The organism is Pseudomonas sp. FFUP_PS_473, from assembly GCF_002858665.1.
Classification (GTDB): Bacteria; Pseudomonadota; Gammaproteobacteria; order Pseudomonadales; family Pseudomonadaceae; genus Aquipseudomonas; species Aquipseudomonas defluvii.
Genome location: NZ_PJQQ01000032.1, coordinates 1 through 55,028 on the forward strand (window position 1 = coordinate 1; position 55,028 = coordinate 55,028).

Below are 55,028 nucleotides of genomic sequence, written 5' to 3' on the forward strand. Positions count from 1 at the left end.
TACAGCGTTTCAACTCGCTGTCAACCACCTTTTTCACCGCTGCCGATCTATTCGACCGAAGCACTTCCAGCACCCTCGTTAAACATTTAACTCATTGATTATCAAGGAGTTTTCCGTTTCGACTGCGCCGGAAGAGGTGCGCATTATAGAGAGATGAAACGGGGCGTCAAGCACTAATACTGGAAACGCCGCAAAAAGAAGAATCGCTACTTATATAGCTATCTGGAAAGCCCGACCTTTCCTATCCGGCAACAGCCGTGACAACAAAGCCGCCCCGCCGCTGAAGGGGTTAATCAGATCGGCTACGAGGCGCCGTCTTCTGGAGCGCGCTGCGCCAGAAAATAGCAATTCAAGGCGCGAGCGGCGACAACAATGGGTTCGATCGACGCGGAATGCTCTTCTTTAGTCAGCGCTTCTACTTTGGAGAGGCTTTCTTCCAGGCCGTGCAGTTCAATAGCCGCCAGGTGGGCTGCCTGCTCTACCGGTAGCTCTGGCCATTGCGCAAGCTGAACCCCGCGCATGTAACCGAAACACCAGTCTTCAATCATGTCTGCGACACCTATTCCCTCGCAGCAGCACAGGAAAGGCGGTTCAAACCGGTCGGTAGCATCCTGCAGGCTTTGCTCGATACTGTTCATATGTCGCAGCAACAGCGCGTAGTAAGCCTCTCCCTCGGCCTCCTTTTTGAACTTCACCTTTCGCCCACCACTGATTTCAGGCAGCCATTGGCTTGGCATCAATGCACTTGGCGAGCTAGCCAGCGCAACGAACAGGCCATCCAGCTCGGACAGGGTCTGTATTGCATCGTCGTTGCCCTACTTGAGCAGGAGGTCATCCAGCCTACCCAGTTCACGGTCATTCAAAGGCTGCAGATAGGCGGCATACATAGCGTCATCCCGGAGCGTCGAGGTTTGAAACACACTATAGCAATGCAACACGTGCGTCGGAGCCATCAGTGTCGACGCCGATTACAGTCAATCAACTTCGTGCCGATAAGCATTGCGATTTACTTCTGTTTTTCATGCTCAAAAGGATTTGTCATGCGCTACCCGCACGTCGCTCTCGCCGCCATGCTGCTTTCCAGCAGTGTTCTGGCTCAAGACTTTCAACCCGGCCAAATCTGGTCTTATAAAACCCGGCCCAACGAACAAGCCTCAACCCTGACCATTCTCAAGGTCGAGCACTACCCCGACATGGGCGATGTGTTGCATGTTCGCGTCGATGGGTTCCAAATGCCGAACGCCCGGGCTCAGGGTAGCTACAGCGCAATGCCACACATGCCCTTCGCCAGGTCGGCCATTGAGGCCAGCGTTACGTCACTTAAAGGTAAAGGGCCCGTACCGGACTTCACCCAAGGCTACGAGTTCTGGAAAGCCGGCTACATTGCAGGTAACGCGGGCGTGTTTACCGCTCCCGTCGACCAGGCACTGAACCAGCTGTGGCGTGCCAATTGGGCTCAGGCCGATGCCAGTGAGAGCAGCGAGTAGCGCGCCCACCGCATCAAAAGGCCATTACTTTGCGTTGCTACCTGTTGCAACCGTGAAATGGCCTGTAAAGCCACTCCGCAATCGCAACCGAATACTCAACAATATTCATGCAAATTATGCGATAAACGGCGCCCCAAAAAAGATCGACGACTATGACGGAACACCAACACGGGAAAGGGACATCATTTGTCAGGCGAATCTATCTGCCACGCATCATCGGCCTGGGGATCGGCCTGTTCAGTGTCTGGGCAGCACTGGGCAGTGTTTCCGTTGCGCCATGGGTCTGGGTGCTGCTGTTTATCAACGGCCTGGCTTGGCCGCACATTGCTTATCGAATCGCATTGAGATCCAGAACACCCTACGACGCTGAACGCCGAAACCTGTTGGTCGACTCGTTGATGGGTGGATTCTGGGCCGCAACCATGCAATTCAACCCGCTACCCAGCGTAACCATCCTTTCGATGATGACGATGAACAATGTGGCCGCTGGCGGCAAGCGTCTGTGCCTGTCAGGGCTGCTGGCTCAAGGTACGGGCATGGCCGTGTCTATTGCCCTGTTCGGCCCCGGCCTTCAGTTGCACAGCACCTCACTGCAGGTCTATGCCTGCCTGCCGATGCTCACCCTTTACCCGCTGGCAGTGGGAGGCGTCTGCTACCAGTTGGCAATCAAGCTAGCCGAACACAAGCGTGCCTTGAGTACCTTGAGCCGCACCGACAGCCTGACCGGCCTGCTCAACCATGGTTCGTGGAAAGACGCCCTACAGCTCAAGTTTCAGAGATGCCAGCAGGACTGTCGGCAAGCAGTTATTGCCATTATCGACATTGATCACTTCAAGCGTATCAATGACACGTACGGTCATGTCGTCGGTGACTGTGTATTGCGCCAGTTGGGCACCGAGATAAAGAAAAACCTGCGTGAAGACGACCTGGCCGGGCGCTATGGGGGCGATGAGTTCTGCGTGATCCTGCCAAACATCGACATAGAGCAAGCCGTTCAGATCATGGAACGCCTGCGCGAAAAAATCAGTGCCTACCGCAACGAGCAGCTACCCGATCTGCGCATCACCCTGAGCATTGGCCTGGCCCTTTGCCACGAAACATTCGACGACCCCGTGAGCTGGCTCGATGAAGCCGACAAAGCGCTTTACAGCGCCAAGAACAACGGCCGCAATCAAGTCAGCTTCGCCGCTGCACGACATACGCCAGCGTTCACCTAGCCTGAGGCCCGCGGCATCTCCCCGTGCGTATTGACCTGATCGCTGGCGGTTATAGACGCGTTCATTGTCCTTGGCAGAACACTCAAGCCACTATGCGGCGCCGCGCCGAGATCTCTGGAAGATCCTTACGCCGCAGATAGACCCGTAGAGGCTCACTGATGTTTAGCCGCTCGTCGATGTTCTGCGTCAACAACACCTCGATGAGATCACGACCCAGTGTCATGACCTCATCGCTGCTGCGCCTCCAGACGAACTCACTGCTGGGCGTGATGCTGTCTTCAGCCACGTCCATGCCAAATGAGTCCTCGCTGAATCGCACGATGTGCTTATCGAGCTTACGATTGAAACCGACGAAGCCCTTGAGCTGATCGGCTGCGGCGCAAATGTCCTGGGACGTGATGTGCATGTCCAACCTCACTGATACAGAAAGGAATGGCACGCCTGGCAACGGAAAAAACACCGAGGTTCCCTCTGCTGGGGAATTGATGCGGCTTAGCCTAATGGAAATAAGCCTGCGTCGGAAAAGGTTTTTGATGCTCTGTATTCCGGGTAAAGGCGTGTCACCCTCCACTCCCCCATAGCACTGAAACTTCAGTTCTCCTGAACCTGAACGCTGGCCGTCATGCCGGCACTCAGGATGACGTCCTTGGGAGCCTGATCGAGCTTGATCCGCACCGGAATGCGCTGGGCCAGACGCACCCAGTTGAAGGTAGGCTCGACTTCGGCCAGTAACTGGCTGTCGGGGGTAGCGTTGCGGTCAGTAATGCCGCGACTGATGCTCTCGACATGGCCTTGCATTGGCTCACCAGCGCTCATCAGCCAGACTTTCACCGGCGCGCCGACCTTGATGCGCGGCAGTTTGGTTTCTTCGAAGTAGGCCTGGACATAGAAGGTCGAATCATCCACCAGTGCCATTACCGGTTGGCCGGCGTTGACGTAGTTACCTTCAGCCAGCCGCAGGTTGGTGATATGCCCGCTGCGGGGCGCCCGAACGTCGCTACGCGCCAGGTTCAACGCGGCAGCCTTTACCTCCGCCCGGGCTTCACGCAATTCACCACGAGCAACAGCAGCAATGATCTGGGCATTTTCGCGCAACTCGGCACTGATCGCTTGCGGCCCCAGCGCCGCACGACGTGAAGCTTCCTGCTCGCGCAAGCGCAGTTGATGCTGGCGGGTTTCGGCGACCGCATTGGCCTTTTCAAGTGCCGCCTCGAAGCGGTCCCGATCAATCGACATCAGCAGATCACCCGCCTTGACCGCCTGGTTGTCATGGGCCTTGAGTTCTCGCACCCACCCGGAAACGTCCGGAGCGATGATGACTACATCGGCGCGAATCTTTGCGTCACGGGTCCAGGGTGTCAGCATGTAGTAACGCCACAATTCAAGCCCGGCAAACACCGCGACAACGACCAGACACAAGGTCACGGCAACACGGACATAAGCACGCATGGTCAAACTCCTTACAGAGGCCCGAGCACACGAGTGATCAGGGTCAGGATACAAACAAACAACGCACAATCGAACAACGCCTCATGCCATACCCAGCTGCCCAGAGGGGTTAGCCTTAGCAGCAGACGCACCACACCCGTCAGCAGCAAGGCCAACAGCACGTACACCAAAAACGGGCTGAGCAGCACGCCGCCCACTGCCCACTCACGCAAGCACATGCAGTTCCTCCTGCCGACGGCACCATTTGCCCCAGCTCTTTTGCAGTTGCAGTACAGCACCTATCGCCAGGCGCAGAGGGTCACTTGACGGCTGTCGCTGCAACACAGTGATAAAGGTTGCGCTGGCTTCATCAAGTAGTCCCTCACGACCAGCCCCTGGCCCCAGCGCCAGCACCTGCTCAAGCTGCTGTAGATACGCACGCTGAGCCTGAAGCAAAGGCATTTGGGCAACCTCGAGACACATGCGCAGGTGCAGCAACTCATCACCGATATCCAGCCCATGCAGGCCATCGTCCCAGCGCTCACGTGCTTGCACCGGCAACGCGGCGTAGTGTCGCGCCATCTGTAGCAGACGATCTGCCATACGCCCGCCAAACCAGGTTTCCGCATCCCGTAGATCACGCCGGGTCAAGCGCACCAGGTCGCTCTGCGTCGCAGCCCGCAGACGGCGGCCATGCCAGGCGGGATCACGTAACACCAGCAGTTTGAACGCCAACACTGCAGCGCCGACACCGACCATCATCGCCTGGGCACTGTTGAGGAACACCGCCACATCAAAATGCATGGCGTTGAGTGGCGCGACCAGGACGATGAAATGCAGGCTGTACGAGGTGGCCGTAGCGCCGATTTTCGGATTGGCCATACCTAGCGCGCCGAAAAACAACGGCACGCCCATCGCCATGCACAACATGGGGAAACCACTCCACTGTGGCAGCAGGATCTGCCCCACGAAAAACGCTGTCGGAATAGCGAGCAGCATTCCGCGCAAGAAGCTCAGACCGATCTGCGCACCATTTTCGCGGCTGGCGAACAGGCTGCAGACCACGCAGGTCAGCACCAAGCCACCCGGCGCTGATAGCCAGCCAGTGGCCAGCCAAAAACTGGCCATCGCCAGGAACGCCAGCGCACTGCGCGAACCGAACAACAATGCCAACGGTAGATCGCGGTGCACTGCCAGGCTGTCAGGCAGGTCGGCCGGCGCCTTACCCTCCTCAACCGCATGTAGTGCCACGGTGGCGTTCATGATCTTATCCAGCAACAGCGTCAACCGGGCCAGACAGTAGTGTTCTGCAGAGCTGCGCGCCTGATCACTGGCAGCCTCCCAAACACGTTGGCGCAGCAGCAACAGGCTAGCCAGATCCGGCGCTGCCAAGGCCTCGTAAACCTTGCTGAACCAAGGTGCCACCTGTGCTGCCTCGCGCTCATCCAGCTGTCGCCACTGGCGTCGCACCGAACGCGCTATACGCAGCAGAACGAGCAACGTCTGGCTCAAGCCGCGAATGGCCCGCCCCCGCTCACGCCCCAGATGCCCCTCGAACCAGGCATGTTCACGCTGCGAATCGACCGCAACAATGCGCCCAAGAATATCCAGCAGTTCTCTACGGTCCTGCTCTTCGCCGATCAGGGAAGCTCTCGCGGCCTGCATGCCACTCACCCATGCCTGACGCGCTTGCCCGGCCAGTTGCTGTTCAACCCGCAATGGCCAGAGCAGCGCACTGGTCAGGGTGGCACATACGATGCCCAGGCAAATCTCGGTGCAACGTGCCACGGCCTGATCGAACACCAACAACGGATGATCAACCGCCGGCAGTGCAATAATGGCCACGGTGTAACCGGCCAGCACGAAGGCGTAAGCCCAAGCACTGCGCAACAGTGTCGAGCAGGCCGTACACAGTGCCAACCATAAGGCCAAGGCCAACAGGAACAACCAAGGCGTCTGCGCAAAAAGGCCGATGAACAACACCGACATGACCGTGCCGACCAAGGTCCCCAGCAAACGGGCCAACCCCTTCTGCACCACCATTCCTGATAGCGGCTGAGCAACGATAAAGGCTGTCATCAATGCCCAGGCAGGCTGCTCAAGCCCCCAACGCAACGCCAGCCAAAGCGCCAGCCCACCGCCCAGAAGCGTCTTCAGGGCAAATTGCACAGCGCGCATGTTCGGCGCCAACAGGGCCTGCAGAGTGATCGGCACGAGACGAACCTTGATGAACAGTAATCTAACGATAGACAGTTAAGCGGCAATGAATCAGAGCCAGATTACTAGCTAGCTAACTATTATTCGTCCAGCAGTTTGTTTCCGCATCATCACCCACTTGCCCGCCGACCTTGCAAGCGATACCCATGCCTGCAGAAGCGTGCTAGCGCGAGCGCCTGGTTTTTTTCAGGCAAAAAAAATGGGCGACCGAAGTCGCCCTAAATGCCTTGCGTGCTCGTTGTATCGGAAGAATCAACGCGATTTGCGTTTGCTCGAATCCTTCCAGATGAAAATGCCCAGGCCCGCGAAGAAGAGCAGCATCAGCCCGACTGTCACAACGCCAGCGATAACCACATTATCGAAGAACATATCGGCCTCCATTCGCCTGCACCTGTTTGATGGGGCCTAAGTTAGCGAATAAGGCGGGAGGGAAAATTGACCGAGGTCAATAGCGCCCACCAGAGCTGGGGGCGATGCAGGTGCAGGGTTGACCTGCATCAAGTTTTCAACGCTTCTTGGGTTTGCCCTTGGGCTTTTTCTTGCCCTTGCCCAACGGCATGGCCTGTTCAAATGCCTGACGGACTTCATTCAGGCGCTTCTCGTTGAGGTCGTGAACGCGCTTGGCACGCTCGGCACCGAAGTCGATCAGATTGTCTTGGCTCATGGTTAGCTCGAAACGCTGACGGCAGAAGTGGCAATAATGAAGGCTAAGGCTCGCGCTGACCAGTACAGCGGTGTTTCTTCAGACTTCGATGTCGACCAGCAGCCCCTGACGTGGCTGCTCACCCATCAGCGGCGCCACCGGCACCGTATTGTCGGCATTGACTTCGTCGCCCGGTACGGCATCGTACTGCTCGTCGTGATCTCTGCGGCGACGCTGTTGGCGGCGCTGTTGCTCACGCATTAAGTAGGTGTCCTGTTCCGGATCACGCTGCTTCAGGTTAATGCTGCCATCACCGGAACTCGGTTGGGCTGGCACCACGGGAGGGATGTCCGGTGTCGGTTTGACCGGGTCCAGTTGCGAGGTTACGGGCGCAGCACTGAGCGGAATGATAGGCGGCAGCATGGGTGGGTCTCCTGTCGCCAGAGTGTCGGCCGCAACCCCATTACCTTGAGCCGAGACGGGCACATTCGCGCCTGATGAGTTGGGCGTCCTGAACGATCAGTATAGCCTGGGCGGCTGGCACCGCTATTGAGCCGCGTTGTCGTCACCACCGTCGATATGGCTCCAGGGGCGCTTGTAGACTTTGCTCCAGACAGCCTCCAGATGATCACGCAGTACTTTGGGGGCATTCGTCAACGACGGGCTGTCTTTGCGCTCACCCCCGTATGAACCGTCACCAGGCACATTTACCAGCGACTGCCCTTCGATGGCGTAATACGCCTGCCCCTCACGCAACTCGACCATGATAGCGTGAGGGTCGATACCTCCGCCGCAGAAGGCGTGGCTAGCGATCGTCAACTCCGCCACCCCATCATTGTTCAGGTCACTGACCTCCGTGACATCCGGGTAGAACCCGACATCAAGGTCCAGGCCAGCGCAGGTGGTTTCGTTGTCGATCTGCCAGCGCGACTTGAACGGTTCATCGGCCGTCGTTCGACCATAGAGTGTCGCGATCAACACCACTTTATCGACATCCTCAGCCATTTCTTCGTCGGTTGCCTGGCCGTCGGTACGGCTCAATACCAGCAAGCCCTCACCGTCTTTGTCGCGAAAATGCACTGTCTTCAGCGGGGCGTCGACGCCCAGCGCATCAATCTGCGCCGCGGGCAACGGTGCAAGCACCTCAAAGCCGCCCTGTCCACAGGCTGAAAGCAGTACCAGGCCGCTCACGATGAAAGGACGAAGTAACCACAAGCGCTTTACAGACATGGCAAGACAGTCCTTCTGTTGCGGGTCATGCAGCATCGGCAGATTTCGTCGACGAAGTTGCTAGACTCTTTGGTCTACAGAGACCTATCCGTTAAGATAGTCGGCTTTTCATGGCGGGAGTCAGGCAGTATGGCGCAGCAGTATCAACCGGGGCAACGCTGGATCAGCGACAGCGAAGCCGAGCTAGGTCTGGGGACCGTTCTGGCACAGGACGGCCGCTTGTTGACCGTGCTCTACCCGGCCACTGGCGACACTCGCCAGTACTCCCTGCGCAATGCGCCACTGACACGGGTGCGCTTCTCGCCTGGTGACCAGATCACCCATTTCGAAGGCTGGAAGATGACCGTGCGTGAGGTCGATGATGTCGACGGTCTGCTGGTTTACCACGGACTGGATGGCCAGAATCAGGCCTGCACCCTGCCGGAAACCCAGCTGTCGAACTTCATCCAGTTCCGCTTGGCCAGTGACCGTCTGTTCGCAGGGCAAATCGACCCACTGCCGTGGTTCTCGCTACGTTACAACACGCTGGAACATACCAGCCGTCAGTTGCAGTCGTCACTGTGGGGGCTGGGTGGTGCGCGCGCCCAACCCATCGCCCACCAGTTGCACATTGCCCGCGAAGTTGCTGACCGTATTGCGCCACGGGTTCTGCTGGCCGACGAAGTGGGCCTGGGCAAAACCATCGAAGCCGGCCTGGTTATCCATCGCCAACTGCTCTCGGGCCGTGCCAGCCGCGTGCTGATCCTGGTACCGGAAAACCTCCAGCATCAGTGGCTGGTGGAAATGCGTCGTCGCTTCAACCTGCAGGTTGCCCTGTTCGATGCCGAGCGCTTCATCGAAAGCGATGCCAGCAACCCATTTGAAGACACCCAGCTGGCCCTGGTGGCTCTGGAGTGGCTGAGCGAAGACGAAAAAGCCCAGGATGCGCTGTTTGCCGCGGGCTGGGACCTGCTGGTAGTCGACGAAGCCCACCATCTGGTCTGGCACGAAGATCAGGTGAGCCCTGAGTATGCGCTGGTTGAACAACTGTCCCAGATTATTCCTGGCGTTCTGCTGCTGACAGCAACCCCTGAGCAACTCGGTCAGGACAGCCACTTCGCCCGTCTGCGTCTGCTTGATCCGAACCGCTTCCATGACCTGGCCGCCTTCCGCGCCGAGAGCGAGCACTATCGCCCGGTAGCCGAAGCCGTCCAGGAGCTGCTCGATGAAGGCCGCCTGTCACCCAAGGCCCACGCGACCATCCAGAATTTCCTGGGCGCCGAGGGCGAAGCCCTGTTGGCGGCGGTCAACGACGGCGATACACAGGCCAGCGCCCGCTTGATTCGCGAGCTGCTCGACCGTCACGGTACCGGCCGAGTTCTGTTCCGTAACACCCGTGCCGCAGTCCAGGGCTTCCCTGAGCGCCAACTGCACCCGTATCCGCTGCCCTGCCCCGATCAATACATGGAGCTGTCGCCGGGCGAACATGCCGAGTTGTACCCGGAAGTCTCATTCCAGGCCCAAGGCGACACCGGCGAAGACGAACGCTGGTGGCACTTCGACCCACGGGTTGACTGGCTGATTGATACCCTGAAGATGCTCAAGCGGGTCAAGGTTCTGGTGATTTGTGCTCACGCCGAAACCGCCATGGACCTGGAGGACGCCCTGCGTGTGCGCTCTGGCATTCCAGCTACGGTCTTCCACGAAGGCCTGAGCATCCTGGAGCGCGACCGTGCCGCCGCCTACTTCGCCGACGAAGAATTCGGTGCTCAGGTACTGATCTGCTCAGAGATCGGCAGCGAAGGCCGCAACTTCCAGTTCTCTCACCACCTGGTACTGTTCGACCTGCCCGCTCACCCGGACCTGCTCGAGCAACGTATTGGCCGCCTGGACCGTATCGGCCAGAAGCACACCATTGAACTGCATGTGCCGTACCTGCAAGACAGCCCGCAAGAGCGCCTGTTCCAGTGGTACCACCAGGCCCTGAATGCCTTCCTGGCCACCTGCCCTACCGGCAACGCCCTGCAGCATCAGTTCGGCCCGCGCCTGCTGCCGCTGCTGGAAGACACTGATGTCGAGCAATGGGAAGCGCTGGTCACTGAGGCGCGCACCGAACGCGAGCGCCTTGAGGCCGAGCTGCACAGCGGTCGCGACCGCCTGCTGGAGCTCAACTCCGGTGGTGCCGGCGAAGGCCAGGCACTGGTCGAGGCGATCCTGGAACAAGATGACCAGTTCGCCCTGCCGATCTACATGGAAACCCTGTTCGACGCCTTTGGCATCGATAGCGAAGACCATTCGGAAAACGCCCTGATCCTCAAGCCAAGCGAGAAGATGCTCGACGCCAGCTTCCCGCTCGGCGACGACGAAGGTGTGACCATCACCTACGACCGCAATCAGGCGCTGTCGCGGGAAGACATGCAGTTCCTCACCTGGGAACACCCTATGGTGCAGGGTGGCATGGACCTCGTCCTGTCTGGTTCGATGGGTAACACCGCTGTAGCCTTGATCAAGAACAAGGCGCTCAAGCCTGGCACCGTGCTGCTTGAACTGCTGTACGTCAGCGAAGTGGTAGCGCCACGCGCCTTGCAGTTGGGCCGCTACCTGCCACCAGCCGCCTTGCGCTGCCTGCTCGACACCAACGGCAACGACTTGGCCGCGCGGGTCTCGTTTGAAACCCTGAACGACCAACTGGAGAGTGTGCCCAAGGCCAGCGCAAACAAGTTCATCCAGGCTCAGCGCGATGTGCTGGCGCCACGGATCAACGCAGGCGAAGCCAAGATCATGCCGCGTCATGCCGAACGCGTAGCCGAAGCGCAGCGTCGCCTGGCTGCCGAGACCGAAGAAGAACTGGCACGCCTGACCGCCCTGCAGGCCGTCAACCCGAGCGTACGCGACAGCGAAATCGAAGCCCTGCGCAAGCAAGGTAGAGATGGCCTGGCCATGCTCGAAAAAGCTGCACTGCGCCTGGAAGCCATCCGGGTACTGGTTGCCGGCTGATCGGTATCGGAACGTCTTGCTGGCAAACCCGGCGTCTACAGCACAATGAACAGTGTGCTGTAGACGCCGGCCTTGGTATCAGTCCTTGCGCCGATACAGCTGCACCAGGGTTGCCGGATCTTTTTGCAAATACCCCTGACTACCATGCAGACGCATCAATTGGGCAGCAAGCCCGCTGATGGGCGTAGCTGAACCCTGCTCACGCGAAAACTTGACGGCAGTATCAAGGTCCTTGAGCAAGGTGCGCACATGCCACTTGACCGGTTCAAAATGGCTTTCGGCCATTTGCGGCGCGAGAATCTGCAAGGGCTTGGAGTCGGCAAAACCGCCAGCAAGGGCTTCGGCAATGAGGCGTGCATCAACCCCAGACTGCTCGGCCAGCGCTACCACTTCAGCGATCACCAACGCATTACAGGCAACAATCATTTGATTGCACGCCTTGGTCACCTGCCCTGCTCCAACCGGCCCCATATGAGTAACACGCTGGCCCAGGGTCAGTAAAACCTGCTGCACCCGCGCCAGGTCCTGCGCAGCACCGCCGACCATGATCGCCAGGGTGCCGGCCTCAGCGCCCGGTGTGCCTCCTGACACAGGTGTATCCAGCCAACTCATGCCGTTGAGCGCCGCCAGCTCGGCAGCCATCTCACGGGTGGCACCAGGCTCAATACTGGAAAAATCCACCAACAACTGACCGGCCCTGGCACCACTGGCCACGCCGTTTTCACCAAACACAACCTCACGGACCACCGCAGTGTCGGCCAAACACAGCATCACGACATCGGCGTACTGGCACAATTCGGCAGGTGTAGTGGCCAGGCGAGCCCCCGCAGCAACCAAGTCTGCACACTTTTCCGGTGAACGATTCCACACCGTCAACGGGTATCCAGCCGCCAAAAGCCGCTTGCACATGGGTAGCCCCATAAGACCGATACCAGCAAACCCCAACGAAGGTCGTGCAACACTCATGAAACACTCCAGAAAGTTTGATTAAAGAAGTTGCGCAATTGGACGATCAAGATTGCAGGCGTAAACAGAAAATTTACCTACAGAGTTTTAGGGAAAATCCCAGGACTCACACAGACGGCTCGTGACTAAACCCGCACAACCGGTTCCGTGAGTACTCTATGATGTTCCCTTTGAACAGCCATCCCCCCAAGGCACACGGCACACAATGACTTCCAAGAACACTCCTGCCAATGTGGTTTCCGAACTGATGTCGTCTACTGCCACGTACACTGCTACAGGGTCTAGGGAATACTACGGCACTCGCACGCTGAACCCACAGCAGTACCTGTACTACACAGAAACCGACATCCAGCGCATCCTCGACAACCTCGACGGCCTGCGCGACCTGGTCTTTCCGCCAAGCCCACATCAGGAAGATGAAAGCCAACTGCGCCTTGATCAACAGTTCCCATCGGTCTGTCTGATCGGTTTGGGCCGTTGCGGCTCGAACATTGCCTTGGACGTCGCAGAACTGGTCTACAACGCACGCACCTTCTACCTCAATGAGTTCAACAACGAGGAAAGGGTCAGCAACGACATCAGCTACAGCCCGGCGCGATGGATCCGCAACAACCTGCGTCTGGTGCAGAACAAGAGCAGCAAACCGGTCTTTCTGGTTGAACCACTGGTGATGCTGGGCGACCTGGACAAAGACATCGCCGGGCGCATCCGTTTCTCGCGCAAAGGCGAGACCAGCGGTTTTATCCGCGATTACAGCAAAATGAAAATCATGGACCTGTCCGAGGTTCATGCCGGGGGTGCCGGTAACGCACCGATCCTGGGTCAGTACCTGGCGAAGATCATCCTGAACAAGGAAACCCAGCGCTTCTCCAGTACTGACTGGAAGCTGATCCATTCGTACCTGATCGACTCCTGTGGCATCAAAGCCAACCAGTCGCGCCTGTACTTCTACATTTTCAGCGCCGGTGGTGGTACCGGCTCGGGCATGGCCTCGGAGTTCGGCCTGGCCCAGCAGTACTCCTACATGAACAAGACGTTCGACACCAAACCGGCTGACGAGAATGACGGCAAGAGCGGACACTCGTTCGTCTTTGAGCCGATCTTCACCAGCGGTATCTGCGTACTGCCGAACATCTCCGACCACCGTAGCGAGATGTCCGAGGCCCTGCACATCAACGCCGGACGCCTGCTGTGCAAGTATCTCTCGGAAGAATGGGACTTCTCCTACAACTTCGACAATGAAGACAGCAGCGAAGCCAGTGTCATGGGCCGTATTCGCCCCTGGAACGCGATGATGCTGATCTCCAACGACATCATGCGTTATGCCGAAGAAAGCGATGACGGCACTATCCAGAACATTGATGTCAATGCGATGGAAAAGCACGCTAACCAGTACATCTCGCAGCAGATCTTCAACATCCTTACCGCCCAGGCGGTAACCACCGACTACGATCAGGCCTACTTCCGTCGCGCCGGTATCGATATTGGCGAAACCATCCGCCTGGATGCCAATGACCTGTTCATGAGCCTGGCAGGCCCGGTGGCCATTGCCTACGCCGAATCAGTGGTACCGGAACAACAGACCCCGAGCTCGGACAAGTTCAAGGTGTTCGAGAAAGAGCAGCCTCGCCTGGATATCGACGACCTGTTTTTCCGCTCCATCGACTTACCGCACTTCAACAAGCAGACCCAGGCCATTGAAGGCATCAGCCTCTTGCCGATTGAGTCCAAGCGCTACCGCGCAGCCCTGGAGCAGTACAAGACCTCAGGTTATGACGCAGCGGCACTGCATGATCTGCATTTCTTCAAGAACTGCTCATCGGTGGTCTCGATCGTCTCGCTGCCCAAGGACTACAAGCTCTCCTACATGGACCTGAACCGGCTCAAGACCCACCTCAACAGCCTGTTCCCCAATACGACGCTCAAGCGCTATGCGCTGGTCATCGGCGCCTCCGCCAACCTGTCGCTGACCACCCTGATCGCCAAGAGCCCGTGCCTGTCGGACGACTTCCTGACGCTGATCGTGGCCTTCATCAAGCGTTGCTTTGCGCGTAACCCGTACCGTTTCGACGATACGCTGGACAACGCCATGCTCGACTTCATCACCAGCGATCACTTCGACGAAAACCACATCGATGAGCTGCTCAACGAGTTCGAGAATCCGGCCAAGATCCTCGATACCAACTGGTACGCGATCAAGCCGATGTATGAGAAGAAGTACCGTGAGCTGATCAATGACAAGAGCAAGTTTGTCTCGATCAACGACATCCGGCTTTCACGCGAATGCGTGAAGAAAGCGGTGAAATACCTGCGAGAAATTTACCGTCACCGGATTGGCAAGACACGGGTTATCTCCCTCAACACCCATACAGGCAAGGTTGATTACTGAGATACCCGTGATCAGGGCCCGGTTTCGCCGGCGCCAAGATCTGCGCAGCCTCGATGGCTGCGCAGACCTTCCTCACCCGCAAAGCGGCTTTTATCAATCGGTACGGACTGTTACCGACACCCCTTGAAGTCGCTGGACTGTTACCAAGTGTCACCCCGGCTGAACAGTACCGCGCACCAACCGTGAGCCACTGTGCATTTTTGCGCACCAAATCAGGGCGCCGGTTTTTCCTGAATCACGATCCAGGGGGAAACCACCACCGCCCATATCTGCGGATCTCGCGCCTGAAGGTCTAGCGCCTGCTCATCAGAGAGTTTGCCGACAGCACCCTCAGCGTGCCATGCAGCAAAGGCTTCGCCCCGGTTTTCGGCCATCGCCTCGGCGACCTCGATCAGGTCCAGTGTCGGCTTGACCCAAATCAGGTCACCCTTGGCCCAAAAACGCTCCAGTGCTTTCCACTCAATGACCGCGGTCTCGCCGAGCAGTTTGGCATAGAGGGTGCTTACTTCATCAGTCATGGGTTCCTACCAGAAATAATTCGGCTGCTAAAAGCCGGTATTTTTGCAGAAAACCCAGTTTCAAATAAGCAATTGATCGGTGAGTGCAGGAAAAGCCAAGGATTGCCGACATATAGGGCAAAACTGAAGACGCTTTTTTATAACTTTCAGTCAATTAAGCGACGCGCCCAGGTTTTGCCTCTGCGAGCCCGCTTTTCAAGCGATGAAGCGGCGCTCTACACTGTACCGGTACAGTTGCCGGGGGTAAGGCCGGGGAAATTCGGGTCTGCGGTATGAGGCGAGGCCTCGACGGAGAACCTGATCCGGTCCTGTAGCTTTGGCCGCCAGGACTATAAAAAATACAACAGAATGAGTGGAGCACTATGAGTAAGGCTACTAAGCAGATTTCCAAGCTGTTTGCCGCAATGGTTCTGGCCGGGGTTGCCAGCCATTCGTTTGCCGCCGATACCATCAAGATCGGCATCGCAGGTCCCAAGACCGGTCCGGTCACTCAGTACGGCGACATGCAGTTCATCGGTGCCAAAATGGCCATTGAGCAGATCAACGCCAAGGGCGGCGTCGACGGCAAGATGCTCGAAGCCAAGGAATACGACGACGCTTGCGACCCTAAACAAGCCGTGGCCGTAGCGAACAAAGTGGTCAACGATGGCGTCAAGTTTGTCGTCGGCCACCTGTGCTCCAGCTCTACCCAACCTGCCTCCGACATCTATGAAGATGAAGGCGTGATCATGATCACCCCGGCAGCCACCAGCCCGGATATCACTTCCCGTGGCTACAAGATGATCTTCCGCACCATCGGTCTGGACAGCGCCCAGGGTCCAGCGGCTGGCAACTACATTGCCAACCACGTGAAGCCGAAAGTCGTTGCCGTTCTGCATGACAAGCAGCAGTACGGTGAAGGTATCGCCACCGCCGTGAAGAAAACCCTCGAAGAGAAAGGCACCAAGGTTGCCGTCTTTGAAGGCCTGAACGCTGGCGACAAGGACTTCTCCTCGATCATCCAGAAGCTCAAGCAAGCCAACGTCGACTTCGTCTACTACGGCGGCTACCACCCAGAGCTGGGCCTGATCCTGCGTCAGTCCAAGGAAAAAGGCCTGAACGCCAAGTTCATGGGCCCAGAAGGCGTCGGCAACGACTCCATCTCGCAGATAGCCCAAGACGCCTCCGAAGGCCTGCTGGTTACCCTGCCGAAATCCTTCGATCAGGACCCTGCCAACAAGGCACTGGTACAAGCCTTCGCCGACAAGAAGCAGGACCCGACCGGCCCGTTCGTGTTCCCGGCCTACTCGGCTGTAGAAGTGATTGCTGAAGGCATCAAGGCCGCCAAGAGCGAAGACACTGCCAAGGTAGCTGCTGCTATCCACTCGGGCACCTTCAAGACCCCGACGGGCGACCTGTCCTTCGACGACAAAGGCGACCTGAAAGACTTCAAATTCGTGGTCTACCAATGGCATTTCGGCAAACCTAAAACCGAAGTTTCGCCTCAATAACCCAGTCTGACCATTGACTAAGAAGCCCACTGTGCGAGCAGTGGGCTTTGTTTTACGAGGTTCATGGACCTGATTCCCGCGATCCGGGAGCTGGTTCACCTGAAAATCTTAAAACCGTCACCAGCGGTTCGCTGGCAGGTGCTGGTACCGAAGTGGCCAAAGACCACAAGGCACCACACGGGGCTCCCCCACCAGTGAAATGCGTATCAGGTTTTTAGGAGCGCTGTAATGCCTGAGATCTATCACTTTTTCCAACAGCTGGTTAATGGTCTGACCATTGGCAGCACCTATGCCTTGATAGCCATTGGCTACACAATGGTTTACGGCATCATTGGAATGATCAACTTCGCCCATGGCGAGGTCTACATGATCGGTTCTTACGTGGCCTTCATCGTCCTTGCCGGGCTGGCCATGATGGGGCTTGATTCTCTGCCGCTACTGATGACCGCCGCGTTTCTTGCGACGATCGTCGTGACCAGTGCCTATGGCTACAGTATTGAACGGGTCGCTTACCGTCCCTTGCGTAACAGCAACCGGTTGATCCCGCTGATTTCTGCCATTGGTATGTCGATTTTCCTGCAAAACACGGTACTGCTCTCGCAGGACTCCAAGGACAAGTCCATTCCCAACCTGATTCCGGGGAGTTTCTCCTTCGGCCCAGGTGGTGCTGAGGAAGTCCTGATTTCCTACATGCAGATTCTAGTGTTCGTGGTCACTCTGGTGGCCATGACCGGCCTCACCCTGTTCATCTCCCGTTCGCGCTTGGGCCGTGCCTGCCGTGCCTGTGCCGAAGACATCAAGATGGCCAACCTGCTGGGGATCAACACTAACAACATCATCGCCCTGACCTTCGTCATCGGTGCCGCACTGGCAGCCGTGGCGGCCGTGCTGCTGAGCATGCAGTACGGTGTGATCAACCCTAACGCCGGTTTCCTGGTGGGCCTGAAGGCCTTCACCGCGGCGGTCTTGGGCGGCATTGGCAGTATTCCGGGCGCCATGCTCGGTGGGCTGGTGCTCGGGGTGGCTGAAGCCTTTGGCGCCGATATCTTCGGTGACCAGTACAAGGACGTTGTGGCATTCGGCCTTTTGGTTCTGGTGCTGTTGTTCCGGCCGACCGGCATTCTGGGCCGTCCGGAGGTTGAAAAAGTATGAACAGACATCTCAAATCGGCGTTTTTCAGCGCCTTGCTGGTATGGGCCGTGGCCTTCCCGGTACTGGGGCTCAAACTGAGCATCGTCGGTATCAACCTGGAAGTTCAGGGCACTGGTCCTCTCACCCTCACCGTGATCGCCGTGTGTTCGGTGCTGATGTTCCTGCGTGTGCTGTTCGACAAGCAGTGGAGCGCACTGATGCGGTCCGCGCCGAAAGGCTCGCTGGTATCGCCCAAGGTCAGCAACTTCCTGACCCTGCCGCGTACCCAGCGCTGGATCATCCTCGGCTTGGTCGTCGCGGCGCTGATCTGGCCGTTCTTCGGCTCCCGTGGTGCGGTCGATATCGCCACCCTGATCCTGATCTATGTGTTGCTCGGGCTGGGCCTGAACATCGTGGTCGGTCTGGCCGGTCTGCTCGACCTGGGTTATGTCGGCTTCTACGCCGTCGGCGCCTACAGCTACGCGCTGCTGTCGCACTACTACGGCCTGAGCTTCTGGATCTGCTTGCCGATTGCCGGCCTGATGGCAGCCACCTTTGGCTTCCTGCTCGGTTTCCCGGTACTGCGCCTGCGCGGTGACTACCTGGCAATCGTGACCCTGGGCTTCGGTGAAATCATCCGCCTGTTCCTGCGTAACCTGACCGGGCTGACGGGTGGCCCCAACGGTATCAGCAACATCGAGAAGCCAACCTTCTTCGGCCTGACCTTTGAACGCAAGGCCGCCGAGGGCATGCAGACCTTCCACGATTACTTCGGCCTGCAGTACAACTCGATCAACAAGGTGATTTTCCTGTACCTGGTGGCATTGCTGTTGGCGCTGTTTGCACTGTTCGTGATCAACCGTCTGCTGCGCATGCCGATCGGTCGTGCCTGGGAAGCCCTGCGCGAAGACGAAATCGCCTGCCGTGCCTTGGGCCTGAACCCTACCGTGATCAAGCTTTCGGCCTTCACGCTGGGTGCTTGCTTCGCCGGCTTCGCGGGCAGCTTCTTTGCCGCGCGCCAAGGCCTGGTGACACCGGAGTCGTTCACCTTCATCGAGTCGGCGATCATCCTCGCCATCGTCGTGCTGGGCGGCATGGGCTCGCAATTGGGCGTGATTCTCGCGGCCATTGTGATGATCCTGCTACCCGAACTGATGCGTGACTTCAGCGAGTACCGCATGTTGATGTTCGGTGCCCTGATGGTGTTGATGATGATCTGGCGTCCGCAAGGTCTGCTGCCTATGCAACGTCCTCACATGGAGCTGCGTCGATGAGCCGCGAAATTCTTCAAGTCAGCGGCCTGAGCATGCGCTTCGGCGGCTTGTTGGCGGTCAACGGCGTGGCCCTGACCGTCAAGGAAAAACAAGTGGTTGCCCTGATCGGCCCGAACGGTGCCGGCAAGACCACGGTGTTCAACTGCCTGACCGGTTTCTACAAGCCCAGCGCGGGTACGATTCTGCTCGACGGCCAGCCGATCCAGGGCCTGGCCGGTCACCAGATCGCCCGCAAGGGCGTAGTACGAACCTTCCAGAACGTGCGTCTGTTCAAAGAGATGACCGCACTGGAAAACCTGCTGATTGCTCAGCACCGGCACCTGAACACCAACTTCCTCGCCGGCCTGCTCAAGACCCCAGGCTTTCGCCGCAGTGAGCGCGAAGCGATGGAGTACGCGCACTTCTGGCTGGACAAGGTCAACCTCACCGAGTTCGCCAACCGTACGGCCGGTACCCTGGCCTACGGTCAGCAGCGTCGCCTGGAAATCGCTCGCTGCATGATGACCCGTCCACGGATCCTCATGCTCGACGAACCCGCTGCCGGCCTGAACCCAAGGGAAACCGAAGACCTCAAGGCACTGATCGGTGTGCTGCGCGAAGAGCACAACGTCACCGTCCTGCTGATCGAGCATGACATGAAGCTGGTCATGAGCATCTCCGACCACATCGTTGTGATCAACCAGGGCACCCCGCTGGCCGACGGTACACCGGAACAGATCCGCGATAACCCTGAAGTGATCAAAGCCTACCTGGGGGAAGCGTAAATGCTGCAGTTTGAAAACGTTTCCACTTTCTACGGCAAGATCCAGGCGCTACACAGCGTCAATGTTGAGATCCGTCAGGGCGAAATCGTCACCCTGATCGGCGCCAACGGCGCTGGCAAGTCAACCTTGCTGATGACGCTCTGCGGTTCGCCACAAGCCCACAGCGGCAGCATCCGCTACCTGGGCGAAGAGCTGGTTGGCCAGGACTCTGCCCGCATCATGCGCAAGAGCATTGCGGTGGTTCCGGAAGGTCGCCGCGTGTTCTCTCGTCTGACCGTCGAGGAAAACCTGGCCATGGGCGGTTTCTTTACCGCCAAGGGCGACTACGAAGAGCAGATGGACAAGGTGTTGCACCTGTTCCCACGGCTCAAGGAACGCTTCAGCCAGCGCGGCGGCACCATGTCCGGTGGCGAGCAGCAGATGCTTGCCATCGGCCGTGCGCTGATGAGCAAACCGAAGCTGTTGCTGCTCGACGAGCCATCACTGGGCCTGGCGCCGATCATCATTCAACAGATCTTCGACATCATCGAACAACTTCGCCGTGATGGCGTGACGGTGTTCCTGGTGGAGCAGAACGCCAACCAGGCGTTGAAGATCGCCGACCGTGCCTACGTGCTGGAGAACGGTCGGGTGGTGATGGAAGGGACAGGGGAAACCTTGTTGACCGATCCGAAAGTGCGTGATGCCTACCTGGGCGGTTGATAACCGTTTTTAGCGGTCAATGAAAAAACGATCCTTCGGGATCGTTTTTTTTGCCCAACCGTCTTACGCCACGCACTCACAACTGCCCCAATACGGTACTGCCACGCTGAAACCAGCGCCTCAGGTAGTCGGCCAGTACCTGAACCTTTTTCGGCATTGCGCTCTGGTAGGGATGTACAAGAAACAGCGGCGTGCTACGGGTCTGAAAGTCCCGGAGCAACCAATGCAGTTGGCCGTTACTCAACTCTGCCGCCAGCATGTAAGACGGCAGGCGAGCAATCCCGACGCCGAGCAAAGCCGCCTTTTTCAGCAAGCTGTAATGGTTACTCGCAAAGGAACCGCTGACCGGCACACGCAGCAATTCGTGTTGTTGGTGATACAACCACTCCTCGCGACCACGGTAGTGACTGTTCAGCAGGCAGCGGTGCTCGCTCAACGCCATTGGGGTCTTCGGCTCACCAAAGCGCTCTAGGTACGCGGGGCTGGCGCACGTCAGTTCCTGCATGGCCAACAATGGCCGGGCAACTAACCGGGCATCGCTCTGGACTTCGGTACGAATCGCTAGATCGAAACCTTCACCCAACAGATCCCGATAGCTATTGCTCAACTCAAGCTCTACCTGCAACTGAGGGTGCGTCTCGGTGAACTCGAGCAACAAGCCTTCAAAGAAGGTCTCACCCAGCGACACGGGCACCGTCAATCGCACGGGGCCAGACAGGTCATCCTTAAGCATGGCCAAGGCCTGCCTTGCCCCATTCATCTGCCGGACTAATGCCTGGGCCTGCGGCAACAGCATGGCGCCGGCGGCCGTGAGGCTCAGGCGACGGGTCGTGCGATGCAGCAACTTCACCCCATGGCTGCTTTCCAACTGACTGATCCGCTTCGACAATTGCCCTTTGCTCCACCCCAACTGCCCTGCGGCCAGGGTGAAACTACCGGCATCCATCAAGACAGCGAAGGCCGCCAAATCGTCCAGCTCACTCATGGATTGTTTCCATAGAAAAACAAAAGGTTGCCTATTAGCACGCTTATCGACGCAAAAATCCACCGTAGACTTGGGCCATTCCCCCAAAGGAGCGTGCGATGAAAATTCTGTTGATCGGTGCCAGCGGCACCATTGGCTCGGCAGTGGCAAACGAGCTGGAGCAGCGCCACGACGTGCTGCGCATTGGCCGCACCCGCGGCGACTACCAGGTGGATATCAGTAGCAGCGCGTCTATTCGGTCACTGTTCGAACAGACCGGCCGTTTCGATGCCCTGGTCTGTGCAGCGGGCAACGTGACCTTCGCCGCACTGGAGGATATGACCGAGGAGCACTTCGCCCTGGGCCTGAACGATAAGCTCATGGGCCAGGTCAACCTGCTGTTGATCGGCCGCGAGTTCATCAATGATGGCGGCTCCTTCACCTTCACCACCGGCATCACCAGCCACGACCCGATCCGCACCGGCAGCTCGGCAAGCCTGGTCAACGGCGCCATCGACGCCTTCGTCAAGGCAGCCGCTATCGAGCTGCCGCGCGGCCTGCGAGTCAACTCGGTCAGCCCGAACGTGCTGGTCGAAGCCATGCCTGCATACGCCCCTTACTTCCGCGGGTTCAAGCCTGTGCCCGCTGCCGATGTAGCACTGGCTTATGCCAAGAGCGTAGAAGGCCTGCAGACCGGCCAAACCTATCACGTTGGCTAAACCCTTGAGATTGAGCGCCAGCCTGAGTAACGTGGCGACACTTTTCCGGTAGAGACTTGGAGCTCTTTCGATGCGTGTCGCCCCTTCCCTGTTGTTAGCCGCCCTGCTGCCGTTGTTCGCCGGTTGCCAGATGTTTGCCGAGAAGACCTCGGTCTCTACGGCGGGAATGACCCGTCTGCAGGGTGAGCTCAAGGCCGAGGGCGGCAAGCTGCTGTTCCAACCCTGTGGAGAAAGCCGCCGCTTTGTGGTTCAGGACAGCGGCAACACCAGCCTCTTGCAGGAAGCCGCTACCCTGGCCAGCGAGCCCGGCGCACTGTTTGCCGACGTACGCGGTACGCTCAGCAGCAACAGCGGCAACGATGGCCAGTTCAACGTACACCAGTTGTACCGGGTCGAGCGCTCCAACAGTGCCTGCAGCGACCCCAACTTCAAGCGCCTGACCTTGCGCGCCAGCGGCCATGAACCCGAATGGAACGTGAAGGTCAGTGGCAAGGGCATGGTGCTTGACCGCCCTCAGGAAGCCTCCCTGGCACTGCCCTATCTGGAAGAGCAACTGCCCGATGGCCGCTTCAACCTGAGTAGCGAAGCCAATGGCCAACGCGTAGAACTGTGGGTAGCGCCGCAACGTTGCGTCGATAGCATGACAGGCGCTGTACAGCACCTGAGTGCAGAGCTGCGTATCAACGGCAAGACCTTGCGTGGCTGCGGTTACTACGGTGGTTCACGCAACGACTGACCGTCGGCGCGTTTATCCTGCCTGAAGCGCTGATGAAAGGCTTATACTTGGCGGTTTGTGCAAAGCTGCCGGCCCTTTCATGGCCGGGATACTGGACCCTGTCATGCTACGAATCACTGAACTGAAGTTGCCGCTGGACCATACTGACGAAGCCCTGCGCGAAGCCATTGTGCAACGCCTGGGCATCAGCGATGACCAGTTGCTGGACTTCACCCTGTTCAAGCGCAGCTACGATGCGCGCAAGAAGAACACCGAACTGCTGTTCATCTACACCATCGATGTGGACGTGCGTGACGAGGCCGCGCTGCTGCACACGTTCGCCGATGACCGCAACATCGGCCCCGCTCCGGATGTCAGCTACAAGCCGGTGGGCCAAGCCCCTGAAGGCCTGACCGAGCGCCCGATCGTGGTTGGCTTCGGCCCCTGCGGGATCTTTGCAGGCCTGTTGCTGGCCCAGATGGGCTTCAAGCCGATCATCCTTGAACGCGGCAAGGAAGTACGCCAGCGCACCAAGGATACCTGGGGCCTGTGGCGTAAAAGCGTACTGAACCCAGAATCCAACGTGCAGTTTGGCGAAGGCGGTGCCGGGACCTTCTCCGACGGCAAGCTCTACAGCCAGATCAAGGACCCGCATCACCACGGCCGCAAAGTGCTGAACGAGTTCATCAAGGCCGGCGCGCCAGAAGAGATCCTCTACGTCAGCAAACCGCATATTGGTACCTTCCGCCTGACCGGCATGGTCGAAAACATGCGTCATGAGATTCAGGCGCTCGGAGGCGAGGTTCGTTTCGAGCAGAAGGTTACCGACCTGCTGATCGACAACGATCAGTTGCAGGGCGTGGTGTTGGAAAACGGCGAACAGCTGCATTCCCGGCATGTGGTTCTGGCCCTGGGCCACAGTGCCCGTGACACCTTCCGTATGCTGCACGCCCGTGGTGTGTTCATGGAGGCCAAACCGTTCTCGATCGGCTTCCGTATCGAGCACCCGCAATCGCTGATCGACAAGGCGCGCCTGGGCAAATACGCCGGCCACCCCAAGCTCGGCGCAGCCGATTACAAACTGGTTCACCACGCCAAGAACGGTCGCGCGGTCTACAGCTTCTGCATGTGCCCAGGCGGTACCGTGGTCGCAGCGACCAGCGAGCCTGGCCGCGTGGTCACCAATGGCATGAGCCAGTACTCGCGCAATGAACGCAACGCCAACTCCGGTATTGTCGTGGGTATCACCCCCGAACAAGACTACCCGGGTGGCCCGCTGGCGGGCATTGAGCTGCAAGAGCGCCTGGAAGCGCATGCCTATGTACTGGGTGGCAGCAACTATCAGGCCCCGGCACAGCTGGTCGGTGATTTTGTCGCAGGTCGCCCCTCTACCGCACTGGGTAGCGTCGAGCCTTCCTACAAGCCAGGTGTAAGCCTGGGCGACCTGGCGCCAAGCCTGCCGGACTTCGCCATTGAAGCGATCCGCGAAGCCCTTCCGGCCTTCGACCGCCAGATCAAAGGCTACAACCTGCACGATGCCGTGCTCACAGGGATCGAGACGCGCACCTCCTCGCCGCTACGAATCACTCGTGGCGCGGACATGCAAAGCCTGAACATCAAAGGCCTGTACCCGGCCGGTGAAGGTGCCGGTTATGCCGGCGGCATTCTCTCTGCCGGCGTCGATGGCATTCGTATCGCCGAAGCCGTCGCGCGGCAGATGCTGGGCCTCAACGACTGATCCGATCTGTCGGTGCCTGCAAGCGGATTGCAGGTGCCGACAGCTGTACGGGGGCTCTACAGACCAGCGTGCAACACGCTTTCCGGTAGGGGCTCTGCGCAGGCGGCGACGGCTGCAATCAGGCCGTCAAGCTGATACCCCTGCCCATTCAACCAGGCCTGATCGTAATAAGTGGTGGCATAGCGCTCGCCACTGTCACACAGAATGGCAACAATCGACCCCGCCTCCCCCGCAGCCTTCATATGCTGCGCCGCCGCCAACGCGCCGATCAGGTTGGTCCCGCTGGAACCGCCGACATGCCGGCCAAGACGCTGTGCCAGGTAATGCATGGCCGCCAGCGACAAGGCATCGGGCACCTTGACCATGGCATCGATCACCTGCGGTAGAAACGAGGCTTCAACCCTTGGCCGACCTATGCCTTCGATGCGCGAACCACACTCCAGCCGCAACGAGCGGTCACCGCTGCAATAGCTCTCAAAGAACACTGAACGTTCGGCATCGGCACACAACACCCGGGTGGCATGCTGGCGGTAGCGCACATAACGCCCCAACGTCGCGGTAGTGCCGCCGGTTCCTGGGCTGGATATCAGCCAGGCAGGCTCTGCATGGCGCTCAAAGCGCATCTGGGTAAAGATCGACTCGGCAATGTTGTTGTTCGCCCGCCAGTCGGTGGCGCGTTCAGCATAGGTGAACTGGTCCATGAAATGCCCGCCGCTCTCGCGGGCCAAGCGTTCAGACTCTGCATAGATCTGCGTGGGGTCCTGTACCAGATGGCTCTGACCACCGTAAAAAGCGATCTGTGCGATCTTTTCCTGGGACGTGCTGGCCGGCATGACCGCAATGAACGGCAGCCCCAGAAGCCGGGCAAAGTAGGCTTCAGAAATCGCCGTGGAACCGCTGGATGCCTCGATAACCGGCGCACCAGGGCGCAACCAGCCGTTGCACAGCGCATACAGGAACAGCGAGCGGGCCAAACGGTGCTTGAGGCTGCCCGTTGGATGGCTGGATTCGTCCTTGAAGTACAGCTCAACGCTTGGAAATCCAGGCAGTGGCAAAGGAATCAGATGAGTATCAGCACTACGCTGAAAGTCTGCTTCAATGACTCGAATGGCTTCACGCGCCCACTGACGTTGGTTGCTCATACTGGACTCTCATGGGTTGTGGTCAATGACCCCAGCGGGTCATAAGGAAAATTCCTACAAGACAGACAGATACGGCTGCACTCAAATTTCCGACTCGACTGCTAGGCTGGCCGTCCTAATGCTGAGCAACAGCTTATAACAAAAAAGAATATAATTTTTGTTTTAATGCCTAAGCTCACAGGTTAGGGTGTATCCCTTTTTTGAATTTCAGGATGGAGAGCGACCTTGCCTCTGCGTAGCACTTTCACTCGTTTCTTTCAGTTGGAAGCTGCCAGCGGTCTGTTGCTGATTGCTGCAGCCGCCCTGGCACTTATCGTCAACAATTCACCCCTGTCCTTTCTCTACAATGGCCTGCTCGAGGTGCCTGTCGTTGCCCAGGTCGGCGCGCTTAAAATCGCCAAGCCTCTGCTATTGTGGATCAACGATGGCCTGATGGCGCTGTTCTTCCTGCTCATTGGCCTTGAGGTCAAGCGCGAGTTGGTTGACGGGCACCTGTCCAAACCCTCGCAAGTGGTTCTGCCCGGCGCAGCTGCGATTGGCGGCATGGTTGTACCGGCGCTGATCTACTGGTTCCTGAACAAGGACAACCCGGCTGCCGTGGCGGGCTGGGCTATCCCTACCGCGACCGACATTGCCTTCGCCCTGGGCGTGCTCGCGCTGCTCGGCAAGCGGGTCCCGGTATCGCTCAAGCTGTTCTTGATGACCCTCGCGATCATCGACGACCTTGGCGCGATCGTTGTCATCGCCCTGTTCTACTCCGGTGAGCTGTCAAGCCTGTCGCTGATGTTGGCGGGCGCCTGCCTGCTGACACTGATCGCGATGAACCGACTGGGCGTCATCAAGCTTGGCCCCTACATGATCGTCGGCCTGATCCTCTGGGTCTGTGTACTCAAGAGTGGCGTACATGCCACGCTGGCAGGCGTCACGCTGGCACTGTGTATCCCGCTGCGCACGAAAAACGCCGAGCCGTCTCCGCTGATGAGCCTGGAGCACGCCCTGCACCCATGGGTCGCCTTCGGTATCCTGCCGCTGTTTGCCTTCGCCAATGCAGGCGTTTCATTGGCCGGTGTCACGCTAGAGAGCTTCACCCACCACGTGCCCATGGGCATCGCCGTCGGCTTGCTGCTGGGCAAGACCGTTGGTGTATTCGGCCTGACCTGGATAGCCGTAAAGACTGGCCTCGCGGCCTTGCCGACCGGCGCCAACTGGGGGCAGATTCTCGGCGTGGCGGTTCTGTGCGGCATTGGCTTCACCATGAGCCTGTTCGTCGGCTCGCTGGCGTTTGAGCCGGGTAGCAGCGAATTTGCCGGCATGGACCGAATGGGTATCCTGACTGGCTCGATCCTTGCCGCACTGATCGGTTATGCAATCACGGCAATGGCCAGCCGCAAGACCGCCAAGGCCTGAAGCACGCAGGCAATAAAAAACCCCGACCGGCCAAGCCGCGTCGGGGTTTTGTTTTTTATGCGCCGGGGTATCAGCGAGTCACACGGCTGGTGCCGTCGACGGTCATGATGCGTACACGGTCACCCACGCGGAAAATCTCGTTTTCCTGAACCTGTTGCACATAGGCGCGCATGCTCCCGTCATCTTCGCGCACGGTGATTTCAACACCCTGAGTACGCGTAATGCCCTCTTCTGCCGCAGAGCCGAGCAGGCCGCCGGCAACCGCACCAATCACAGCGGCCACTACGCTGCCACGGCCACCACCAACGCCACTGCCGGCTACGCCACCAACGATGGCACCCGCACCACCACCGATGGGCGTCTTGGTACCTTCGATTTTCACCGGTCGCAGAGACTCAATGGTCCCCATGCGTACGGTCTGCACGCGCCGAGCCTCATCACGGGAGTAAGAGTCACCGGTCAGGTTGGACGCACAACCACCAAGAAGCAGTGACAGGGTGGTCACGGACGCTACCAGCAGAACAGATTTACGCATAGGATCATCTCCAAAAGACAAGTTGCCATTAGACTCCGCGCGTTGACGGCTGTCACGACAGCGGCAGTATAAAATTGCTTCCATACAGCATCCGTACAGGCGGCCCATCGACCGGTCTGTAAAAACTGTTTTTACTGCGCAAGGATAAACATGGATTACTTCATCATCGCGGCCACTACCGTCGCGGGTTTGTACTTCCACTGGTGGCTCTACGTCCGCATCAAGCGCTGGTCGGACCGTGACCTGGCGCTCTCGTTGGCAGGTAGCGATCCCCTGAAGCGTGAGTACATGCTAAAGCGGTTGGACAGCGCCAAGACCCAGAAGGTCAAACGCCGTGACCTGGCAGCCTGGCTGGAACGCGAAGCTGCCGGGTATCAGGCGAGTTAAGGCGCCAGGCGCTCACGCACCCAGTGCCCATCCACCAAGCGGTAGTTGAGGCGGTCATGCAAACGGCTTGGGCGCCCCTGCCAGAATTCGATGCGATCGGGCAACAAACGGTAACCGCCCCAATGCTCAGGGCAATGCGGCTGGCTGTCGCTGAAGCGCTGCTCAGTGTCCTTGAGCAACGCTTCGAGCTCTGCACGGTCTGCAATCACCTGGCTCTGCGGTGAAGCCCAGGCCCCCAGGCGACTGCCCAAAGGGCGAACCTGGTAGTACGCATCGGACTCCTGTGGCGACACCTTGACCACCTTGCCTTCAATGCGCACCTGCCGCTCCAGGGCTGGCCAGAAGAAGGTCATGGCGCCATAAGGGTTGTACAGCAGTTGCATGCCCTTGGCGCTGTCATAGTTGGTAAAGAACGTGAAACCCTGCTCATCCAGCCCCTTGAGCAACAACACGCGACAATGTGGACGGCCATCTGCATCGACCGTCGCCAGGGTCATGGCGTTGGCCTCTACAGGTGGCTGTTCGGTTTTAACAGCTTCAGCGAACCATTGGTGGAACAGAACGAAAGGCTCGCTCGGTGCCTGGGCTTCAGCCAGTCCATCACGGGTGTAGTCACGGCGCATATCGGCCAGGGTCTGGGTCATAGCAGCGTTCCTTGACGATCAGTTGGTCTTCGCGGTACTGACGGCAGCAACATCCTTCGCCGCTGGTGCTTTCTTGGCCGTTGGCTTGGCAGCTGGCTTGCTGGCTGCTGCCTTCTTCACCGCGGTGTTCTTCTTCGCTACGGTTTTCTTGGCCGCCGCGGCTTTCTTGGTCGGCATCTTGGCCGAGGGTTTGGCGGCGGCCTTGGCCGGTACTTTGGCATCCTGTACAGCAACCAGTTCAGCCGGGCTTGGCGTTGGTTGACTGTACTTGCTGAGCAACGCCAGCATGGTGTCTTGCGGGGTCAGTACCATCTCCACCCGACGGTTCAACGCACGGCCTTTCTGGCTGTCATTGGCCGCACGCGGCATCAACGAGCCCATGCCACGCAGCATCAAGCGGTCACGTTGCAGGCCGCTGAGACGGAAAATCGCTGCTACCGACTGTGCCCGCTCCTGGCTGGTCTTCTGGTTAGCCGCTGTCGCACCGCTGGTATCACCATGCCCCACGACCAAAACAGCTGTTTTTGGATCGCTCTCGATGACCTTGGCCACCTGAGTGATCGGCCCTAACGTGACCGGCAGCAACATTGCAGGGCGATCAGGGTTGAATGAGCTGTCAACCGGCGCAGTGATGACCAGTACATTATCACGGCGCTCCAGTTCGAACTTGCTGCCCTTGATCGCTTCACGCAAGCGCGGTTCATAGTTGTCGAGCCAGGCCTGTGTCACCTTCGGATCAGGCATCTTCAAGGCTTTAGGTGCATCTACCTTCTTGCTCTCGCCAAATGGCCACCAGCCGTGGCTCTCACTTTCAGACTTGGCGTCGGCCTTGGCCACTTTCTCATCGATCGCTTTTTTCACATCCTGATCAGCAACCTTTTCGCTACCACCAAATGGCCACCAGCCATGATCGTTTTTCGCCGAAGCGTTCTGCGGGTGCTGGGCGCATCCGGTTACGGCAAGGCACAAAGCAAGCGCGAGCGTTTTATGAGAGTACATCAACGATACACCGTAAAAAGGATTAAGAATCGGCCGATACAACCGGGCCGTTGGAAAGCAAAATGGGCCATGGGTTCCAGCACCTGGTCGACATGACTGGTCACAGGCACGTCGCTAGCACCCGTACAAGTTTCTGGGCACGCGGGTCCATCAACACATAGGGGCCCAGGGTGTTGGTGACAAAGCCAAAGGCAACATCGTATTCAGGGTCGGCAAAGCCAACCGAACCACCCGCTCCCGGGTGCCCGAACGCCCTGCGCCCGAGGCCAAAGGTGGCATTGGGAACGTTTGGTTGATCCAGCATCACGCCCAGGCCGAACCGGGTCTGCGTCAGCAAGGTCAGGTCCTGGCCGATACTGTGCTCGCGGGTCAACTCATCCAGAAGCTCCGCCTCAAGCAGGCTGCCCTCCAGCAAACCGGCATAGAAACCGGCCAGGCTTCTGGCATTGCCATGACCATTGGCCGCTGGCTGCTGCATACGGCGCCACTCTGGCTTGTTGGTGCTGGTGAGCACCGAAGGCGGGTTGGTAAACGCTCGTGTCGATAATGCCTGGGGCTCGCGCATGGTCACTTGCAGCAGGCGCTGGGCCGCTTCATCCCCCATCACACCTTTGCCACGGGCGACGTGAGCAACGCGATGAAACGCTTCATCGGCCAAGCCGATGTGGAAATCCAGGCCCAATGGCCGTGCGGTACGTGCAACGATTGAGGTACCCGGCTCCCGACCATCAGCGCGGCGAATCAATTCGCCAACCAGCCAACCGAAGGTAATCGCGGCATAGCCATGGGCAGTACCGGGCGTCCACCAGGGGGCTTCGGCGGCAAGGGTATCGACCATTGTCTGCCAGTTGTACAACGCTTCGGCAGGCAGTAATTCACGGATGGCAGGCAGGCCGGCTTGATGGCAAAGCAACTGGCGCAGGGTGATGGCTTCTTTACCTGCCGCTGCGAACTCCGGCCAGTAGCGCGCCACTGGCGCGTCGAGCTGCAACTTGCCCTCACCGACCAGTTGCAGTGCAGTCACGGCAGTAAAGGCCTTGGTGCAGGAGAACACATTGGCGATGGTGTCGCTGTGCCAGGCCTGCTCGCCGTCCTTGTCAGCGCTACCGGCCCAAAGATCGACCACCGTCTCTCCGCCAACCTGAATACACAGTGCTGCGCCGCGCTCCTGAGGATCGTCGAACAAACCGGCAAAGGCTTCGCGTACTGCTTCGAACTGAAGTTCGTAATGACCCTGAATCTGCACCCGCCGACTCCCTGCACAACCCGTGTTCTAAATGGCGTGCATTGTTCCAGCCTGACGCCGATTTGGGAACAGATAGCTGGCGAATGGTTGCGCGGGACAATACCGCCCAGATCGGCTCCTGCAACAACCGCAGGAGCCGAGAGTTGAACCCTACTTGGCGAGCTGTTCCTGAGCCTGCAGGTTGGCCTTGCGTACGGCACCGATAAAACCCTGGAACGGTACATCGGTAATGCCGACCAGACCAAAGTGACCGTTTTCACCGTCGAGCAAACGTCCGCTGGCAGGCTGGTCCATGTATTGGAACCAGTGCGCGCCAACAATCATAGGCTCGGCCAAAGCGGCCTTGAGGAAGTTCGCATAGGCAGGCCCTCGGTCTTCTTCCCGGGCAACCTCCATTGGCCCGGGCCAAAACGGCCCACGGTCCCGTGAGCCGAACTGAAACTCAGACACCAGTACCGGCTTGTCCAGTGCCTTGAGCTGAGTGAAGTCATAGCCATCTTGAGGCGTGGGCGTGTAGAAATTGAAACTGATCACATCACAGTACTCGGCACAGGCTGCAACCGCCTCCGGACTGCTCACCGCATAGCGGCCGCCCAGTAACAGGTGGTTGGGCGCATGCCAGTTCAACGCGTCGTCGATGGTCTTGAAGTAGGTTTGCGCAAATACCTTCTGGAAATACTGGTAGTCCGCCTCTATCTCGGGGTGCTCAGGATTAGGCAGTGGCGCCTCGAATCCCGGGTCTTCCATGAGTTCCCAGGCCGTCAGCTGGATGCCCCAGGCCTTGGACAGCCCCTCCTGGTTGCGGTACTTGTCTCGCAGTTGCTTGAGAAATGCGCGCTTGGCGGCCACGTCCGTAGTCTGGCGCAATGTACCGAACGCCAAGGCATAGCGGGCCTTCGGGTCGTCGCCCGGTGCCGCCCAGGCCAATTCGTTATCCGCAAAGTATCCGATCAACCAGGGATCATCCCGGTGATCACGCGCAGCGATGGCCACTGCGCGCTCGGTCGCCATCGCAAAACGCGGATCAAACGGGTCGGGCATGGCCCCCCACCAGTCCATCCCGGTACTGATACTGCTGTAGTCGCCCACGATGGCCAGCGGCAGGGTGTAAGGCACGCGACCAAGTTGCCCCAAGGCCGGGTCGCTCCAGTTACCCAAGGTGTTGAAGCCCCAGGCCTGCAATCGGTCGAGGGCATGAGACTGCCAGCGCTTGGCATCAAGGCTCACCGCAGGACAGTGACTGGCATCGGCACAGGGCTGGCCGTAGCTGCGCTCAAGGTTGGCAGCATAGAAATCGAACCAACGGCCCTGATCGAACGCGCGACCACGGGAGGAACCATTGCCATCGTGATTGTTCCCTTCACCATAGAGGGACGCCAACCGCTCCTGGCCTTGCGGCAGGCTCGTAAACATCGCCTCACGGCCCTCGACATAGGTACGGCCACCGTCTGCAGCCACGGTGTTGACCCCTAGCGAGTAGAACGGATGCCCTTCAGGTGTGACAAGGTACCAGCGACCGTCGCGCTTCTCGGTACGAAAGAAGCCCTTGGCCTCAAAGGCCAGCCCGCCCTTCCAGCCACCGAAGGTATCTAGCGGCAACTTGGCACGCTCAACCAGCCACCCCTTGAGCTGTTGCTGTTCCTTGGCAGCAGCGCTGCGCAGTTGCTCATCACTGGTCACCTTCTCAGGCCAGCGACCGCGACTGAACTGGCCATAGCCATCGATAATGCCGGCATAAGCGGCCTTTTGCAGTTGATCGTCGTCCTGTGTGCCGAAACGCTCGATGAGCACGCTTTGGGCGACATTGGGCTTGGTCATCGACAAGGTCACTGACACCACCTGCGAGAGGTCCAGTTCGCCCGCACTGCTGGTCAGCAACACGCGCTGGCCCTCATGCACCCAGGGCATCGGCGGCCCGGCACGCATGCCCTGGCTCAGCGGTGAACTGGCCTTGAGCGGCACCCATACAGTCTGCGCAGGGCCGGCAGGCAGGTCGATGCGACTGGTAAGGGTCTTGCCATCGCTGCTCTGGAGCGTGACATCCAGCGTCAACGCCCAATCCATTGCACTTTGCAGGCGCAAGGTCATGGCGCTTGCATTTGACCAGTCCCAGGCCCCCGTCTGCGGGCTGAGGCGCAGGCTCGGACGCTGCGCCGGGTTGAAAACCACACGCCGCAGCACCTCGCCTTCCGCCGTTTGCTCTGCATTGTACTGCGGCAAGCTGGCATCCTCGGTCGCGACCTGCACCACGGCGGTCGGACGAACGAAGCTGAACAGCGTCTGTTGCCCGGCCAGAAGCGGCTGAGCGAACAACAGGGCGAATACGGCAGGCAGGGTGCGGTGAAGCATAAGGCTGGAGCTCTCCTTGATGACCCGGGTGGGCCTTGATCTCAGTGATAGACAACGCCCAGGTACATTAAGCTCCGGGCGTCAGGAAATTTCCCGGCGAAACGGTGGCAATGCATTGAGAATAGCCTTGCCATAGCGTTGGGTGACCACGCGACGATCAAGCAGGGTAATGATGCCGCGGTCTTCCTCTGTACGCAGCAGGCGACCACAGGCCTGGATCAGGCGCAAGGACGCATCCGGGACAGCAATCTCCATGAACGGATTACCGCCTCGCGCTTCGATCCATTCGGCCAACGCGGCTTCAACCGGGTCATCGGGTACCGCGAAGGGGATCTTGGCGATGACCACGTGCTCGCAGTAGGCCCCCGGCAGGTCGACACCTTCAGCAAAACTGGCCAAACCAAACAGCACACTGGAATCGCCACCGTCCACCCGCGCCTTGTGCTTGTTCAAGGTTTCCTGCTTGGACAGGTTGCCCTGGATAAACACCTGCTTGCGCCAATCACGGTCCAGGCCATCGAAGACGTCCTGCATCTGTTTACGCGACGAGAACAGCACCAGCGAGCCCCGCGAGCCTTCGACCAACTCAGGCAGGTCGCGGATGATCGCGGCTGTATGTGCAGCCGCATCACGGGGGTCGGCGCGCAAATCAGGCACACGTAGCACGCCTGCGTCGACATGGTGAAACGGGCTCGGCACAACCGCAGTCACAGCGGCCTTGGGTAAACCCGCACGCATGCGGAAACGGTCGAATTTACCCAGGGCTGTCAGGGTAGCGGAAGTAACCAGTGCGCCATGGGCCACGCTCCAGAGGTTGCGCCGGAGCATTTCGGCGGCAAGGATCGGGCTGGCGTTAACCTCAATGTCAAACAATGCGCCGCTTTCAGCCAAGGTCAGCCAACGCGCCATGGGCGGGCTGTCCTCAGGATCTTCGGCGGTAAAGGCAGTCCACAGCTCCCAGTTGCCTTGGGCGCGCATCAACAGGCTGCCGAACAGCGGGTACCACTCTTCAGCCTGATGGCTGGCGATGCCGATGTTCACCTCGCCATCCATACCCTCCTTGAGCAACTCGGTCAGGCGGGTGAACAGGTCGTTCAAGCGCGAAAAGCCTTTCTTCAGCTCGATACCCATTTCCCGCATGTGCTCAGGCACCACGCCTGCCACAAAGCGGTGACGCGGGCGCTCACGTCCCTCCATGTCTTCACCGGCACGGAAATCCGCCAGTTGCTCGCAGGCCGTGAACATGAACTGTTGCTGCGTCTTGATCTCTCGCGCCAGCTCCGGCACCTGTTCGATCAGCTTGCCGAGATCGCCCGGCAGTGGATGCTGGGCCAACAGCTTGGTCAGGTTCTTGGCCGTTTGCTCCAGCCAGTCGGCGGTTGAGCGCAAACGCGTGTAGTGCGCGAAATGGCCAATGGCCTTGTCCGGCAGGTGGTGACCTTCGTCGAAGACATAAATGGTGTCGCGCGGATCGGGCAGCACTGCACCACCACCCAGGGCCAGGTCGGCCAGGACCATGTCATGGTTGGTCACGATGACATCGACCTTGCCCATGCCTTCACGGGCCTTGTAGAAGGTACATTGCTGGAAGTTCGGGCAATGTCGGCCGGTGCATTGGCTGTGATCAGTGGTCAACCGTGCCCAGTCCTGATCCTCCAGCGCCTGAGGCCAGCTGTCGCGGTCACCGTCCCATTTATTGCCGGCAAGTTTCTCGATCATGCTGGTGAAGAGCTTCTGGCTGGCTTCGTCCACCTCGATCTTGAAGCCTTCTTCCTCGAACAACTGGGCCGTCGCCGACTGCGCATGGCCCTCCTGCAACAGCAGGTCGAGCTTGGACAGGCACAGGTAGCGCCCGCGCCCCTTGGCCAGGGCGAAGCTGAAGTTCAGGCCACTGTTGCGCATCAGGTCCGGCAGATCCTTGAATACGATTTGCTCCTGCAGGGCAACCGTGGCGGTGGCAATCACCAGGCGCTTGCCAGCAGCCTTGGCCGCCGGAATCGAAGCGAGGCTGTAGGCCACGGTTTTACCCGTACCGGTACCGGCCTCGACCGCCACCACCGCAGGGTCGCCGCTGCGTCGTCCCTCGTCGTCGCACTCGATATCGCCCAATACTTTGGCGACTTCGGCAATCATCAGGCGCTGGCCATAGCGCGGCTTGAGGCTCTTGGCTTCGAGAAAACGCGAGTAGGCGCCCTGAATTTGGGATTTGAGTTCGTTGCTGATCATGGTGTCGGGGCGCCCGAAGGGCTGGATATATTTTCAGTGTTTCGATTGGGCCGCTATCATAACCCGCTATTGCCCTTTGCGCTGAACGGAGTTCCCGATGACCGCCTTTGCCATCCCTTATAGCCTGCATGTTCTGGCCGCCCTGGTCTGGGTCGGCGGCATGTTCTTCGCCTGGCTGGTACTGCGCCCGGCCGCTGTTGCCGCCCTGGACGGCCCTGCTCGCCTGCGCCTCTGGGTAGAAGTGTTTCAGCGTTTTTTCGTATGGGTCTGGGTCGCCGTCGCAGTGCTGGTGATCAGCGGCATGGGCATGCTGCACCTGCGCTTTGCCGGTTTTGAAACGGCCCCACGCTATGTACAGGTGATGATTGGCGGCGCTATCGCCATGTTGGCGCTGTTTATTCGTATCCAGACGTTGCTGCTGCCTGCATTGCGCAAGGCCGTACAGGCTGAAGACTGGTCGGCAGGTGCCGGTGTGCTCGGGCGGATTCGTCGACTGGTCGGCGTAAACCTGCTGCTGGGCCTGGCCGTGGTAGCGGTGGCCTCTTCACGTCTGCTGGTGTGATATCACAAGGCTGATCGGCAGGAGGCGAGCGTGCCAGCGATACAGACGCTGCGTACGTGCCGCCCCGCCGAGATTGTTACAAACGCTTCAGTGTGAAAGCGCCTGCGGCGCCCGCCAAACCGGGCTGCCCTGGTGCGCCAGGTTTACCGCTCGCGCCGCCTTGGGTACGGTACACAAAGCACCCTTTGCTCGCCCCGCCTTTCCCCGGCTTACCGGCAGCCCCAGCCAGGCCCGGCGCCCCACCATCCACTCGCACCTTGATCTGAGCCTCGGGGTAGCTGGCGGGCAGCGCCAACAGCACACGCCCACCTGCTGCGCCGTCATGGCCATCACCACCGTTCTGGCCGTTCGCCCCGGGTTCAGCCTGCCCCCAGGTACAGCCACCGGCCTTGCCATTGGCCCCATCAAGCCCGACATACCCAGGCGCACCTGCCCCTCCGCGAGCGTCAATCGACAGTTGCGCGGCCTGCAAACGATGCAAGCGCAGCTCAAGGTCTCGTCCCGGCATGGCAGCTTTCTCGAATGTCCCGGGGGCACCGTGGGCAAGGATCTGGCTGCCATCCGCCAACTCGGCAGCGCCAGCTTCAATACGTAGCGCCTGCCCAGCCGGTACAACCGCGATCCGCGCCTCTCGGCCCAGGCGCAACGAGCCGACATTCAGTTCGGTCAAACTGGCCGGCAACAGCAAGGTCCCGTAGTCCGCCACATCAAGGCGTTCGAGTTGAACCACGCTGCTTTTGTTGGGCAGACGCAGTACCGAATGCGCTCCGACACTCAGGCTCTCGGCCATTGCCAATGGGCTGACCAATGTCAGCAACACCATGAATTTACGCATGACCTGCCTCCTGGCGCGGTGCCGGTATCGATTGGATGTGGAAAATACCGACAAGCAGGATCTGCAGACGGTCGAACCAACGATGGCTGCGCTCACGCAGAAGACGGTTGAACACCAGCACTTCCAGGACATGCAATGCCAACACTGTCGCCCCAGCGGCGTTGATCAGCAGGTGGAAGGGTTTTTCCGCAGGACTGAGCAGATTCATCAACACCACCCACCAGAACACCACTGTCAAGGCCTTGCCCAGGCCCCAGAACACCTTCATACGCGCCCGCCCCTCTCGACTTGTTCTTTTTATTGGCAATACCAAGACCTCAATCCCTTGGCATCGCCTGCAACAGTAACCCTGCCTCCCGACTTGCGCCAGAGGGTAGCGTCATCGGAAAGGATTCGGTATTCACGTTGATACAGAGACAACGGCAGGCCCACGGCACGTCTTGAGCCGTGGGCCTGATAGAGGCTCAGCGCTCGATCCGGATTTCCACCCGGCGGTTCATGCTGCGGCCATCGTCCGTTTTGTTATCAGCCACTGGCTGACTTTCGCCTGCGCCCCGTACCGATACGAAGCTACTGCGCGGTACGCCGCTTTCAACCAGATAATCGGTCACTGAATAAGCGCGGCGCTCAGACAGTTTCTGGTTGTAGGCATCGCTGCCGACACTGTCGGTATGCCCGGTCACGCTCAGCCTGGCGCCCGGTGCCTCGCTTTTCAGACGACTGGCAACCTTGTCCAGGCGCATTTTATCCGCGGCGGTCAGCTTGGCTGAGTTGAACATGAAGTGGACATCACGAATAACGATCACTTCTTCCTTGACCACTACCGGTTGCTCAACAACCGGTGCAGGTGGACAACCGTTGGCATCGACCTGAACGCCGCGCGGTGTGCCCGGGCACTTGTCGCGGCTGTCCGGCACGCCATCGTGATCTTCGTCACCGTCGCCATTGGCCCAGCAGTAGCCGGCTGCCAGGCCGCCACCGAGCAACGCGCCCCAGCCTGCCCAGCTGGAACTCTCGATTGCACCCAACGCAGCGCCGCCGACGCCTCCGACGGCGGCACACTTAGGCCAGTCGGTTTTTTGCAAACCTGCACAACCAGTCAACACGCTGGTTAGCAGAACCAGAGGTAATGCTGTGCGTACTATGCTCATTTGATGCGTCTCCTCGGGGAATCGGTGCATAACCGATGCTCAGTTGAGTAAAGACCGCACACCCCAACTCCGCCAGCAATAAGCCATGACTCAGTGTAGTCTTGGATTATCTGATTTGAGGACTGCTGATGACCGAGAGTTTTTCCCAACGCACCCCACAGCAGGCATTGGCTGCTCTGCTGGAGCGCCAGGCACCGCAACGCTTGTTGGTCGTAGGCAGCCGTTTCCCGGCTCTGGATGCGTTCGCGCAAGCCCACCCACAGGCTGAGATTCACGTCACCAATCCTGGCCCCCTCCCCCTTGAACTCGCCTCGCAACGCTTTGATCTGGCACTGTTGGTCGACTGCCTGGAGCATTTGCCCAGACGCCAAGGCCTGGAACTGCTGGGCGGTATCCGAAACCTCAACGCCAGTCGGGTTGCGGTATTGGCCGACCTGCCCGCGTGCGGCTGGAAAGACACCGACTTCTTCGCCCTGGCCCTCCAGGCCAGTGAACGCTTCCAACGCGACGAGCAGGTGCTAAGCCTGTTCACCTATGATCTACGAGAATACAAGCAGGTTCCGGACTGGCTGAATGCCAAGTTCTGGGCCAACCCGCAGAATTTTGGAAAGTACTGGTGGTAGAACAATGAGTGTCACGGTTTGTCCCTGTGGCAGCGGCAACCTGCTGGATGCCTGCTGCGGCCACTATCACGCAGGCTCACCGGCCCCTGACGCACAGACGTTGATGCGTTCGCGCTATAGCGCCTACGTATTGGGGTTGGTCGATTACCTGGTGGCAACCACCCTACCCGTTCAGCAAGCAGGCCTGGACCGCAACGCCATTACCGAGTGGAGTACGCAGAGCACCTGGCTGGGGCTGGACGTGGAATCGGCGGAAGTCTTTGGCGGGCAACCGGAACATGCCTTCGTGACCTTCACCGCACGCTGGCATGACAGCACCGGTGAGCACGCCCATCGCGAGCGTTCGGCATTTGTGCAGAACAAGGGTGCCTGGTACTTCATCGACCCGACGGTTGGATTGAAAGCCGGGCGCAATGACCCTTGCCCCTGCGCCAGCGGACAGAAGTTCAAGAAGTGCTGTGCCAGCTATCTAGGAAGCTAGCCTGATGCCTATTCGAACCAGCCTCATGCTGATAAGCCTTCTACTATTGAGTGGCTGTGCGAGCTGGTTCGGAACTCCCTACCAAGACCCCGAGGTTCATCTGGTCAAGGTCGAAACCGTCAAGGCACGTCTGCTGCAACAAGAGTTCGTACTGCATTTTCGCATCGACAACCCCAACGATTCACGTCTACTGGTCAGGGCACTTCGCTACAAGGTGCGGCTGAATGAGCTGACGCTGGCCGAGGGCGAGTCCGACCAGTGGGTCAATGTGGCCGCCCACAGTCACAAGACATTCAAGGTGCCAATAAGAACCAACCTCTGGGAGCACCTCAAGGACGTCGTCAAGCTGCTCAAGCATCCTGAACGACCGATCCACTACCGACTGGATGGCGACCTGAGCAGCGGATTTTTCTGGCCACGCAGCCTGCACTTATCACGCAGTGGTGAGATAATTCCCGGCGATTTTATTCCGGAGTAACCGCAATGACCCAGCAACCTCATGTTCATGGCCCCGATTGCAACCACGATCATGACCATCATCACGATCACGACCATGGTCATGTCCATGGCCCGCACTGCAACCACGCGCCTCAAGAGCCTGTACGCAATGCCCTGAAGGACGTTGGCCGTAACGACCCATGCCCATGCGGCAGCAACAAGAAATTCAAGAAGTGCCACGGGGCCTAAGGGCAGCCGCGTAGATCAACGCTGCATCGAGGTCGCACCTTGTGATATCCATAAGGCGACCGCTGCGCCCAAGCGCAGTCTGGCGGCAGCGACATTGTCGCTGCCGAACCCTCGACGGAGCGTGCCATGATCGACCTGTATTACTGGACCACCCCCAATGGCCACAAAATTACCCTGTTTCTTGAGGAAACCGGGCTGCCCTACCGCATTCACCCGATCAACATCGGCAAAGGCGAACAGTTCGCTGCCGACTTCCTGAAGATCGCCCCGAACAACCGTATTCCAGCGATCGTCGACCATGATCCGGCCGACCATCAGGCGCCGCTGTCGCTGTTCGAATCGGGCGCCATCCTGCTGTACCTTGCGGAAAAAACCGGACACTTCCTGCCCAAGGATCTGCGTGGCCGCCAGGAAACCCTGCAATGGCTGTTCTGGCAAATGGGCGGCTTGGGCCCGATGGCCGGCCAGAACCACCACTTCAACCGGTTCGCGCCCGAAAAAATCCCTTATGCAATCAAACGCTACGTGGATGAAACCGCGCGCTTGTATGGCGTGCTGAACAAACGCCTGGCCGACCGACCTTTCGTCGCCGGAGCCGAGTACAGCATCGCCGACATGGCCATCTACCCGTGGATTGTTTCCCATCAGTGGCAGAGCCAGAACCTCGATGATTTCCCGGCACTCAAGGCCTGGTTCGAGCGTATCAAGGCGCGTCCTGCCACACAGCGGGCCTATGCCTTGGTAGAAAAGATCAACCCGCCGCAACCCTGAGTCACAGGCAAGGGGTGCAGCACGTTGAAAATAAAGGCTGTGCCCCCGCTTGCATGGTGTGGTCGCGCTCACTAACGTAGCGCCTTTCCGCCGCCATACCCTGCAGGAGCCTTACCATGGCCTCGCCAGCCTTACCCCCTTTTCTTCCCCGATTCGGCGTTGCCGCAGCGATGCTCGGGCTACTCAGCCTCGGCGGCTGCCAGATGGGCGGCTACCACGACAGCGTACCGCCGACCACGGGTGTACAGCCTCTCAAGGGTCTGGCGCAGAACGTTTCGGTGCGGCGCAATGCCATGGGCATGCCGCTGATCGAGAGCAGCACCTTCCATGACGCACTCTTCACCCTGGGCTATGTGCAGGCCGGCGACCGTATTGGTCAGATGGTTGGCATGCGTCTGCTGGCCCAAGGACGCCTGGCAGAAATGGCCGGCCCAGATGCCTTGGAAGTCGACCGCCTGATGCGTGCGGTCAACCTGAAGCAGAGCGCCAACCAGCTCTACGCCGACGCATCGCCACGCCTCAAACGCTTCTTTGAAGTCTATGCACGCGGGGTCAACGCCTATCTGTTCCGCTACCGCGACAAGTTGCCAGCCCCGTTGGCCCAGACCGGCTACCGTCCGGAGTACTGGAAGCCGGAAGACTCGGCGCTGATTTTCTGCCTCTACAACTTCAGCCAGTCGGTGAACCTGCAGGAAGAACTCGCGGCCTTGGTACTGGCGCAGAAAGTCGGCAGCGACAAACTGGCCTGGCTGCTGCCGAACTATCCGGATGAGCCACTTCCGCATGCTGAAGCCGATAAACTGGGCGGACTGAACCTGAGCAGCCAACTGCCCAACCTGTCTGCACTCAACGCCGTGAGCCAGCAGTTGGCCGCATTCAACCTGCTCGGCGCCCCCGGCTCCAGCAACTGGGCCATAGCCGCGCCGCATAGCCGCAGTGGCAAGAGCCTGCTGGCCAGTGACAGCCAAGGTGCATGGGCCTTGAGCCCGGTACAAATCCGTGCGCCGAAATATCAGGCTGCCGGCTTCACCCTTGCAGGCCTTCCACTGGTGCTGTCTGGATTCAACGGCAAGCTGGCTTGGAGCACCAGTGCGGTCATGGGCGATAACCAGGACCTGTTCCTGGAGAAAATCCGCCGTGAAGGGAACCGGCTGTTCTATCAGGTAGACGGCAAATGGCAACCGGCCACGGCCCGTAACGAAACATTCTTCATCAAGGGTCAGCGCCCAATCCGCGAAACCCTGTATGACACCCGTCACGGCGCCCTGCTCAACCCGGCGCAGAACGCAAGCCTCGCCCTTGCCCTGCAAACCCCGGCGCTCAAAGGCGACAAGAGCCTCGATGCGTTCTTCGACCTGTCGCGCAAGGCCAACGTCGAAGGCGCCTTTGAGGCCAGCCGCGAGATTGGTGCTCCGGCACTGAACCTGGTGTTTGCCGATGCCAGCAATATCGGCTGGCAGGTCACCGGCCACTTCCCCAACCGCCGTGAAGGCCAAGGGCTGTTGCCTTCGCCCGGCTGGGAAGGACGTTACGACTGGGACGGCTATGCCGACCCGATGCTCCACCCCTATGACCAGGACCCGCCCCAGGGCTGGCTGGGCAACGCCAACCAGCGCAGCGTACCGCGCGGCTACGGCATGCAACTGTCCAACACTTGGTACTACCCCGAGCGTGCGGAACGCCTGGCGCAGATGGCAGCCAACGGCAAACATGACAGCCGTAGCCTGATGACCATGCAGAACGACCAGACCACACTGTTCGCTGCCAAGCTCAAAAGCATGTTCCAGGCGCCGGGCATGGCACAGCCTTTGAAACAGGCTATCGACGCCCTGCCTCAGGATCAACGCGCCAAGGCCCGCGAAGCCTACGACCGCCTGATGGCCTTTGATGGCCGTCTCAGTGCCACCTCGGCTGACGCAGCGCTGTACCAGTTGTTCCTGCAGGAAAGTGCCAAACTGACCTTCCTCGACGAATTGGGCCCAGAGAGCGGTGCTGCCTGGCAGGCCTTTATCAGTAACGCCCGGCTTTCCTACTCGGCACAGGCCGATCATTTGCTCGGACGTGACGACAGCCTATTCTGGGATGACCGCAACACCGCGCAGAAAGAGGACAAACCGACGATTCTTGCGCGTAGCCTGGCGGCTGCGATCAACGTCGGTGAGCGCGAAATGGGTAGCGACCACCGTACCTGGCAATGGGGCAAGCTGCATCAGTACCGTTGGCCGGTCGCCAGCTTCCATGGCCTGGGCGATACGCTCAACCGTGGGCCGCTGGCCGCAGGCGGAGACCACACCACGCTGAACAGTTCAGCCTATGCCTGGGGGCAGGACTTCAATGCGCGCCTGATGCCGTCCATGCGCATGGTGGTGGATTTCGGCCTGGCCGAACCCCTGCAAGGCATCAGTAGCAGCGGGCAGTCGGGCAACCCAGCCAGCAGCCACTTTGCCGACGGGCTGGATGCCTGGTTCAAAGGCCGCTACGTCAGCTTCCCGATGCAGACACAAAACTTCGAACGTGCCTATGGCAGCAAACGCCTGACCTTGGTGCCGGGTCGATAGCCTCATAACTGCCTTGCGCCCTTGCCCCGATCAAGGGCGCACCACGGCGCATCCCCCCACAAAGCCGGGGCCAGCTTGGCCTCGGCTTTGTGCCTGATACTCACATCAAAAAACATCAAAGACTGCCCCAATGGGAAAGCGGTCGACGCACGCTATTGAGGCCTGAAAGCAACAGTCAGGCGCTCTCGGTGCGCCTTGCCTCTTACCCTGTTCCATTCCTGGGCATTAAAGGCACTACAGTTTCCTTGCGACAGGCCTGGTTCAGCGCCTGCTAAGGCCATGCGCAGATATGGTGCGAAATTTGCTATCACATTGATGTCTCACTTCGGTCGGTAACGGCCGGGACACACTTAAAGCACCCCCTCGGACGCAAGGACAACACAATGAAAAAAGCATGGCTGACGCTTTCCGCACTTGCATTGTGCCTGGCCGCTAACACTGCTATGGCCAAGGAGTACAAGGAGTTGCGCTTCGGCGTCGACCCTTCCTACGCACCGTTTGAATCCAAGGCCGCTGATGGCAGCCTGGTGGGCTTCGATATTGATCTGGGCAATGCGATCTGTGCGGAGTTGAAGGTCAAATGCAAGTGGGTTGAAAGTGACTTCGACGGCATGATTCCGGGCCTCAAGGCCAACAAGTTCGACGGTGTGATCTCGTCGATGACAGTCACGCCCGCTCGAGAAAAAGCGATCGACTTCTCCGATGAACTGTTCTCCGGCCCAACCTCGCTGGTTTTCAAGAAAGGCGCAGGCCTGAGCGCCGACCCGGCCTCACTGGCCGGCAAGACCGTCGGCTATGAACAAGGCACCATTCAGGAAGCCTACGCCAAGGCCGTTCTGGACAAGGCCGGGGTGAAGACCCAGGCCTATCAAAACCAGGATCAGGTTTACGCCGACCTGATCTCTGGACGCCTCGATGCCTCGATCCAGGACATGCTGCAGGCTGAACTGGGCTTCCTGAAAACCCCACAGGGCAGCGGCTATGAAGTCAGCAAGCCCGTAGACAGCGAACTGCTACCGTCCAAGACAGCCATCGGTATCCGCAAAGGTAACAGCGAGCTGCAAAAACTCCTCAACAAAGGTATCAAAGCGTTACACGATGATGGCACCTACGAAAAACTGCAGAAAAAACACTTTGGTGACCTGAACCTGTACAGCGGCAAGTAAGCCGCAGAAGCCGGCCTTGCCAAGGGAGGCTCCTGCGCACTGGCGGTTCAGTGCATACGCCTGAATCGCCAGTGCCGTCGGCTCCTGCACTGCCGAATACTGTTTTTTCACCACGGCCATAGGGTCATGTCATGTTCGAAGACCTGCTGCAGCATCTGGGGCTCTCGGCATTCAGCTTGAAGGGTTTCGGCCCACTGCTGTTAAAAGGCACCTGGATGACCATCAATCTGTCGCTGATGTCACTGCTGGTCAGCGTCGGCCTGGGCCTGCTCGGCGCCAGCGCCAAACTCTCTTCCGTACGCGTGCTACGGATTACCGCTCAGGTCTACACCACACTGATTCGTGGAATACCCGATCTTGTGCTGATGCTGCTGATTTTCTACAGCCTGCAAACCTGGCTGACCAGCCTGACCGAAGCGCTGGAATGGGATTACATCGAGATCGACCCGTTCGCGGCCGGGGTCATCACCTTGGGCTTCATCTATGGCGCCTACTTCACCGAAACCTTTCGCGGTGCGATTCTCGCGGTTCCCCGTGGCCAGGTCGAAGCGGCGACAGCCTATGGACTCAAACGCTTCCAGCGCTTTCGCTTTGTGGTCTTTCCGCAAATGATGCGTTATGCCTTGCCGGGTATCGGCAACAATTGGATGGTCATGCTCAAGGCCACCGCACTGGTGTCGATCATCGGCCTGGCCGACCTGGTCAAGGCAGCCCAGGACGCCGGCAAGAGTACCTATCAGCTGTTTTACTTCCTGGTGCTGGCGGCGTTGATCTACCTGATGATCACCAGTGCCTCGAACGTTGCCCTGCGCTGGCTTGAACGGCGCTACAACGCAGGTACCCGGGAGGCACTACGATGATCGAACTGCTGCAGGAATACTGGCGTGCTTTTCTCTACACAGACGGCACCCATATCACTGGGCTGGCGATGACGATGTGGCTGCTCTCGGCCTCGCTGCTGATCGGCTTTCTCGTCTCCATTCCCTTGTCGATCGCACGGGTTTCGCGGCCTTTCTGGATCCGCATGCCGGTACAGTTCTACACCTACCTGTTTCGTGGCACCCCGCTATATATCCAACTGCTCATCTGCTACACCGGCATCTACAGCATCGCGGCCGTGCGCGCGCAACCGTTGCTCGACAGTTTCTTTCGCGACGCGATGAACTGCACCATCCTGGCGTTTGCCCTGAATACCTGCGCCTACACCACGGAGATTTTCGCCGGAGCAATCCGCAGCATGGCCCATGGCGAGGTAGAGGCAGCCAAAGCCTATGGCCTGCGCGGCTGGAAACTCTATGCTTACATCATCATGCCGTCGGCCCTTAGGCGCTCGCTGCCGTTCTACAGCAATGAGGTGATCCTGATGCTGCACTCGACCACCGTGGCTTTTACCGCCACGATCCCGGACATCCTCAAGGTCGCCCGCGACGCCAACTCGGCTACATTTCTGACATTTCAGTCGTTCGGTATCGCTGCACTGATCTACCTGAGCGTGACCTTCGCCCTTGTGGGCCTGTTCCGCTTGGCCGAACGACGCTGGCTGGCCTTTCTAGGCCCTGCTCACTAGGACTGTTCATGCATCACAAAACCCACGAAATCCTGGCCCCGGTACCAGGTATCGCCCGGCAAATCCACAGCTTCCATTTCGGCCCCAAAGGCGCCGGTAAAATCTATATCCAGGCGTCACTGCATGCCGACGAACTGCCCGGCATGCTGGTGGCCTGGCACTTGAAGCAGCGTTTGAGCACACTGGAAACCCAGGGGCGCCTGCGACAAGAAATCGTTCTGGTACCCATTGCCAACCCGGTGGGCCTCGAACAAGTGCTCATGGACGTTCCACTGGGCCGCTACGAGCTGCAAAGCGGGGAAAACTTCAATCGAAACTTCGTCGATCTCAGCGATGTGATCGGCGATCAGATCGAGGCCAGACTGACGCAGGATGCACAACACAACATCGAGCTGATCCGTCAAAGCCTGCGCCGGGCCCTGGAAGAGCATTCAGCCCTGACCCCCCTGCAGTCGCAGCGCCTGACCCTCCAGCGCCTTGCATGCGATGCCGATATGGTCCTCGATCTGCACTGCGACTTCGAGGCCGTCGAACACCTGTACACCACGCCAGAGGCCTGGCCGAAGGTCGAGCCGCTGTCGCGCTACCTTGGCGCCCAGGCCAGCCTGCTGGCAACCGACTCCGGCGGCCAATCCTTCGACGAGTGTTTCACCCTTGTCTGGTGGCAACTGCAACAGCGCTTCGGCAAGCATTACCCGATCCCCCAAGGCAGCTTCTCCGTCACGGTAGAGCTACGGGGTCAAAGCGACGTCAGCCACCCACTGGCCCAGACAGACTGTGAAGCGATCCTGCGCTACCTGGTACATGCCGGTGCCATCGAAGGCGAAGCGGCCCCACTGCCCGCGCTGCGCTACCCCGCCACGCCGCTGGCAGGCGTAGAGCCGGTGGCAACACCATTGGGGGGACTATTGGTGTTCCACGCCAAACCGGGCCAATACCTGCAGGCAGGCGAGCTGATCGCCGAGGTCATCGACCCGCTCAACGATCGCGTAACCCCAGTATGTAACACGCAACCCGGCCTGCTCTATGCGCGCTCGTTACGGCGCATGGCGACTGCCGGCATGGTCATTGCCCACGTGGCAGGTCGTGAGGCCTACCGCAGCGGCTACCTGTTATCGCCTTGAGAGCCGCGCATGTACAAACTGACAATCGAAGACCTGCACAAAAGCTATGGCGAACATCATGTCTTGAAGGGTGTTTCGCTAAAAGCCAACGCGGGTGATGTCATCTGCCTGATCGGCGCCAGTGGCTCGGGCAAGAGCACCTTCCTGCGCTGCATCAACTTTCTGGAACAGCCTGATGATGGTCGTATGACCCTTGATGGCAAACCCGTTGAAATGCGTCATGACCGTCACGGCATGCACGTCGCCGATCCTGATGAGCTGCAACGAATCCGCACACGGCTGGCCATGGTATTCCAGCACTTCAACCTGTGGAGCCACATGACCGTGCTGGAGAACGTCAGCATGGCGCCACGCCGCGTGCTCGGGGTGAGCAAACACGAAGCAGAGGAACGCGCCCGGAAGTACCTGAACAAAGTAGGCCTCGCCCCGCAACTGGCGGAGCAATTCCCGGCCTTTCTCTCCGGCGGTCAACAACAGCGCGTGGCCATCGCCCGTGCGCTGGCCATGGAGCCGGAAGTGATGCTGTTCGACGAACCGACCTCCGCGCTCGACCCGGAACTGGTTGGCGAGGTGCTCAGGGTAATTCAGGGGCTCGCCGAGGAAGGTCGCACCATGATCATGGTCACCCACGAGATGGCCTTCGCACGGCAAGTCTCAAGCCAGGTTCTGTTCCTGCACAAAGGGCTGGTCGAGGAACAAGGGTCGCCGCAGGAGGTACTGGGAGCCCCGAAAAGTGAACGCCTGCGTCAGTTCCTCAGCGGCAACCTGAAGTAAGGTCACGTGAAGGGACGACGGCTCAGGCCACAGGCGCTGGCGGCGGCTCGTCAGGCAACGTCGGCTCGCCCGGCTCCATCGGCTGTGGCGTGCCCGGTTCAGGGGTATTCGGGGTGTCGGGATCCGGCTGGCCGGGGATCCCGCCTGCACTGACAGGATGTGGGTGCGCAAGCAGCGACCATGCCAGCACACCAACCTGGTTGGGCTGCAGTATCGCCAGCTTGGCGCTGAGGGTCGGGTCGATTTTCATCAGTCACTCCCAATCAGGGCCGGTACACGTAGTGTGCGCCGGCGGCCTTCATTGGAGTACAGCATACACCCGGAATTCCCTCGCTTTGTCGCCTCAGGCGCGCGGCAAGGTCACGCCACGCTGGCCCTGGTACTTGCCACCACGGTCCTTGTACGACACCTCACACTCTTCGTCTGACTCCAGGAACAGCATCTGTGCCACGCCCTCATTGGCGTAGATCTTGGCCGGCAACGTCGTGGTGTTGGAGAACTCCAGGGTGACGTGACCTTCCCACTCCGGCTCCAGCGGCGTTACGTTGACGATGATGCCGCAACGGGCATAGGTGCTCTTGCCCAGGCAAATGGTCAGCACATTGCGAGGAATACGGAAGTACTCGACCGTGCGTGCCAAGGCGAAGGAGTTCGGCGGAATGATGCAAACGTCACTTTTGATGTCGACAAAACTGCCGGCGTCGAAGTTTTTCGGATCGACGGTCGCCGAGTTGATGTTGGTGAACACCTTGAACTCGTCGGCACAACGCACGTCGTAGCCGTAGCTGGAGACGCCAAAGGAGATCAGCCGGTCGGCACCCTCACCGCGCATCTGGCGCTCGACGAAAGGCTCGATCATGCCGTGCTCTTGCGCCATGCGGCGAATCCACTTGTCCGATTTGATGCTCATGGCGGTGTCCTGAAAATAGCGAGGTGAAAAAATCTGATGCGCATCTTACCGGGCCGGGCGCCGGGTTCAAAGTTCCGTGCAGCGGTGGCCGCCAGATAGCGGCCGGATGGCACTTGGACAGGCGCAACATGCACCGTCAGTCATGCATTTGTGCGAAAGCTCAACAAGACCATTGGCACGTTCTGGAAAAAGGGTTAAGGTGACGTCACTGTGCTGCACAATGTCACTGAGAATCTCTACCTGATGCAAGATTTCGATCAACACATCTTCATGAATTTTCCTGCTCTTTGCACTCAGTCTCGGCCAGGGCGTTTCCTGAACCGTAGTTAACTTTGTCCAAGGAGACATCCAATGTCCAATCGCCAAACCGGTACCGTTAAGTGGTTCAACGATGAAAAAGGCTTCGGCTTCATCACTCCACAATCCGGTGACGACCTGTTCGTACACTTCAAAGCCATCAAGGCTGACGGCTTCAAGAGCCTGAAAGAAGGCCAGCAGGTTTCTTTCGTCGCTACCCGCGGCCAGAAAGGCATGCAGGCTGAAGAAGTAGAAGTTATCTAACTTCCGCTTTTTAGCTTGAAAGAACCCCGCCCTCAACAGGCGGGGTTTTTTTATGCCCTCAGTTTGCCCGGCACTGAAATAACCGGCATTGCCGGCGATAGTATCGCCGGCGCCTACAGGTATTAGTCTTCGCTGATGGTGATGCTCGGCATCGCCGGGGTTGCGGCTTCCTGCAGCACGATCCGTGCACCGACCTGACGAGCCAGTTCCTGGTACACCATGGCGATCTGGCTCTCGGGTTCGGCGATGGCTGTTGGTTTACCGCTATCAGCCTGCTCGCGAATCAGCATCGACAACGGCAATGACGCCAACAACTCGACCCCGTACTGTGCCGCCAGCTTCTCGCCACCGCCTTCACCGAACAGGTGCTCGGCATGACCACAGTTCGAGCAGATATGTACGGCCATGTTCTCAACCACACCCAGCACCGGAATGTTCACCTTGCGGAACATTTCCACACCTTTGCGGGCATCCAGCAGGGCCAGATCCTGAGGCGTAGTCACAATAACCGAACCCGCCACCGGCACCTTCTGCGCCAAGGTCAATTGGATATCGCCAGTGCCCGGCGGCATGTCGATCACCAGGTAATCCAGATTGTCCCATGCGGTCTGTGTCACCAACTGCAGCAAGGCGCCAGAGACCATCGGGCCGCGCCACACCATCGGTGTGTTGTCGTCGGTCAGGAATGCCATGGACATGACCTCAACACCGTGAGCCTGAAGTGGCACGAACCATTTCTGATCCTTGACCTTCGGTCGGGTGCCTTCAGGGATGCCAAACATCACACCTTGGCTCGGACCATAGATGTCCGCATCCAGAATACCCACACGGGCACCCTCGCGGGCCAACGCCAGCGCCAGATTGGCAGCTGTTGTCGACTTGCCGACGCCGCCCTTGCCGGAGGCTACCGCAACGATGTTCTTGACGTTGGCCAACCCCGGAATCTGCGCCTGGGCCTTGTGTGCGGCGATCACGCAGTCGATCTCGACCGAGGCCGCAGCGACACCCTCCACCCCCTCGATGGCGGTCTGCAGCACCTGCGCCCACCCTTTCTTGAACAGCCCGGCGGCATAGCCCAGTTGCAGCTTCACGCTGACGCGTTCGCCCTGGATATCGATGGCCTGGACACAGCCAGCGCTGACCGGATCCTGGTTCAGGTAAGGGTCGGTGTATTGACGAAGGACGGATTCGACGGCTGCGCGAGTGACGGCACTCATGGAGACTCCCGATAAAAGACTGAGCAAAACAGGTCACTATGCTAACCCGTGAAACACGCCCAGATACGTGCACGGGGTGAAATATATTTCCCGGCGTTTTATAGTGACCGATCTCCGTTTCATCTCTTGTAGCCGAAAGTAGCCGAGCCCCCATGTCCGAGCCACGCCAGATTCTAGTCACCAGCGCCCTCCCCTATGCCAACGGTTCCATCCACCTTGGCCACATGCTCGAATACATCCAGACCGACATGTGGGTGCGTTTCCAGAAGCTTCGCGGTAACCAGTGCATCTATGTCTGCGCTGACGATGCCCACGGCTCGGCAATCATGCTGCGCGCCGAAAAAGAAGGCATCACTCCCGAGCAACTGATTGCCGGGGTGCAAGCTGAGCACAGCAGCGACTTTGCTGACTTCCTGGTGGACTTCGACAACTTCCACTCGACCCACGCCGAAGAGAACCGGGCGCTGTCGAGCCATATCTACCTGAAGTTGCGCGACGCCGGGCACATTGCAACCCGCTCGATCACCCAGTATTTCGACCCGGACAAGAAAATGTTCCTGGCCGACCGCTTCATCAAGGGCACCTGCCCGAAATGCGCGGCAGAAGACCAGTACGGTGACAACTGCGAGAAATGCGGTGCCACCTACGCACCAACCGAACTGAAGAACCCCAAGTCGGCAATCTCCGGCGCCACACCGGTACTGAAAGACTCCCAGCACTTTTTCTTCAAGCTGCCAGACTTCCAGGCCATGCTGCAGAGCTGGACCCGCAGCGGCACCCTGCAGGACGCGGTAGCCAACAAGATCGCCGAATGGCTCGATGCCGGCCTGCAGGAGTGGGACATCTCCCGTGACGCACCGTACTTCGGCTTCGAGATCCCGGACGAGCCAGGCAAATACTTCTACGTCTGGCTGGATGCGCCGATCGGTTACATGGCCAGCTTCAAGAACCTCTGCGAACGCCGCCCGGAGCTCGACTTCGACGCGTTCTGGAACAAGGACTCGAAAGCCGAGCTGTACCACTTCATCGGCAAGGACATCGTCAACTTCCACGCCCTGTTCTGGCCTGCCATGCTCGAAGGCGCCGGCTATCGCAAGCCTACCGGCATCAACGTCCATGGCTACCTGACGGTCAACGGCCAGAAAATGTCCAAGTCGCGCGGCACCTTCATCAAGGCCCGCACCTACCTGGATCACCTGTCGCCGGAATACCTGCGCTACTACTACGCCGCCAAACTCAGCCGCGGCGTGGACGATCTCGACCTGAACCTCGAAGATTTCGTACAGAAGGTCAACTCCGACCTGGTTGGCAAGGTGGTGAACATTGCCAGCCGTTGCGCCGGTTTCATCCACAAGGGCAACGACGGTGTGATGGTCGATGGCGACGCAGCACCGGAACTGACCGAAGCCTTCCTGGCCGCCGCACCCGGCATTGCCGAAGCCTACGAGAACCGCGATTTCGCCCGCGCCATGCGCGAGATCATGGCCCTGGCCGACCGCGCAAACGCCTGGATTGCCGACAAGGCACCTTGGTCACTGGCCAAGCAGGAAGGCAAGCAGGAAGAAGTCCAGGCGATCTGCGCCCAAGGCGTTAACCTGTTCCGCCAACTGGTGATTTTCCTCAAGCCGGTGCTGCCAGTACTGGCCGCCGATGCCGAAGCGTTCCTGAACGTTGCCCCGCTGACCTGGGCCGATCATCAGACCCGCCTCGTCAACCATAAGTTGAACCCGTTCAAGGCCCTGATGAGCCGTATCGACCCGCTCAAGGTCGAGGCCATGACGGCTGCCAGCAAAGAAGACCTGGAAGCGACACAGACCAGCGTAGCAACTGGCAACGGCGAGTTGGCCAAGGATCCACTGTCGCCGGAGATCGACTTCGACGCCTTTGCGGCGGTCGACCTGCGTGTTGCCTTGATCCTCAAGGCCGAAGCAGTGGAAGGTGCCGACAAACTGCTGCGCCTGACCTTGGACATCGGTGACGAACAGCGCAACGTGTTCTCCGGCATCAAGTCGGCCTACCCGGACCCGGCCAAGCTGGAAGGTCGGCTGACCATGATGATCGCCAACCTGAAACCACGCAAAATGCGCTTCGGCATCTCCGAAGGCATGGTAATGGCTGCCGGCCCTGGCGGTGAAGAGATCTACCTGTTGAGCCCGGACAGCGGTGCAAAACCGGGTCAACGCATCAAATAAGTGATATCCGCCCCGGTCATCTCAGGCCGGGGCGTTCTCTTCCCTTCGTCGTTGCCGGATAATGGCTGACAGCCCTGATTTTTCGGCCCTCCAATGACAGAACTGATCGTTACGCTCATCGGCGCTGCATTGATCAACAACATCGTCCTGCACCAGGGGTTGGCCCTTGATCCCGCCCTGCGTATTGATGGCGCTGCAGACCGACACAAGATCCATGCACTGGGATTGACCACCGGCCTGCTGATGCTGAGCAGCACCCTGATCGGTCAGCTCCTCTATCGCTACCTGCTCCTGCCCTTGCAGATGGACTATCTGCGCCTGTTCGTGTTCCTGCCATTGTGCATCGTACTGATCACGCCACTGCTTACCCTTGTCAGTCGCTGGCAGCCCCAACTGCCGCAGACGGGTCTGAAGCCTCTGCTGCTTGGCAATGCCGGCGTGCTGGCGCTGAGCCTCACCGCCAGTAGCCCTGAACTCGACGTGCTGCAGGTCATAGCCTTGAGCATAGGCAGCGGCCTGGGCTTTTGGCTGGTACTGATACTGCTCGACGACCTTAGACAGCGTACCCTCGACAACGACGCCATACCCGAGTCCTTTCGCGGCCTGCCACTGGAGCTGATTGGCGCCGGTATCATGGCCATGGCCTTTCTCGGCCTCAACGGATTGTTTACATCATGAGTCTGATTCAACGCATCGACGCCCTGCTGCCACAGACCCAATGCGGCAAATGCGGCCACGGCGGATGCCGCCCATACGCAGAAGGCCTGGCCAAAGGCGAGGCCATCAACAAATGCCCACCAGGCGGCGACGAAACGATCGCCGCCCTGGCCGAGCTGCTTGACGTACCGATTCTGGCGCTGGACCCCGAGCGCGGCAGTGCACCGGCTCAGGTCGCCTACATCAGGGAAGCGGAATGTATCGGCTGCACCAAATGCATCCAGGCCTGCCCGGTGGATGCGATTGTCGGCGCAGCCAAACTGATGCACACGGTCATCAGCACCGAATGCACCGGCTGCGACCTGTGTGTTGCGCCCTGTCCGGTCGACTGCATCGACTTGCTGCCCTTACCGGCGAACAGCGCAATCATCCCCATCGTTGGCGGGCTGGCAACCGATGCCGAGCAACGGGCTGCACGAACCGCCAAGCGTGACCACTCCAGGCACCGTTACGAGCAACGCAACGCACGCCTGCAGCGTGACGAGGCTCGCAAACAAGCCGAACGCCTTGCCCGCAGCCAACGCCCTGCGGCCAATGCCACGGCCGAAACGGCAACCGATGACCCAATCAAGGCCGCCATCGAACGCGTCAAGGCTCAAAAGATCGCCGCAGCCGATGCGGCCCTGAAGCAGGCGAAGATCGCCGCAGCCATGAGTCGCGCCCAGCTGAACAAGGCCCGTACAGCGTTCGGTGAAACCCCAAGCGATGCCCAGCATGCCCAATTACTGGAACTGGAGCGAGAATCTCAGGCTGCGCAAGCGCACCTTGAATCGCTACAGGCAGTGAGCGAGCATGGCCGCGGCTGATGTCAGCGAGCGCCTGCGCACCGCCATGGGGCTGGTGCTGCTGGCCTGCGCCCCAGGGCTGCTGGCGTTGCTCTGGTTGCACGGCTGGGGCTTGCTGCTCAACCTGCTACTGACCAGCGTCGGTGCGCTGGCAACCGAGGCCGGCTTGCTCATGCTGATGCAGCGCCCTGTTCGGGTCGCGTTAAGCGACGGCAGCGCCCTGGTCACCGCGACATTGCTGGCCATTGCACTACCCGCCTATGCGCCCTGGTGGTTGCCGCTGATCGCTGCCAGTAGCGCGATTGCGATAGGCAAACACCTGTACGGCGGCGTGGGCAAGAATCCATTCAATCCCGCCATGCTTGGCTATGCCCTGGTCTTGCTGTCGTTCCCGGTTGCGATGACCCAGTGGCCTGCCCCCCAACCGCTGGACCTTGGCAGCAGCCTGCACCAGGTGTTTGGTATTGCCAGCAACACTCAACCCGACGCTTGGGTACAGGCCACCGTACTGGATGGCTTGCGCAACAACAGAAGCCTGACCATGGATGAGTTGTTCGCCCAGCACCCCGGATTTGGCCATTTCGGCGGTAAAGGCACCGAGTGGGCCAGCCTTGGCTTCTTGCTGGGCGGCATGTTCCTGCTCCAGCGCAAGGTATTCAGCTGGCATGCGCCCATAGGGCTGCTGAGCAGTCTGTTTATCATCAGTTTGTTCTGCTGGAACGGTTCGGGCTCCGACTCCCACGGCTCGCCACTGCTGCACCTGTTATCCGGCTCAACCCTGTTCGCGGCGTTCTTCATTGTCACAGAACCGGTGTCCGGCCCCAGGAGCCCCAAGGCCCGCTTG

At 59.3% G+C, this 55,028-nt stretch carries 55 protein-coding genes and 1 pseudogene (1 of these 56 running past the window's edge); 31 read left to right on the forward strand and 25 right to left on the reverse strand.

Features of this window, described 5'->3' with window-relative positions; genetic code table 11:
* Positions 1–302: 302 nt before the first annotated feature.
* A complete protein-coding gene (locus CYD26_RS19460; protein ID WP_102053362.1) occupies positions 303–800 on the reverse strand; it encodes a UPF0149 family protein in 498 nt (165 codons plus the stop codon).
* A 240-nt stretch (positions 801–1,040) separates the two neighbouring features.
* On the opposite strand from CYD26_RS19460, the gene CYD26_RS19465 reads away from it, so the two are divergent.
* Together CYD26_RS19465 and CYD26_RS19470 are read left to right on the forward strand one after the other, a co-directional pair.
* On the forward strand, positions 1,041–1,487 hold the full coding sequence (locus CYD26_RS19465) for a hypothetical protein (RefSeq protein ID WP_102053363.1): 447 nt from the start codon (positions 1,041–1,043) through the stop codon (positions 1,485–1,487).
* A gap of 152 nt (positions 1,488–1,639) precedes the next feature.
* Positions 1,640–2,704 carry a diguanylate cyclase gene (locus CYD26_RS19470; protein ID WP_102053364.1) on the forward strand — a complete coding sequence of 355 codons (1,065 nt, stop codon included), beginning with the start codon at positions 1,640–1,642 and terminating at the stop codon, positions 2,702–2,704.
* 82 nt (positions 2,705–2,786) lie between these two features.
* Here CYD26_RS19470 and CYD26_RS19475 read toward each other — a convergent pair whose 3' ends face one another.
* The 8 genes from CYD26_RS19475 to CYD26_RS19500 all read right to left on the reverse strand — a co-directional run bounded on the left by CYD26_RS19475 (position 2,787) and on the right by CYD26_RS19500 (position 8,222).
* Positions 2,787–3,110 carry a DUF2025 family protein gene (locus CYD26_RS19475; protein WP_102053365.1) on the reverse strand — a complete coding sequence of 108 codons (324 nt, stop codon included), beginning with the start codon at positions 3,108–3,110 and terminating at the stop codon, positions 2,787–2,789.
* A 185-nt stretch (positions 3,111–3,295) separates the two neighbouring features.
* Complete coding sequence (locus CYD26_RS19480) at positions 3,296–4,153, reverse strand: efflux RND transporter periplasmic adaptor subunit (RefSeq protein WP_102053366.1); 858 nt, start codon at positions 4,151–4,153, stop codon at positions 3,296–3,298.
* An 11-nt stretch (positions 4,154–4,164) separates the two neighbouring features.
* Positions 4,165–4,371 carry a DUF1656 domain-containing protein gene (locus tag CYD26_RS19485; protein ID WP_102053367.1) on the reverse strand — a complete coding sequence of 69 codons (207 nt, stop codon included), beginning with the start codon at positions 4,369–4,371 and terminating at the stop codon, positions 4,165–4,167.
* A complete protein-coding gene (locus tag CYD26_RS19490; RefSeq protein WP_102053368.1) occupies positions 4,358–6,346 on the reverse strand; it encodes an FUSC family protein in 1,989 nt (662 codons plus the stop codon). Before CYD26_RS19490 ends, CYD26_RS19485 begins: the two co-directional genes overlap by 14 nt.
* Positions 6,347–6,601: 255 nt before the next feature.
* Complete coding sequence (ccoM, locus tag CYD26_RS25725; RefSeq protein WP_281182074.1) at positions 6,602–6,718, reverse strand: cytochrome c oxidase subunit CcoM; 117 nt, start codon at positions 6,716–6,718, stop codon at positions 6,602–6,604.
* A gap of 136 nt (positions 6,719–6,854) precedes the next feature.
* Complete coding sequence (locus CYD26_RS25250; protein WP_099775586.1) at positions 6,855–7,013, reverse strand: hypothetical protein; 159 nt, start codon at positions 7,011–7,013, stop codon at positions 6,855–6,857.
* A gap of 78 nt (positions 7,014–7,091) precedes the next feature.
* A complete protein-coding gene (locus tag CYD26_RS19495; RefSeq protein WP_065760568.1) occupies positions 7,092–7,415 on the reverse strand; it encodes an aspartate-semialdehyde dehydrogenase in 324 nt (107 codons plus the stop codon).
* A 123-nt stretch (positions 7,416–7,538) separates the two neighbouring features.
* Complete coding sequence (locus CYD26_RS19500; protein WP_102053398.1) at positions 7,539–8,222, reverse strand: M949_RS01915 family surface polysaccharide biosynthesis protein; 684 nt, start codon at positions 8,220–8,222, stop codon at positions 7,539–7,541.
* A 129-nt stretch (positions 8,223–8,351) separates the two neighbouring features.
* Here CYD26_RS19500 and rapA point away from each other — a divergent pair, with 129 nt between their 5' ends.
* Entirely contained in the window at positions 8,352–11,198 is a 2,847-nt protein-coding gene (gene rapA, locus CYD26_RS19505) for an RNA polymerase-associated protein RapA (protein WP_102053369.1), read from the forward strand.
* A 78-nt stretch (positions 11,199–11,276) separates the two neighbouring features.
* Here the strand turns inward: rapA and CYD26_RS19510 are convergent, their stop codons facing one another.
* Entirely contained in the window at positions 11,277–12,164 is an 888-nt protein-coding gene (locus CYD26_RS19510; protein WP_102053370.1) for an NAD(P)-dependent oxidoreductase, read from the reverse strand.
* 205 nt (positions 12,165–12,369) lie between these two features.
* Between CYD26_RS19510 and CYD26_RS19515 the strand changes: the two genes are divergently transcribed.
* Positions 12,370–14,553, forward strand: coding sequence for a hypothetical protein (locus CYD26_RS19515; protein ID WP_065760571.1), 2,184 nt, complete (start codon positions 12,370–12,372; stop codon positions 14,551–14,553).
* Between the two features lie 212 nt (positions 14,554–14,765).
* On the opposite strand, the gene CYD26_RS19520 is transcribed toward CYD26_RS19515, so the two are convergent.
* Positions 14,766–15,071 (reverse strand): DUF2288 domain-containing protein, encoded by a 306-nt coding sequence (locus CYD26_RS19520; RefSeq protein WP_065760572.1) that lies wholly within the window; start codon positions 15,069–15,071, stop codon positions 14,766–14,768.
* Between the two features lie 362 nt (positions 15,072–15,433).
* Here CYD26_RS19520 and CYD26_RS19525 point away from each other — a divergent pair, with 362 nt between their 5' ends.
* The 5 genes from CYD26_RS19525 (at position 15,434) to CYD26_RS19550 (ending at position 20,432) form a co-directional block, all read left to right on the forward strand.
* On the forward strand, positions 15,434–16,561 hold the full coding sequence (locus CYD26_RS19525) for a branched-chain amino acid ABC transporter substrate-binding protein (protein WP_102053371.1): 1,128 nt from the start codon (positions 15,434–15,436) through the stop codon (positions 16,559–16,561).
* 228 nt (positions 16,562–16,789) lie between these two features.
* Complete coding sequence (livH, locus tag CYD26_RS19535; RefSeq protein ID WP_065760574.1) at positions 16,790–17,713, forward strand: high-affinity branched-chain amino acid ABC transporter permease LivH; 924 nt, start codon at positions 16,790–16,792, stop codon at positions 17,711–17,713.
* Positions 17,710–18,966, forward strand: a complete 1,257-nt coding sequence (locus tag CYD26_RS19540; RefSeq protein WP_065760575.1) for a high-affinity branched-chain amino acid ABC transporter permease LivM — start codon at positions 17,710–17,712, stop codon at positions 18,964–18,966. The genes livH and CYD26_RS19540 overlap by 4 nt, the downstream gene beginning before the upstream one ends.
* Complete coding sequence (gene livG / locus CYD26_RS19545) at positions 18,963–19,730, forward strand: high-affinity branched-chain amino acid ABC transporter ATP-binding protein LivG (protein ID WP_065760576.1); 768 nt, start codon at positions 18,963–18,965, stop codon at positions 19,728–19,730. Before CYD26_RS19540 ends, livG begins: the two co-directional genes overlap by 4 nt.
* Positions 19,731–20,432, forward strand: a complete 702-nt coding sequence (locus CYD26_RS19550) for an ABC transporter ATP-binding protein (protein ID WP_065760577.1) — start codon at positions 19,731–19,733, stop codon at positions 20,430–20,432.
* A 76-nt stretch (positions 20,433–20,508) separates the two neighbouring features.
* On the opposite strand, the gene CYD26_RS19555 is transcribed toward CYD26_RS19550, so the two are convergent.
* Positions 20,509–21,417 carry a LysR family transcriptional regulator gene (locus CYD26_RS19555; protein ID WP_065760581.1) on the reverse strand — a complete coding sequence of 303 codons (909 nt, stop codon included), beginning with the start codon at positions 21,415–21,417 and terminating at the stop codon, positions 20,509–20,511.
* A gap of 98 nt (positions 21,418–21,515) precedes the next feature.
* Here CYD26_RS19555 and CYD26_RS19560 point away from each other — a divergent pair, with 98 nt between their 5' ends.
* The 3 genes from CYD26_RS19560 to CYD26_RS19570 all read left to right on the forward strand — a co-directional run bounded on the left by CYD26_RS19560 (position 21,516) and on the right by CYD26_RS19570 (position 24,568).
* Complete coding sequence (locus tag CYD26_RS19560; RefSeq protein ID WP_065760582.1) at positions 21,516–22,115, forward strand: short chain dehydrogenase; 600 nt, start codon at positions 21,516–21,518, stop codon at positions 22,113–22,115.
* 70 nt (positions 22,116–22,185) lie between these two features.
* A complete protein-coding gene (locus CYD26_RS19565) occupies positions 22,186–22,851 on the forward strand; it encodes a COG3650 family protein (protein WP_102053372.1) in 666 nt (221 codons plus the stop codon).
* 103 nt (positions 22,852–22,954) lie between these two features.
* Positions 22,955–24,568 carry an NAD(P)/FAD-dependent oxidoreductase gene (locus CYD26_RS19570; protein ID WP_102053373.1) on the forward strand — a complete coding sequence of 538 codons (1,614 nt, stop codon included), beginning with the start codon at positions 22,955–22,957 and terminating at the stop codon, positions 24,566–24,568.
* Positions 24,569–24,624: 56 nt separating this feature from the next.
* Here the strand turns inward: CYD26_RS19570 and CYD26_RS19575 are convergent, their stop codons facing one another.
* On the reverse strand, positions 24,625–25,710 hold the full coding sequence (locus CYD26_RS19575; RefSeq protein ID WP_102053374.1) for a PLP-dependent cysteine synthase family protein: 1,086 nt from the start codon (positions 25,708–25,710) through the stop codon (positions 24,625–24,627).
* 225 nt (positions 25,711–25,935) lie between these two features.
* Between CYD26_RS19575 and nhaA the strand changes: the two genes are divergently transcribed.
* On the forward strand, positions 25,936–27,117 hold the full coding sequence (nhaA, locus tag CYD26_RS19580) for a Na+/H+ antiporter NhaA (protein ID WP_102053375.1): 1,182 nt from the start codon (positions 25,936–25,938) through the stop codon (positions 27,115–27,117).
* A gap of 70 nt (positions 27,118–27,187) precedes the next feature.
* Here the strand turns inward: nhaA and CYD26_RS19585 are convergent, their stop codons facing one another.
* Positions 27,188–27,652 carry a glycine zipper 2TM domain-containing protein gene (locus CYD26_RS19585; RefSeq protein WP_102053376.1) on the reverse strand — a complete coding sequence of 155 codons (465 nt, stop codon included), beginning with the start codon at positions 27,650–27,652 and terminating at the stop codon, positions 27,188–27,190.
* Between the two features lie 150 nt (positions 27,653–27,802).
* Between CYD26_RS19585 and CYD26_RS19590 the strand changes: the two genes are divergently transcribed.
* Positions 27,803–28,039, forward strand: a complete 237-nt coding sequence (locus tag CYD26_RS19590; RefSeq protein WP_102053377.1) for a hypothetical protein — start codon at positions 27,803–27,805, stop codon at positions 28,037–28,039.
* Here CYD26_RS19590 and pdxH read toward each other — a convergent pair.
* From pdxH to dinG, 5 genes are all read right to left on the reverse strand, one after another.
* Complete coding sequence (gene pdxH / locus CYD26_RS19595; protein ID WP_065760428.1) at positions 28,036–28,683, reverse strand: pyridoxamine 5'-phosphate oxidase; 648 nt, start codon at positions 28,681–28,683, stop codon at positions 28,036–28,038. The genes CYD26_RS19590 and pdxH overlap by 4 nt on opposite strands.
* A gap of 18 nt (positions 28,684–28,701) precedes the next feature.
* Positions 28,702–29,682, reverse strand: coding sequence for an OmpA family protein (locus tag CYD26_RS19600; protein ID WP_102053378.1), 981 nt, complete (start codon positions 29,680–29,682; stop codon positions 28,702–28,704).
* Positions 29,683–29,782: 100 nt separating this feature from the next.
* Positions 29,783–30,928, reverse strand: a complete 1,146-nt coding sequence (locus CYD26_RS19605) for a serine hydrolase domain-containing protein (RefSeq protein ID WP_065760430.1) — start codon at positions 30,926–30,928, stop codon at positions 29,783–29,785.
* 150 nt (positions 30,929–31,078) lie between these two features.
* Positions 31,079–33,277: a beta-galactosidase gene (locus CYD26_RS19610; protein ID WP_102053379.1), complete on the reverse strand. Its 2,199-nt coding sequence runs from the start codon at positions 33,275–33,277 to the stop codon at positions 31,079–31,081.
* 81 nt (positions 33,278–33,358) lie between these two features.
* Positions 33,359–35,503 carry an ATP-dependent DNA helicase DinG gene (dinG, locus tag CYD26_RS19615; protein ID WP_065760432.1) on the reverse strand — a complete coding sequence of 715 codons (2,145 nt, stop codon included), beginning with the start codon at positions 35,501–35,503 and terminating at the stop codon, positions 33,359–33,361.
* 97 nt (positions 35,504–35,600) lie between these two features.
* Here dinG and CYD26_RS19620 point away from each other — a divergent pair, with 97 nt between their 5' ends.
* Positions 35,601–36,065: a CopD family protein gene (locus tag CYD26_RS19620; protein ID WP_102053380.1), complete on the forward strand. Its 465-nt coding sequence runs from the start codon at positions 35,601–35,603 to the stop codon at positions 36,063–36,065.
* Positions 36,066–36,141: 76 nt separating this feature from the next.
* Here the strand turns inward: CYD26_RS19620 and CYD26_RS19625 are convergent, their stop codons facing one another.
* The 3 genes from CYD26_RS19625 to CYD26_RS19635 all read right to left on the reverse strand — a co-directional run bounded on the left by CYD26_RS19625 (position 36,142) and on the right by CYD26_RS19635 (position 38,051).
* On the reverse strand, positions 36,142–36,900 hold the full coding sequence (locus tag CYD26_RS19625) for a hypothetical protein (protein WP_102053381.1): 759 nt from the start codon (positions 36,898–36,900) through the stop codon (positions 36,142–36,144).
* The gene (locus CYD26_RS19630) at positions 36,893–37,168 is read right to left on the reverse strand and encodes a DUF1145 domain-containing protein (protein ID WP_102053382.1); all 276 of its coding nucleotides are present in this window, start codon (positions 37,166–37,168) and stop codon (positions 36,893–36,895) included. Before CYD26_RS19630 ends, CYD26_RS19625 begins: the two co-directional genes overlap by 8 nt.
* A gap of 196 nt (positions 37,169–37,364) precedes the next feature.
* A complete protein-coding gene (locus CYD26_RS19635; protein WP_102053383.1) occupies positions 37,365–38,051 on the reverse strand; it encodes an OmpA family protein in 687 nt (228 codons plus the stop codon).
* A 128-nt stretch (positions 38,052–38,179) separates the two neighbouring features.
* Here CYD26_RS19635 and CYD26_RS19640 point away from each other — a divergent pair, with 128 nt between their 5' ends.
* The 11 genes from CYD26_RS19640 (at position 38,180) to CYD26_RS19690 (ending at position 47,802) form a co-directional block, all read left to right on the forward strand.
* Entirely contained in the window at positions 38,180–38,674 is a 495-nt protein-coding gene (locus CYD26_RS19640; protein WP_065760437.1) for a DUF6231 family protein, read from the forward strand.
* 4 nt (positions 38,675–38,678) lie between these two features.
* Positions 38,679–39,155, forward strand: a complete 477-nt coding sequence (locus CYD26_RS19645; protein WP_102053384.1) for a YchJ family protein — start codon at positions 38,679–38,681, stop codon at positions 39,153–39,155.
* Positions 39,156–39,159: 4 nt separating this feature from the next.
* Positions 39,160–39,633 carry an LEA type 2 family protein gene (locus CYD26_RS19650; RefSeq protein WP_065760439.1) on the forward strand — a complete coding sequence of 158 codons (474 nt, stop codon included), beginning with the start codon at positions 39,160–39,162 and terminating at the stop codon, positions 39,631–39,633.
* A 5-nt stretch (positions 39,634–39,638) separates the two neighbouring features.
* Positions 39,639–39,842, forward strand: coding sequence for an SEC-C metal-binding domain-containing protein (locus CYD26_RS19655; protein ID WP_083199829.1), 204 nt, complete (start codon positions 39,639–39,641; stop codon positions 39,840–39,842).
* A 126-nt stretch (positions 39,843–39,968) separates the two neighbouring features.
* Entirely contained in the window at positions 39,969–40,613 is a 645-nt protein-coding gene (locus tag CYD26_RS19660) for a glutathione binding-like protein (protein WP_065760440.1), read from the forward strand.
* A 116-nt stretch (positions 40,614–40,729) separates the two neighbouring features.
* Positions 40,730–43,171, forward strand: coding sequence for a penicillin acylase family protein (locus CYD26_RS19665; protein ID WP_102053385.1), 2,442 nt, complete (start codon positions 40,730–40,732; stop codon positions 43,169–43,171).
* Positions 43,172–43,554: 383 nt separating this feature from the next.
* Positions 43,555–44,337, forward strand: a complete 783-nt coding sequence (locus tag CYD26_RS19670) for a transporter substrate-binding domain-containing protein (RefSeq protein WP_102053386.1) — start codon at positions 43,555–43,557, stop codon at positions 44,335–44,337.
* A gap of 131 nt (positions 44,338–44,468) precedes the next feature.
* Positions 44,469–45,197, forward strand: coding sequence for an ABC transporter permease (locus CYD26_RS19675; protein WP_065760443.1), 729 nt, complete (start codon positions 44,469–44,471; stop codon positions 45,195–45,197).
* Positions 45,194–45,904, forward strand: coding sequence for an ABC transporter permease (locus tag CYD26_RS19680; RefSeq protein WP_102053387.1), 711 nt, complete (start codon positions 45,194–45,196; stop codon positions 45,902–45,904). The genes CYD26_RS19675 and CYD26_RS19680 overlap by 4 nt, the downstream gene beginning before the upstream one ends.
* Positions 45,905–45,912: 8 nt before the next feature.
* Positions 45,913–47,028, forward strand: a complete 1,116-nt coding sequence (locus tag CYD26_RS19685) for a succinylglutamate desuccinylase/aspartoacylase family protein (protein ID WP_102053388.1) — start codon at positions 45,913–45,915, stop codon at positions 47,026–47,028.
* A 9-nt stretch (positions 47,029–47,037) separates the two neighbouring features.
* Positions 47,038–47,802, forward strand: coding sequence for an ABC transporter ATP-binding protein (locus CYD26_RS19690; protein ID WP_065760446.1), 765 nt, complete (start codon positions 47,038–47,040; stop codon positions 47,800–47,802).
* Positions 47,803–47,824: 22 nt separating this feature from the next.
* Here the strand turns inward: CYD26_RS19690 and CYD26_RS19695 are convergent, their stop codons facing one another.
* Together CYD26_RS19695 and dcd are read right to left on the reverse strand one after the other, a co-directional pair.
* On the reverse strand, positions 47,825–48,052 hold the full coding sequence (locus tag CYD26_RS19695; protein WP_065760447.1) for a hypothetical protein: 228 nt from the start codon (positions 48,050–48,052) through the stop codon (positions 47,825–47,827).
* Positions 48,053–48,145: 93 nt separating this feature from the next.
* Positions 48,146–48,712, reverse strand: a complete 567-nt coding sequence (gene dcd, locus CYD26_RS19700) for a dCTP deaminase (RefSeq protein WP_065760448.1) — start codon at positions 48,710–48,712, stop codon at positions 48,146–48,148.
* Between the two features lie 351 nt (positions 48,713–49,063).
* On the opposite strand from dcd, the gene CYD26_RS19705 reads away from it, so the two are divergent.
* Entirely contained in the window at positions 49,064–49,273 is a 210-nt protein-coding gene (locus CYD26_RS19705; RefSeq protein ID WP_009396490.1) for a cold-shock protein, read from the forward strand.
* 122 nt (positions 49,274–49,395) lie between these two features.
* On the opposite strand, the gene apbC is transcribed toward CYD26_RS19705, so the two are convergent.
* A complete protein-coding gene (apbC, locus tag CYD26_RS19710) occupies positions 49,396–50,490 on the reverse strand; it encodes an iron-sulfur cluster carrier protein ApbC (protein ID WP_102053389.1) in 1,095 nt (364 codons plus the stop codon).
* A 152-nt stretch (positions 50,491–50,642) separates the two neighbouring features.
* Here apbC and metG point away from each other — a divergent pair, with 152 nt between their 5' ends.
* From metG to CYD26_RS19730, 4 genes and pseudogenes are all read left to right on the forward strand, one after another.
* Positions 50,643–52,682 carry a methionine--tRNA ligase gene (metG, locus tag CYD26_RS19715; protein ID WP_102053390.1) on the forward strand — a complete coding sequence of 680 codons (2,040 nt, stop codon included), beginning with the start codon at positions 50,643–50,645 and terminating at the stop codon, positions 52,680–52,682.
* Between the two features lie 93 nt (positions 52,683–52,775).
* Positions 52,776–53,360, forward strand: coding sequence for an Rnf-Nqr domain containing protein (locus CYD26_RS19720; protein ID WP_102053391.1), 585 nt, complete (start codon positions 52,776–52,778; stop codon positions 53,358–53,360).
* Positions 53,357–54,181, forward strand: a pseudogene (gene rsxB / locus CYD26_RS19725) (electron transport complex subunit RsxB); the annotation flags it as partial. The gene CYD26_RS19720 and the pseudogene rsxB, both read left to right, overlap by 4 nt.
* 10 nt (positions 54,182–54,191) lie before the next feature.
* Positions 54,192–55,028: the 5' portion of an RnfABCDGE type electron transport complex subunit D gene (locus CYD26_RS19730; RefSeq protein ID WP_102053393.1), read on the forward strand. Its footprint extends 150 nt past the window's final position; 837 of the gene's 987 nt are visible here — the first part of the coding sequence; it begins with the start codon at positions 54,192–54,194; its stop codon lies off the right edge, out of view.

What these genes read in the sequence shown, in the direction of transcription:
- CYD26_RS19465 (WP_102053363.1), top strand. Translation starts at nt 1,041, where the DNA reads ATGCGCTACCCGCACGTCGCTCTCGCCGCCATGCTGCTTTCCAGCAGT.
- CYD26_RS19470 (WP_102053364.1), top strand. Translation starts at nt 1,640, where the DNA reads ATGACGGAACACCAACACGGGAAAGGGACATCATTTGTCAGGCGAATC.
- CYD26_RS19475 (WP_102053365.1), bottom strand. Translation starts at nt 3,110, where the DNA reads ATGCACATCACGTCCCAGGACATTTGCGCCGCAGCCGATCAGCTCAAG.
- CYD26_RS19480 (WP_102053366.1), bottom strand. Translation starts at nt 4,153, where the DNA reads ATGCGTGCTTATGTCCGTGTTGCCGTGACCTTGTGTCTGGTCGTTGTC.
- CYD26_RS19485 (WP_102053367.1), bottom strand. Translation starts at nt 4,371, where the DNA reads ATGTGCTTGCGTGAGTGGGCAGTGGGCGGCGTGCTGCTCAGCCCGTTT.
- ccoM (WP_281182074.1), bottom strand. Translation starts at nt 6,718, where the DNA reads ATGTTCTTCGATAATGTGGTTATCGCTGGCGTTGTGACAGTCGGGCTG.
- CYD26_RS25250 (WP_099775586.1), bottom strand. Translation starts at nt 7,013, where the DNA reads ATGAGCCAAGACAATCTGATCGACTTCGGTGCCGAGCGTGCCAAGCGC.
- CYD26_RS19495 (WP_065760568.1), bottom strand. Translation starts at nt 7,415, where the DNA reads ATGCTGCCGCCTATCATTCCGCTCAGTGCTGCGCCCGTAACCTCGCAA.
- CYD26_RS19500 (WP_102053398.1), bottom strand. Translation starts at nt 8,222, where the DNA reads ATGTCTGTAAAGCGCTTGTGGTTACTTCGTCCTTTCATCGTGAGCGGC.
- rapA (WP_102053369.1), top strand. Translation starts at nt 8,352, where the DNA reads ATGGCGCAGCAGTATCAACCGGGGCAACGCTGGATCAGCGACAGCGAA.
- CYD26_RS19510 (WP_102053370.1), bottom strand. Translation starts at nt 12,164, where the DNA reads ATGAGTGTTGCACGACCTTCGTTGGGGTTTGCTGGTATCGGTCTTATG.
- CYD26_RS19515 (WP_065760571.1), top strand. Translation starts at nt 12,370, where the DNA reads ATGACTTCCAAGAACACTCCTGCCAATGTGGTTTCCGAACTGATGTCG.
- CYD26_RS19520 (WP_065760572.1), bottom strand. Translation starts at nt 15,071, where the DNA reads ATGACTGATGAAGTAAGCACCCTCTATGCCAAACTGCTCGGCGAGACC.
- CYD26_RS19525 (WP_102053371.1), top strand. Translation starts at nt 15,434, where the DNA reads ATGAGTAAGGCTACTAAGCAGATTTCCAAGCTGTTTGCCGCAATGGTT.
- livH (WP_065760574.1), top strand. Translation starts at nt 16,790, where the DNA reads ATGCCTGAGATCTATCACTTTTTCCAACAGCTGGTTAATGGTCTGACC.
- CYD26_RS19540 (WP_065760575.1), top strand. Translation starts at nt 17,710, where the DNA reads ATGAACAGACATCTCAAATCGGCGTTTTTCAGCGCCTTGCTGGTATGG.
- livG (WP_065760576.1), top strand. Translation starts at nt 18,963, where the DNA reads ATGAGCCGCGAAATTCTTCAAGTCAGCGGCCTGAGCATGCGCTTCGGC.
- CYD26_RS19550 (WP_065760577.1), top strand. Translation starts at nt 19,731, where the DNA reads ATGCTGCAGTTTGAAAACGTTTCCACTTTCTACGGCAAGATCCAGGCG.
- CYD26_RS19555 (WP_065760581.1), bottom strand. Translation starts at nt 21,417, where the DNA reads ATGAGTGAGCTGGACGATTTGGCGGCCTTCGCTGTCTTGATGGATGCC.
- CYD26_RS19560 (WP_065760582.1), top strand. Translation starts at nt 21,516, where the DNA reads ATGAAAATTCTGTTGATCGGTGCCAGCGGCACCATTGGCTCGGCAGTG.
- CYD26_RS19565 (WP_102053372.1), top strand. Translation starts at nt 22,186, where the DNA reads ATGCGTGTCGCCCCTTCCCTGTTGTTAGCCGCCCTGCTGCCGTTGTTC.
- CYD26_RS19570 (WP_102053373.1), top strand. Translation starts at nt 22,955, where the DNA reads ATGCTACGAATCACTGAACTGAAGTTGCCGCTGGACCATACTGACGAA.
- CYD26_RS19575 (WP_102053374.1), bottom strand. Translation starts at nt 25,710, where the DNA reads ATGAGCAACCAACGTCAGTGGGCGCGTGAAGCCATTCGAGTCATTGAA.
- CYD26_RS19585 (WP_102053376.1), bottom strand. Translation starts at nt 27,652, where the DNA reads ATGCGTAAATCTGTTCTGCTGGTAGCGTCCGTGACCACCCTGTCACTG.
- CYD26_RS19590 (WP_102053377.1), top strand. Translation starts at nt 27,803, where the DNA reads ATGGATTACTTCATCATCGCGGCCACTACCGTCGCGGGTTTGTACTTC.
- pdxH (WP_065760428.1), bottom strand. Translation starts at nt 28,683, where the DNA reads ATGACCCAGACCCTGGCCGATATGCGCCGTGACTACACCCGTGATGGA.
- CYD26_RS19600 (WP_102053378.1), bottom strand. Translation starts at nt 29,682, where the DNA reads ATGTACTCTCATAAAACGCTCGCGCTTGCTTTGTGCCTTGCCGTAACC.
- CYD26_RS19610 (WP_102053379.1), bottom strand. Translation starts at nt 33,277, where the DNA reads ATGCTTCACCGCACCCTGCCTGCCGTATTCGCCCTGTTGTTCGCTCAG.
- dinG (WP_065760432.1), bottom strand. Translation starts at nt 35,503, where the DNA reads ATGATCAGCAACGAACTCAAATCCCAAATTCAGGGCGCCTACTCGCGT.
- CYD26_RS19620 (WP_102053380.1), top strand. Translation starts at nt 35,601, where the DNA reads ATGACCGCCTTTGCCATCCCTTATAGCCTGCATGTTCTGGCCGCCCTG.
- CYD26_RS19625 (WP_102053381.1), bottom strand. Translation starts at nt 36,900, where the DNA reads ATGCGTAAATTCATGGTGTTGCTGACATTGGTCAGCCCATTGGCAATG.
- CYD26_RS19630 (WP_102053382.1), bottom strand. Translation starts at nt 37,168, where the DNA reads ATGAAGGTGTTCTGGGGCCTGGGCAAGGCCTTGACAGTGGTGTTCTGG.
- CYD26_RS19635 (WP_102053383.1), bottom strand. Translation starts at nt 38,051, where the DNA reads ATGAGCATAGTACGCACAGCATTACCTCTGGTTCTGCTAACCAGCGTG.
- CYD26_RS19640 (WP_065760437.1), top strand. Translation starts at nt 38,180, where the DNA reads ATGACCGAGAGTTTTTCCCAACGCACCCCACAGCAGGCATTGGCTGCT.
- CYD26_RS19645 (WP_102053384.1), top strand. Translation starts at nt 38,679, where the DNA reads ATGAGTGTCACGGTTTGTCCCTGTGGCAGCGGCAACCTGCTGGATGCC.
- CYD26_RS19650 (WP_065760439.1), top strand. Translation starts at nt 39,160, where the DNA reads ATGCCTATTCGAACCAGCCTCATGCTGATAAGCCTTCTACTATTGAGT.
- CYD26_RS19655 (WP_083199829.1), top strand. Translation starts at nt 39,639, where the DNA reads ATGACCCAGCAACCTCATGTTCATGGCCCCGATTGCAACCACGATCAT.
- CYD26_RS19660 (WP_065760440.1), top strand. Translation starts at nt 39,969, where the DNA reads ATGATCGACCTGTATTACTGGACCACCCCCAATGGCCACAAAATTACC.
- CYD26_RS19665 (WP_102053385.1), top strand. Translation starts at nt 40,730, where the DNA reads ATGGCCTCGCCAGCCTTACCCCCTTTTCTTCCCCGATTCGGCGTTGCC.
- CYD26_RS19670 (WP_102053386.1), top strand. Translation starts at nt 43,555, where the DNA reads ATGAAAAAAGCATGGCTGACGCTTTCCGCACTTGCATTGTGCCTGGCC.
- CYD26_RS19675 (WP_065760443.1), top strand. Translation starts at nt 44,469, where the DNA reads ATGTTCGAAGACCTGCTGCAGCATCTGGGGCTCTCGGCATTCAGCTTG.
- CYD26_RS19680 (WP_102053387.1), top strand. Translation starts at nt 45,194, where the DNA reads ATGATCGAACTGCTGCAGGAATACTGGCGTGCTTTTCTCTACACAGAC.
- CYD26_RS19685 (WP_102053388.1), top strand. Translation starts at nt 45,913, where the DNA reads ATGCATCACAAAACCCACGAAATCCTGGCCCCGGTACCAGGTATCGCC.
- CYD26_RS19690 (WP_065760446.1), top strand. Translation starts at nt 47,038, where the DNA reads ATGTACAAACTGACAATCGAAGACCTGCACAAAAGCTATGGCGAACAT.
- CYD26_RS19695 (WP_065760447.1), bottom strand. Translation starts at nt 48,052, where the DNA reads ATGAAAATCGACCCGACCCTCAGCGCCAAGCTGGCGATACTGCAGCCC.
- dcd (WP_065760448.1), bottom strand. Translation starts at nt 48,712, where the DNA reads ATGAGCATCAAATCGGACAAGTGGATTCGCCGCATGGCGCAAGAGCAC.
- CYD26_RS19705 (WP_009396490.1), top strand. Translation starts at nt 49,064, where the DNA reads ATGTCCAATCGCCAAACCGGTACCGTTAAGTGGTTCAACGATGAAAAA.
- apbC (WP_102053389.1), bottom strand. Translation starts at nt 50,490, where the DNA reads ATGAGTGCCGTCACTCGCGCAGCCGTCGAATCCGTCCTTCGTCAATAC.
- metG (WP_102053390.1), top strand. Translation starts at nt 50,643, where the DNA reads ATGTCCGAGCCACGCCAGATTCTAGTCACCAGCGCCCTCCCCTATGCC.
- CYD26_RS19720 (WP_102053391.1), top strand. Translation starts at nt 52,776, where the DNA reads ATGACAGAACTGATCGTTACGCTCATCGGCGCTGCATTGATCAACAAC.